The sequence below is a fragment of the Bradyrhizobium sp. 22 genome, assembly GCF_000482425.1.
Taxonomy (GTDB): Bacteria; Pseudomonadota; Alphaproteobacteria; order Rhizobiales; family Xanthobacteraceae; genus Bradyrhizobium; species Bradyrhizobium japonicum_B.
The window spans coordinates 3,905,070-3,962,740 of the sequence record NZ_KI519399.1; the positions used below are offsets into that span (position 1 = coordinate 3,905,070).

Here is a 57,671-nt window from a genome sequence, read left to right on the forward strand (position 1 = left end):
TTTAGCGTCTGCTCGAGCACCCGCACGTTGCTGCGCTGGACTTCGAGCGTCGCGGCATCGCGCAGATAATCCATGTAGGTCGTGGCTGCCTGGAGCAGCACGGTCTGATCGAGACTGCGCAGCGCTTCGCGGGAGCCGGACACCTGGCTCTCCGCGGCGCGCGTCCTGTTGGCGGTCTGGTTGCCGTTGTACAAGGTCTGGGAAGCGGTCAGTCCCACGCTTCGGGGAATGCCGGTCCCGTGAACCGGCGGACTGGTGCTGCTGCTCTTGAAGTCCGAGTACTGATAGCCGCCGCTCGCCGTCAGCGAGACCCTGGGGCGATAGCCGGACAAGGCCTGCGGCACGTTTTCGTCAGTCGAGCGCACCTGGGCACGCTGTGCGTTGAGCTGCGGATTGTTCTGATAGGCGCGCACCAGTGCCGCCTCGATCGTGTCCGCCATGGCAGGCACCGGCCCGGCAAGCGCCAGCAGCAGGACCGAAACCGCAGCTCCGGTGAAGAGCTTCACCCCATGCATCCCTGAAATTCCGTTCATTCTAACGCCCGGCTCGTGCCCGCGAGCTGGGTTACCGTCTACGAGTGGAGTCGTTGCCCCGCCGCAACATAGGATGCGGATTAGCGCGACGGAACTACCTCAGGCGAGTTCTCGGTGGAAACTCTTCACGTGCAGCATCCCGGCCACACTTCTGATTCAGAACGGGATTTTAACGGGCTTTGGGTCGTCAGAAGACGAAAGCGGCCGCCCGTTCGAGCCCGGGAAGGACCGGAGCGGTGGCGTCGAACAGGGTTCGATGGCCGAATTCACCGTGGGTCCGGGTCGCGATCATGGCCCGCGGCGGCCGGGATTCGGCGGACACCCCGACCAGGCGCCCGCCCTCCTTCAGCTGCCCGAGCAGCGCCTCCGGCATCACCTCGGCAGCGCCATTGAGGATGATCACGTCATAGGGAGCGGCGGACGGATCGCCTTCGCTGCAGGACGCGGCCTTGCAGGTGACATTGGCAAGCCCCTGAGACGCAAAGGCATCCCTGGCCTTCGCGGCGAGCGCCGAATCGCATTCCGTCGCGGTGACCTGGCGGGCCAGCTTGGCAGCCAGCGCCGCGAGGTATCCGGTGGCGCAGCCGACCACCAGCACGCTGTCGCCCTCGCCGATCTCGGCGGACTGAAGCAGCTTGCCGGTCAACTGCGGCTTGATGAGGAAACGCTTGGCTGGGCCCTCGCTGACGTCGAGGTCGAGATCGAGATAGGCCAGGGCCTGCCGGGCGGCCGGCACGAAGGCCTCGCGCGGAACCGTTAGCATGGCATCGAGAACACGACGATCGGTGACGTCATTGGTGCGCACCTGGCCATCGACCATTTTGAGGCGCGCGGTCGAGAAACCGGACATTTGCGGACCCTGCAATGCGGACGATGCCGCGGACGAAATTCGCGGCATCTTTGGAGCATGCACGGCCAAAACGCAACACGGCCGTTCGCCTGCGGGACCAAGGCTTCCGCATCTTACCGCATCGGCCGCCGGAGCAGGTTATTCGATCGCCACCGCGAGGCGGCCGATCAGAGCTGCGACTTCATCCAGCCGCGCCGAATCGGGCGTCTCGACCGCACGCGCCAGACAGGCGAGGCATTCGTCGTCGCTGAGCGCCGGGATCTCGGCCGGCAGGATCGAGGGGGCCATTCGGGAACGGTCGACCTGGATGTCTGGCATGGGAATCAGCTCCGTCAAAATCCGCCACTGTCGAAGCTCGATTTCAATTGAGTCGATTTGGCGCCGTCCGCATGGCGCGACGACGCCCGTCCACACATCTGCTTGAACGCGAATTCCAGGCAGGAATCGTGGGGGCACAGAGTTCAGAGATCAATGCAACGAAATCGCGCAATGCGCGAGGACGCGACAACAACTCATTGAACTTGCGGAAAAATTTGGCTCCCCGGGCTGGATTCGAACCAGCGACCATCCGATTAACAGTCGGATGCTCTACCGCTGAGCTACCGAGGAAAAGGCGAACCAGTGGCTCGCGCGGCTGCGTATAACAAAGCCGCTTGCGCTTGCAAAGGACGAATTCGTCGTCCTCCGAAACGTCCTTGAGGAAGAGTCTGGATGGCCCCTCCTCCGGCGGTCAGCGGCAGCCGCTATTCCGCGAGAAACGAGGTGGTCCTGGTGCCGGAATCGTAGCGCAGCCGAAGCGCCGTCATCTTGCAGAGATTGACGTTCTTCCACAGCACCGCCTCGTCGTAGCTCTGCCAGTCGACGCGGATGTTCCAGATGCAGCCCTCGTCGTCCTCGTCGAACTCGACATAGGTGCTGGCCTGGTTCTGCAACACCTTCTCGAGCTCGTTGTCCCACTCGTCCAGGCCATCGTCGGGCGCGTTGAAGCCCAGGAATTTGATGGCATAGCCGGTCTCGTTGACGACGGTGACGTTGCGGGCGTCGGCCGCCAGCGACGGCATGGCCGCGATCGACAGACCGATCGCGATCAGTCCAGACAGAAAATACTTCATGAAAATCCTCCGATCGAAACAGGTCTCGGCACCTGGCGTCGATCGGCGCAGGCGCCGCGGCAACAAAAAGCGTTGCCTGACGGGACGTCCGGAGCGCGATCGAAAGGCTCAACACGCCGTCGATCCGCACTCCGGAACGTTGCGCGACGCGAGACGCGCGGGACTGTTTCTATCGTTTCGAATTCTCAGCAGCAATGAACGGGCATTCATAGATCGGCGGAGTTTGTCTTCGCCGGTGTCGGCGCAGCGACCGGCACGGCTGCGCCGTTGCTCTTCCCGGTCACGGCGCCGACCAGCGCCTGCACGGGATCGTCGCCGGGCGCAAAGCCGCCCTGCCGCAGGATCTCGTCGATCATCGGACGCAGCGCGTGCACCTTGAGCAGCTCGCCGGCGAGACCTTCGCCGAAGCCGACATTGCCTGCGCCGGCGCCGTTGCCGCCGAACGCGCCGCCGGTGTGCAGGATGCGGACGTCCTTGAGGTTGGCGATCGGCTTGACCATCTCGGCCAGCGCCGACGGCATCGTCTCGATCCGCCTCTTGGCGATCTCGAAATCGATGATGTTGCTGCCGAGCTTGTTCTGCGCCTCGTTCTTCATGGTGATGACGGCGGCCTCGGCCTCACCGATGTCGCGGACGCCGACGGCCTTGATCTTGTTGGACTCGGCTTCGGCGGTGGCCAGCGTCTTCACGGCCTCGGCGCGATCGAGCGAGGCCTTCTTCTCCGCCTCGGCCGCGACGATCAGCTCGGTCGACTTGCGTTCGGCCTCGGTCCGCGCAGCCAGCACCTGGGTGAGACGGGCGCGATCAGCCACCTCGACCGCACGCGCCGTCACGACCTTCTCCTCCGCGGAGACGGCGAGCGCTTCGGCGGTCTTGGCTTCGGCGACGGCTTCCGAGGTCTCCTTGCTCTTGGCGGCGATCTGGATCTCGTTCTCCTGCGTGGCGATCTGGATCTCGCGCTGGGCGTCGGTCCTGCGCTTGTTGATCGCCAGATCCGATTCGATCACCGCGGTTTCCTTGACCTGCTTGGCACCGGCCTCCTTCTCGGCGACCGCCCTGTCGGTATCGATACGGGCGTTCTCCTCGGTCAGGCGCGCGGTCTGGGTTGCGGTTGCGACCTCGGCGCGGGTGCTCGCGGTCTTGTTGGCGATGTCGCGCTCCTGCGAAAGCTCGGCCTCCTTCTTGGTCCGCTCGATGCCGAGGGTCTGCTGCCGCGCCTCGAGGTCCTTTTGCGCGATCGCCACCTCGTTGTCCCGCACGATGGCGTTGCGGTCGCGGCGGCGGGTTTCCGTGACGGTCTTGAGCTGGGTGAGGCCTTCGGCGTCGAAGAAGTTCTCGGGATTGAAGAACTTGACGTCGGTCTGGTCCAGCTTGGTCAGCGATACCGATTCAAGCTCGAGGCCGTTCGATTTCACGTCGGATTCGACGGTGGACTGCACGTGCTTGACGAAGTCCGAGCGCTTCTCCTGAAGCTCCAGGATGGTCATGGTCGCGGCCACCGAGCGCAGGCCGTCGACGAATTTCGCCTCGACCTGGTTGCGCAGCGCCTCGGCGTCGTTGGTCAGCGCGCCCAGCGTCTGGCTTGCCAGCGCGATGCTCTCTTCGTCCGGGCGGACGCGGACGTAGAACTCCGCGACGATGTCGACGCGCAGGCGGTCCTTCGTGATCAGCGATTCCCGTTCCTTGCGTTCCACGGTGAGCCGCAGCGTCTTCAGGTTGACGCTGGCATAGGAGTGGAAGATCGGCAGGATCATGGCGCCGCCGTCGAGCACGACTTTCTTGCCGCCAAGGCCGGTGCGCACGAAGGCTTCGTCGCGGGTGGCGCGCTTGTAGAGGATGGTGAAGACGATACCCAGGACGACGATCAGCGCGACGCCGATCATGGCCGGGACTGCGATGTCGAACATAACTTTCTCCGATAATGACCTAGCTGCTGCTTAGACTGGGCTTGGAAGGTTTGAGTTCATCGTCGGCCTTGACCGCCACGAAGCGCGTGCCGGCCCGATCAACGAGCAGGACCACGGTTCCCTGCGGCAAAGGTGCCGATGACGGCGCCGCGACCGCCGAGACGAAATGGCGGTTGCCATGGACATCAGTGACGCTGACGCGGCCGGGCGGTCCCTGGTCCAGCGGGCCGATGACGACCTCACCGATGCGTCCGACGAGGTCGCCGAGGCCGACGGCGTAGCTTTCATCTCTGGGAATGACCCGCGCGATGGCACGGCTGGCGGCACGGACCAGTGGAACCGAGACCACGACCGCCGCGACCGAGGCGACCGTCGCCGGCAAGGGACCGGCCACCATCCGCGCGACGTCCTGGATCAGGAAGCCGGTGATGGAGAAGGCGCCGAGCAGGAGCAACAGGAAGATGAGGAGCGGCACGCCGCCGACGTTGATCCAGGAGATGGCGTTGATCACGCCGTTGTCGCTGGGATGACCGAAATCGAAGTGGGTGCCGAGCATCTCGCTCAGGGAGGCCCCGACCAGCATCGAGACCACCTCGATCGAGCCGACGATGACGATCATGGCCGCCGCAATCGCGAACGGCCTCACCTCCGGCGACATGACGTGTTCGAGCAGAGCGCTCATGACACGGCGCTCAGGTGCGTGACTTGAGACGCGCCAGCCTCGCCGCAATTTCCTTGTCGCGATGGAGCGTGCTGAGTTCGTCGATGTCGCTCGAATACGGAATGGCCTGGGGCACGCCGGTGGCGCGGGCCACCGCCCTGCCCGCACGCAAGGCCTTGGCTGCGGCTGAAGTGCCGCCCTGCTTGCGGGACGACGTCGAGCCCTGCTGACTTGCGGCCGCCTCGCTCTTTTCGAGCTCGGCGCGGCGCTGCTCGGCGTCCTGGAGTGCCGACAGCACCGCACGCAGCGAGGTGACAGATTGCTCGATCTTATCGTTGTTCTCGTCGATGGCTCGGGAGAGCACGTCGAACTGGGCCTCCAGATCCATCTGCCGCGCGATGCCGGCGCGCGCGAGGTCGTCGCGGCCATCGGCGATCGCAGTTTCGATCTTGGGGGCGAGATTGGCCATCTCGCGCTCGATTTCGGCCCGGCGCGCGTTGAGGCGGTATTCCTCGGCGCGCGCGGCAGCGAGCGCGTCGCGCGCTTCGGTCTCGGCGCGCTCGATCTCGCGGATGGCCTGTCCGACCACTCCAAGCTTGTTCTTGCCTTCCGCCTGCTCGATCGCGTCGTAAGCGATCCCGGCGATCAGGCGCCCGACCCGGGACAGGAAATTGTCGGGAGCGGCAGCGATGTTATCCATAGCGTTCTCCTCCTCTGGCAGAATGTTCGGCGTGACGCCGTAGTGGACTTCGAAACCGTCCTCGGTGCGAACCAGGCACGCGGGCACGCTTTGCCCCCAGCCCTCGGCATAGCCGGCATAGTCGAACGGCACGCTGAAGCGGCCTTGCACGGTCGCAATCGAGATGGTGGCCGGGCCTTTGATCTTGGCGAGCTTGTCGTCGAGCGGCAGGCGGCGGCCCTGCGCCGCGCGATAGTCGCTGCGGTCGCGCAGGCCGAGCGTCACGAGACGCGACGGCAATGCGGTTGCCTTGCGGATCGGGTCATAGGCGTGGGCATGCAGCAGCACGACGTTGGAACCGACGTTGTGGCTCCGCGCGACCTCCTCCAGGATTTCCATCATGCGGTCATAGGCCTGGAACGTCGCCTCCAGTGCGGCCTTGGCAGCCGGGTCAGGGGCGAGCCTGTAACGCAGCGCGGACGGCGCGTTTCGAGAGGACTGGCTCATGAAAAGCACTAAAGCACCATTTTAGTACTTTAGGAAGAGGCGGGCTGTTCACATTCCTCTGATCCCTCGGCACTCTGCCGGTTAGTCGCGCCCGTCGCCGCCCACGTTCAAGCCCCCGATACCTCTACTCACAACCGATCAAGATCTTCTACCCGCACAGATTGCAATTTGAGACAAATGAGCACGCTCGCAGCCCACCCTGCCGACCGTCACGGCCGACGGCACACCAGATCGATCTCGATCAACGCGTCATAGGCGAGCCCGGTGACCCCGACACAGGTGCGCGCGGGGAGCCGGTCCGGCGGAAAGAACGTACGGTAGGTCTCGTTCATGGCCGTGTAGTCCTCCCTGAAGCGCGTGAGATAAACTCGCGTCATCACGACATGCTCGAGGCCGAGATCGAGACCGGCCAAGACGATCCTCAAATTCGCCATCACCGCACGCGTCTGCGCGACGATGCCCTCGGGCAGCACGCCCGGCGTCTGCGGCGTGTCCGGCATCTGGCCCGTGACGAAGACGAAGCCATCGGTTTCCACCGCATGGCTGAAAGGCGCGACCGGCTTCGGTCCGCCGCTGATCATGTGGAATTTCAACTCGAGTGTCCTTGCTAGGGTACGTCCTGAAACAGGCGCTTGCTGAGGATGGCGTGCACGCCCCAATTGCCGTCGACGACCTGAGTGACGCCGAAATCGACGGCGGCCGACATCAGCGCGATGGCCTCGTCCTCGCTGAGGCCTTTGACGTTCATCAGGAAGCGCCGCATCTTGCGGAACGCATCCTTCATGGCGAGATCGAGCGAAGACTTGGCGTAGACCTCGCTTTGTCCCTGGGCGCCGAACTCCGCGAGATAATTCGGATGACTGAAGCCGGTCAGCACCCAATCGGTGGCGGTCTCGATCAGGGGATAAGAGAGATCGGCGAAAGGCCGGCCGGCAAGATCCGCCTTCTTGTGCAGGATCACCTCGAAGGTGCCGGTCATCGAGCATTCGATCGCCGTGCCGCTGAGCTCGCCATCGCCCTGGGCGGCGTGGGGATCGCCGACCGACAGAAGCGCGCCGGGCACGGAAACCGGCAGATAGACGGTTGCCCCCTTCCCCAACCGCCAATTGTCCAGGTTGCCGCCGAAATAGGACGGCGGCACGGAATCGACGAAATCGACCTCGCGCGGTGCCACCGCGATCACGCCGAAATGGGGACGCAGGGGAATCTTGATGCCATCGAGCACGGCATGGCGACGCTTGATCGTGGCGGATGCGACGGGAACGCCGGGATAGTCGTAGGTCGTGTGAACGACGCCGAAAGGATCGGTCTGCGGCTCCCATCGGTAGGAATAAAGGGCGCGGGCGTGGGCCTCGTCGGCGTTGTCGAATATCTCGTAGATGGTGACGGCTTCGCGTGGCTTAAGACCGCCGAGAAACTCGTTGTAATGATAACCCCACCACGCCGCGACCGAGGAACCGAACACGCGGCCCGCATGATCGGGATGACGGCTCGCCCGCGGCACGATGTCGAGGATGCGCACCTCGAGCACGTCGCCGGGTTGAGCGTCCTTCACAGCCACCGGACCGGTGCAGATGTGCACGCCAAATCCCTCGCCTGCACCACGGCCGAACACACTGGCGTCCATCGGCCCTGCCCCGCGGCGGTCGACGTTCTTCCGCTGCCGCGTCCAGCCGAACACGCTTTCGGCGGCGGCATCGCCGGCGATCATCATATCAGGGGCGTCGGAGGCATGCTGCGTCAGCGTCTCGATGGTGATGGTGTCGCCCGAGGCGATCTCGATCTGCGGCGGCAGCGAGCGGCTGAAATAGCCCCAATGGACGCGGCTGGCTTCGACGGGAAGATGGTGATGCCTGCGCTCCGATGCAGCCCGTTTCTCGGCACCGGCGCAGGCCACGCTGCCGCGCGCCTCAACGCTCTGATGCGCGCGAAGCTGTGCCAGCGCCTCCTGGGGCCAGCCGCGCTGGCCTGGAACGCCGTGATGCGCCGTCGCGCGCTCCGCCTCCTGCTGGCGAAACTCGCGCGGCGGCAGGCCGAAGCGATGGCGGAAGGCTCGGCTGAAATGCGCGGAATCGCCGAAGCCATAGGCATAGGCGATTTCCGAGATCGAACGGTGCGCCTCGGCCGGATTGGACAGGTCGGCCCAGGCGCGCTGCAGCCTGCGTTCGCGAACGTAATGGGTGAAATTGTCCCCGACCGTCTCGAACAGCTTCTGCAAATAGCGCTCGGATATCCCCTCGGCCTCGGCGACGCGCGCGGGCCCGAGATCGGGATCGTCGAGGCGATGCTCGATCGTCTGGCAGATCCTGTGCAGAAGCGCGGATTGCGTCGCGCTCGATCCCGCATCCGCGGCCGAAGATGCCTGCTGATGCGCGAGCGTCAGCAGCAGGTCCACCAACGAACGCGCGACCAGATTCCATTCGGTGTCGCTCAACGTGTCGAGCGTGCGCGCGGTGGCATCCAGCATGCGCGAGAACAAGTCGGCGAAGCCGCTCGGCGGAACGACCCGGGGCTCGCCGAACCGGGGCCTGCCCGACAGGCGCCCATGCAAAGCCTCCGACGTCACCGAGAGCACGATCGCCCGCATGTCGCGCTGGAACACAATCCGCCAGTCGCCGCTTCGCGGCAGCAGTACAAGGTGCCCGACGGGGACGATGCGGTGGCCGCCGGCGCATTCCAGCACCATGCCGTCCTCCACCGGCATGAGTGCGATGGGAAGGTCCTCGTTCGCGCGCGACAGCGGCCCGACGCTCTGCGTGCCCGCGGCCATGCGTGTCAGCGCGACGCCGGCAGCGTGCCGGTGCGATGCACTTGCGTGTCCGTCGAAGCTGCTGTGGCCAGCCGAAGGCTGCAGGCCGACTGCAGCCAGCACGTCCCGCCAGGCTTCCGGACGGTCGTCTTGCGCGTAGGACTCGCTCGTGAACGGACGGAAGCTCATCGGATCGACCCAGGTTGCCGTCGATCGAAGCAACCTCTGTGCCAGACGCACGCGGTCGTCCGTCGCCGCGACAGGCCGCAAATGGTCTCTGCCTGTCACGTGCTCATCCCAAAAACAGACTTGGTCTCAATGTATTAGTCGCATCGGAAGACGTTCTTGCGGATCGTGCCATGGACGCCCCAATTGGCGTCGACCACCTGGGTCACGCCGAAATCCGCCGCGACCGACAGCAGCGAGATCGCCTCGTCCTCGCTGAGACGGTGCACCGTCATCAGGAAACGGCGGAGTTTTCGGAACGCGTCGCGCATCGCATGGTCGAGGCTGGAGTGATTGGCAATCTCGGTTTGTGCATCCGCGCCGAGCGTGGCGAGATAGTTTGGATAGGTGAAGCCGTAGAAGGACCAGGCCTGGTCGGTCTCGAGCATGGGGTGGTCGAGGCCTTCGAGGCTGGTGCCGGCAAGATCGGCCTTCTTGTGCAGGATGAACTCGAAATCGCCGGTCAGCGAGGTCTCGATCGCGGTGCCGCCGAGCTCGCTGTCACCTTGCGCGGCGTGAGGATCGCCGACCGAGAAATAGGCGCCGGGGACGGCGACCGGATAGAACATCCGCGCGCCCTTGCCGATGCGCCAGTCGTCGATGTTGCCGCCGGTATAGCCGGGCGGAATCGAGCTGACGAAATCGGCTTCCGACGGGGCGAGACCCATCGTGCCGAAATGCAGCCGCGCCGGCACCTTCACGCTGGACAGGACGTTCTCGCGCTTCCTGATGGTGGCGTGATCGACGCGGACGCCGGGATAGTCGATGGTCGAATGCACGATGCCATCAGGATCGGTCTGCGGCGTCCAGACATAGTTGTAGAGCGCCTTCGCGTAGGGCTCGCCGGCCGTGTCGAGTTCGAAGATGGTGATGACCTCGCGCGGCTTCGGCTCCTCGATCAGGTCGTGATAGTGAAAGCCCCAGTTCGCAGCGACGTTGGAGCCGAAGCAGCGGCCGGCATGGCAGGCGCTGCAGCTCGGCCGCGGCCGGACATCGAGGATGCGTACTTCCAGAATGTCGCCGGGCTCGGCACCTTCGATCGCGACCGGACCGGTGAGCAGATGCACACCGATGCCCTCGCCTGCACCGCGGATGAACGGGCCTTCCGTCGGACCTGAGCCGCGGCGCGCGACGGCCTTGTGCTCGCGCGTCCACTGGAACACGCTTTCGGCGCCCGGATCACCCTGGATCATTCGCTCGTAATCGTCATTGGCGTGGTGGGTCAGCGTCTCGATCGTGGCGCGATCTCCGGAGCGCAGCGTCAGGGCCGGCGCCACTGTCTTGGAAAAATAGCCCCAGTGGACGGTCTTCGGCGAAACCGGCAACGTGACATGCTTCATGAGGTGGCCTCTTCAGGGAACGCGGTCTTGGAACGTCGTGACGATGGTCATCGCACCGTCTCCGGGGTCTTGTCGGCTTCCATCACGCTGAGGAATCTTGCCGTCAGCGGATTGCGGGGATTGGAGAGCACATCGTGCGCAGGCCCCTCCTCGATGATCGCGCCGCCGTTCAGGAAGGCGACGCGATCGGCGACCTCGTCAGCGAAGCGGATCTGGTGCGTCGAGATGATCATGGTGAGGCCGTCGTCGATGGCGAGGCGACGGATCACCTCCAGCACCTCGTTGACCAGCTCCGGATCGAGCGCCGAGGTCGGCTCGTCCAGCAGCAGCACGCTCGGGTTCGGCGCCAGCGCGCGGGCGATGGCGACGCGCTGCTGCTGGCCGCCGGACAGATGCCGCGGCAGCGCGTGGGCGCGATGCGAGAGCCCGACGCGGTCGAGCAGTTCGGCGGCGCGGCGGTCGGCGTCGATGCGGGTCATGCCGTGAACCCAGCGCAGGGGACCGGCGATGTTCTCCTTGGCCGAAAGATGCGCGAACAGATTGAACTGCTGGAACACCATGCCGACGCCGACGCTGGCGCGCTCATTGGCGATCGCCCGCGGCGACAACGGCCTGCCGTTCTCGCCGAAGCCGAGGCGCCGGCCGCCGACGCGCACGGTGCCGGCATCCCAGTTTTCGAGGTGGTTGATACAGCGAAGCAGCGTGCTCTTGCCGGAGCCGCTCGGGCCGAGCAGCGCGACCACTTCGCCGATGCGCACCGTGAGGTCGAGACCCCCGAGCACCGTCTGTGGCCCGTAGCTCTTGGTCAGGTCCTTCACTTCGACCGCGATATTATTACGCGCGATCGTCGCGGCGCGGCGGGCCCGCTCCTCGCGGGTCAGGGCCAGCGGCGGCGTGACCGCGAGCTCCGCCGGCGCGGGCTCGGGATCGGCGGCGGTCGCATCGGCCAGTTCGAGCTTGGCAGCCAGATCGACGCGGCGCCAGGGCAGATAATCGGCGAGCCTGCGCTCTCGGCGGGTGGTGCGGTCGAGGTCCAGCAGCCATTCGACGAAGAGCTGGATCGCGCTGATGCTGGCGGTCAGCACGAGATAGAGCAGGCCCGAGGCGAAGAAGATCGAGAAGAAATCGAAGGTCGAGGACGCAAGCTGGGTCGAGCGCAAGGTCAGCTCCTGCACCGCGATCACCGAGGCGAGCGAGGAATTCTTCAGCGCGCTCACCGCTTCGTTGCCGAAGGCCGGGATCATGGTGCGGATCGCCTGCGGCGCGATGATCCTGCGCATCAGCACAGACGGCGTCATGCCCAGCGCCTGGCCGGCCGTCAGTTGTCCGCGGTCGACGCCGAGCACGCCGGCGCGCAGCATCTCGGCGATGAACGGCGCTTCGTTGCAGGCCAGTGCGAGTCCGGCGGCCAGCACCGCCGGCAGCTTGATGCCGATATGCGGCAGCGCGTCGTAGGCGAACACCATCTGCAGGATCAGCGGGGTGCCGCGGAAGATCACGGTGTAGGCCCTGGCGATCGCCGCCAGTAGCCAGAAGCGGGAGAGCTGCATGCCGGCGAGGATCAATCCGAGGATCAATCCACCGCCGAGCCCGAGGGCAGTCACCTCGAGGGTGACCTCGATGCCCGCGAGCAGATATGGCATGCTCAGGTAGTGGAGGAACAGCGACATCAGTCGGCCGTGAGAATTTCCGGCTCCATGAAGTTGTTCACATCGAGCCCGTGCTTCTTCAGAAGCTCCATGTGGGTTCCGGCCTTCTGCACCTCGATCAACGCGGCGAGCACGGCGTCGCGGAATTTCGGCTTGTTCTTGGGCACGGCGATGCCGACCGAATACGGGATCGTCACCGCGATCGCCTTCTCCAGCTTGTCCGGATAGGCCTTGACGGCGCTGTCGACGGTGTTGACGTCGTTGATGTAGGTGTCGGCGCGGCCGGCGAGGATCGCCTGGATGCAGTTGGCGTTGTTGTCGTAGAGCTGGATGGTCGGCTCGGGCTTGCCGGCCTTCTTGCATTCCGGGATCAGCGCCTGGATCAAGGGCACCTCGACATAGCCGGTGTTTTCGGCCGCAGCGGCGCCGCACAGCGACAAGTTGATGCCGTTGATGCCCTTCGGATTGCCCTTGGCGACGAGGACACCGTCGAACACCTTCGAGTAGGTGATGAAGTCAGCGGCCTTGGCGCGCTCCTTGGTGGCGTAGATGTCGGAGATCACGATGTCGGCTTGTCCCGCGGCGAGCGTGGTCAGGAGCGCCGCGAACGTCACCGCCTTGTAGGTCAGCTTGAAACCGAGGCATTGGCCGATGGCTTCGCCGAGATCGATGTCGAAGCCGATATACTTGCTGGGATCCTTGGGATCGATGGTCTCATAGCCCGGCGTATGCGGATTGATGGCATTGACCAGCGTCTTGCCCTTCCAGTCCGGATATTTTTCCTGGAGCGCGGCGCAGGCGGCGGGCGCTGCGGCCTGCGCGCTCAGCGGCGCGGCGACGACGAGGCCGAAAGCGATGGCGGCGCCGAGCATGAGCTTGCGCGGTGGCAATGATGCGCGCGTCAATCCCCGCCGCGCCTGCGGCAAAACCCGTCTCTCCATCTCCAGCTCCTTCGCGTTGTCATGGCGCCTGCCATGTTCCAGTCGACGGCGATGCTAGGTGGGATCCCGCTCGAAAAGCTTGTCCGCGGGCGTACAAAAAATTGGATCGAGGAGGCCCGCGGTTTGGGCAAGGCGCTGCACAAAAACTGGTCGCATGCCAGGGCGCCCCCGGCTCGAGCTTCCAAATTCGCGAGCGGCGATAGGTCTTGCTCGGTGCAGCGGCGATGCCGCAACTCACCGCCCCTTCAACAACCTATCCGCAGCATATCCACAGGGCGGCTGTTGGGAATTGGGGCGTCCGCGTAGCCACTTGCTGCGCAACAATCCACAGGCAGGCTCACCCGCCGGCCTGGTCGAACACGCTGCGGCAAGCCTCGCTCAGGCTGGAGCGGTTACGGCGCAGGCAGGCCGTGATGGCGCGGACATTGGGAATTTCGCCGGCGCAGAGCCGGTAGACATCGGGGGTGCAGGCCCGGCGCTGCTCCGCCGTCCCTTGCGCTTGGGCAGCGGAGGCGAACAGCGTCAGGAACAGCCCGACCGTGGACGCGCCGCACGCCCGGCTCTTCACACCCGCAAACTGCAAGAACCTCGCCTTCATGATCAGTCTCCTGTCGCCCTGCCGCCTCCCGGCCTTTCCTGGCCGGTACCCTGCGAAGGGGTAGGAGAAAAAAATCGCGCAGGATGTGATTTCCTTCACACTGCGCGCACCGGAGCGGAACGTAGATTTCCGCCGGGACTTTTAGAAATCGCTAACCAATCGAACCTCGATCGCCGGATCGTTAAAATGCGAACGATCGGCTCAATCGGGTGACAAACCGGCTTTGCGACATTGCGCCATCCGCGTTCTGCGAGGGTGCGATGAGAAGCGAAGCCGAATTCAACTTGCTGCTGGATGCTGTCCGGGACGCCATGGTCATTGAAGATTTCGCTCTCGCGCCGGAGGAGGAATTCGTGCCGCGCTCGTGGAGCTTCGACGCGACACCCAAAGCCGCCAATGACAATGAGGGCGCCTGGCCGCTCCTGCCGTTCCCCGAGGACTGGTACGCGGCCTGCTGAGAGCCGCGTTCAGCGTGAATTGGACCGCCCGCCTCGCGGACGTTTTGCCATGGTGTTGGCGCCGGAAATCCGAGCCGGCAACGATCAGGTCTTGACGCGATCCTCGCCATCCTGCGGCGCCCGGTCAGGCGTGGCCGACGGAAAGATGCTGTCATAGATCGCGCGGGCCTCGCGGATGAGGCGGGCCCGCTCCAGCTCGGATTTCGGGACAAATCGGACGATGTCGCCCATTGTGGGCTCCAGTGCTCGGGTAGCGAGATGCATCACTTCGCAGATGCGAACTCTATGCCAGGGCCCTGAATCGAGAGTTTCCAGCGGGCCCCGGGCAAACCCGGTGATCACGGCCGCCTCCCGCCGACGGCGCGCGGCGGAACCCGCGCCCAGGTTCTAATTATACCAGATAAATCAGTGAGTTGTGATGGAGGCCACGACCAGAATTGAACTGGTGTACACGGTTTTGCAGACCGTTGCGTAACCACTCCGCCACGTGGCCCCGTAAGGGCGGAGCAATATAGGGGATGAAGGGATTAGGCAACCGCTTCGTCCCAGTTTCCCTCACGTACAGGAGCTTGATGGCGGGTCGCCGGCGCAGATGCCGAGGCCAACCTCGACGCGCACGCTTGGCGCTGCAATCAAACCGTTGAGATGAAGTGGGCCGAAGTCAGCCGCGTTTGCGTCGCCGGAAGTCGCGCCGCCCCTTCGGCGCAGGCTTGGGTGCCAATTCCGGCATCTCGGCCTGAACCTCGCGGTAACGCGTTAGCAGCCGTTCGAAACTGGCGTTCAGCGTCTCGGCGATATCGGGACGTCGCTCGAGACCCGCGAGAATCGTTGCCGCGGCCTCGATGGTCGACAGCCCGTCCTTGCGCGGCTCCTTGCGCAGACGTCCATAGCGCGAGGGATGGGCTGGGTTGAGGATCACGCGCTGGCACTTGAGCATCCAGGGATTGCGCCACCACAGCGCCTTGGCCTGGCTCCAGGTGCCGTCGAGCAACACGATTCCCTCGAGCTTGCCGAGGATCGCGCGCTGGTTCTCCGCGATCCCCCCCTTGCGGTCGAGCGCGACGATCTCGCCTTCCGCCTCGAGATCGGCGGCGCGTGCCGAGCCGAGATAAAGCACGGCCCAACGCGCCGCGTTCTCGACCGGCCGACCCAGCGCCTTGGACAGGCTCGGCCAGGACAGGCCGACCCGCAACGTCGCGTCGGCGAAATGCCGCGCAAGCAGGCGCGCGGTGCCGAGCGCCCTGTCCTGCTCCTGCGGATGTTGCAGGATCAGCAGCGCCAGCCGGTTTTCAATCGGCGTGACGCTGTCGCAGATGCACAGCGGCATCGGCTTCTGGCAATGCGGGCATTCGGGGATCGGCTCGGCGATGGCCGTATCTGGTGGGTTCGACATGGGCGCCGCTATACGCTCCATGCGGGGCTTCAACAACCTATTCCGCGGGCGCAGGCAGCGGGCGCGGTGCGGACCGCCGCCGCAGGCGGTCGATCAGCAGGTAAATCACGGGCGTCGTATAAAGCGTCAGGATCTGCGAGACGAACAGGCCGCCGATAATGGTGATGCCGAGCGGACGGCGCAGCTCCGTGCCGGGGCCGGTCGCCACCACGAGCGGGATGCCGGCAAACAGCGCCGCCATGGTCGTCATCACGATCGGGCGGAAGCGCGCCTGGCAGGCCTCGAAGATCGCCTCCGCCGACGACAGGCCGCGCTGCCGTTCGGCGTCGAGCGCGAAATCCACCATCATGATGCCGTTCTTCTTGACGATGCCGATCAGGAGGATGATGCCGACAAAGGCGATCACCGTGAGCGGCGTGTTGGTGAGCTGCAAGGCGAGCAGCGCGCCGAGCCCGGCCGAGGGCAGCGTCGAGATGATCGTGAGCGGATGGGCGAGGCTCTCGTAGAGCACCCCGAGCACGATGTACATCGCCACCAACGCGCCGAGGATCAGAAGCGGCTGGCGGCCGCTGGTCTTGGCGAAGTCGCCGGCGTTGCCGTCGAAGCTGCCGCGGATGCCTTCGGGCATGTGCAGCTCTTCCACCGCGCGCTGGATGCTCTGTGTCGCCGTCTGGAGCTGCACGTCCGGTAGCAGGTTGAACGACACCGTGGTCGAGGGGAACGACTGCGAGTGATAGACCGCGAGCGCGGCGAGGCTACGCGTGGCGTGCACCACGGCCGACAGCGGCACCTGCGCGTCGCCCGCGCCGGCGACGTAGATGCGATCGAGGTTGGAAGGATCGACCTGGAATTTCGGATCGATCTCCAGCACGGTCATGTACTGGTTGCGCTGGGTGTAGATGATCGAGATCTGCCGCTGCGAGAAGGCGTTGTTCAGCGCGTTGTCGATGTCCTGAACCCGGACTCCGAGCGCCGAGGCCTTCTGGCGATCGATCGCGAGCGTGAGCTGAAGGCCGCCGGGGTCGCGGTCGCTGGAGATGTCGGTGATGCCCTCGACGCTCTCCATACGCTTGGCCACGATCGGCGCCCACTTCTGCAGCAGACCGAGGTCGGTGCTGGTCAGCGTGTACTGGTAGTCGGAATCGCTCCGCCGCCCGCCGGCACGGACATCCTGCGCGGCGAACATGAAGAGGCGGATGCCGGGCACCGGGTACAGCGCGCGTCTCAGGCGGTCGATCACGGCCTCCGTCGAGACATGGCCGCGCTCCTCCGGCGGCTTCAGGCTGATGTACATGATGCCACGGTTCGAGGTCGCTCCCCCGGGCCCGCCTCCGGCACCGACCGTCGAGCCGACGCCGGCCACGGCCGGATCCTTCATCACGATGTCGGCGAGCCGCTGCTGGAGACCGAGCATCGACTGAAACGAGATGTCGGCGGAGGCGCGCGTCGCCCCGATGACGAAGCCGGAATCGTCGGTCGGGAAATAGCCCTTGGGCACCTTGATGTAGAGCGTCACGGTGAGACCGATGGTGGCGAAGAACACCAGCAGCGTTGCCAGCGGGTAGTCCAGCACGGTGCGCAGGGTCCGGGCGTAGAAGGCGACGATGCGCGACAGCGAGCCCTCGATGATGCGGTCGAACAGGGTCGCGGTGCCCGACGGGGTCTGCCGGATGTAATGGGCGCAGATCATCGGCGTCACCGTGAGCGAGACCAGCGTCGAAACCAGGATGGCGAAGGTCAGCGTCAGCGAGAATTCGCGCAAGAGGCGGCCGACGATGCCGTCCATGAAGATCAGCGGCGTGAACGCTGCGATCAGCGACAGGCTGATCGAGACCACCGTGAAGCCGATCTGCCTCGCGCCCTCCTGCGCCGCCCGGAACGGGGTCATGCCGTGCTCGAGATTGCGATACATGTTCTCGATCATGACGATGGCGTCATCGACCACGAAGCCGACGGAGATCGCGAGCGCCATCAGCGACAGATTGTCGATCGAGAAGCCCGCGATCCACATGCCGGCGCAGGTGCCGGCCAGCGCCAGCGGCACCGAGATGCCGGCGGCGATCGTCGGCGTCAGCCGCCGCAGGAACACGAACACCACGACCATCACCAGGATCGCGGTGGCCAGCAATGTCCATTGCATGTCGAGCACGCTGGCGCGGATGGTGCCGGTGCGATCGACCAGGGTCGAAATCTCGACACCGGCCGGAATCCATTGCTTCAGCTGCGGGACCAGCGCCTTTACCCGGTCGACGGTATCGATGACGTTGGCATCGCCCTGCTTGGTGATCTGGATCAGCACCGCCGGCTGCTTGTTGAACCAGGCGATGGAGCGGGCGTTGCGGACGGAATCCTCGATGTCGGCGACGTCGGAGAGCCGCACGAAGTTGCCGTTGGCGCTCTTGATGACGATGTCGCGGAATTCCTTGGCGGTTCGCATCTGCCGGTTGAGCGCCAGCGTCTCGCTCTGGCGTTCGCCGTTGAAGATGCCGACGGGACCGAGTGGGTTGGCGTTGACGATCGCGGTGCGCACGTCGTCGGTGGCGATACCGGCGTTCGACAGCGCGACGGGGTTGAGCTGGACCCGCACGGCTGGCTGGTCGGCGCCGGACACGCTGACATCGCCGACGCCCGGGACCTGCGAGATGCGCTGCGCCAGAACCGTGTCGGCGACGTCGTAAATTGCGCTGGGGGACAGCGTCTTCGAGGTCAGCGCCAGCACGAAGACGGGCGCGCCCGCCGTGTTGGCCTTGCGGAAGCGCGGCAGCGTCGGCAGGTCGGTCGGCAGGTCGACCATCGAGGCGTTGATCGCCGCCTGCACGTCGCGGGCGGCCTTGTCGATGCTGCGGCCGATGTCGAACTGGAGCTGGATGGTGGTCGTGCCGAGCGTCGAGGTCGAGGTGATCTGGTTGATGCCGGCGATCTCACCGAGCCGCCGCTCCAACGGAGAAGCCACCGTCGCCGCCATCACGGACGGGTCGGCTCCCGGCCGGCTGGCCGAGACGAAGATGGCGGGGAAGTCGACGTTCGGAACCGAGGCGACGGGAAGGAAATGGTAGGCGACCACACCCAGCAGGAACAGCCCGATCGACAGCAGCGTGGTCCCGACCGGGCGGCGGATGAAGGGCTCCGAGATCGATGCCATCACTGCATCCCCTCGGTCGCCCCCGCGACCGGCGGGCCGCCGGATTCGGCCGGCGGCAGCGCCTGCTCGAGGCGGCGGTTGATGCGGTCGAGCGCGAGGTAGATCACAGGCGTCGTGTAAAGCGTCAGCAACTGGCTCAGCAGCAGGCCACCGATGATGGAGATGCCGAGCGGGAAACGCAGCTCGGCGCCGGTGCCGCTCTCGATCGCCAGCGGCAGCGCGCCGAACAGCGCCGCCAGCGTCGTCATCATGATCGGGCGGAAGCGCAACAGGCAGGCCTGCACGATCGCCTCGTTCGGCGACATGCCCTGCACGCGCTCGGCATCGAGCGCGAAGTCGATCATCATAATCGCGTTCTTCTTGACGATGCCCATCAGGAGAATGATGCCGATCAGGCCGATCACCGACAGGTCCTGCCCGCACAGCACCAGCGCCAGAATCGCGCCGACGCCGGCCGAGGGCAGCGTCGACAGGATCGTGATCGGGTGGATGTAGCTCTCGTAGAGCACTCCCAGCACGATGTAGATCGTGATCACGGCGGCGAGCAGCAGCCAGGGCTGGCCGGCGAGCGCCTTGGCGAATTCGGCGGCATCGCCGGCATAGACGCCGACGATGCTGTTGGGCATGCCGATTCGCGTCTCGATCGTCTTCACAGCCTCGACCGCGTCGCCGAGAGCTGCGCCCGGCGCGAGGTTGAAGCTGAGCGACACCGACGGGAACTGGGCCTGGTGCGAGATCGCGAGCGGCGCGGTCGTGCGCTTCAGCGTCGCCACGGCCGACAGCGGCACCTGCGCGCTCGGCGCGCCGGCGGTGGCGCTCGCGGCGCCGGGCAGATAGAGCTTCGACAGGATCGAGGGATCGCGCTGGTACATCGGCAGCGCCTCCAGCACCACCCGGTATTGGTTGGCCTGACCGTAAATGGTCGAGATCTGCCGCTGCGCGAAAGCGTCGTTCAGCGTGTCGGTGATGGCCTGGAGGCTGACGCCGAGCTGGCCGGCACGGGTGCGATCGACGTCGAGCTGCGCCCGCAGGCCGCCCTCCTGCGCCTCGGAAGAAACGTCGCGGAACAAGGGATCGCGCCGCATCTCCGTCACCAGCTTGCGCGCCCATTCCGACACCAGCGCCGCATCGGTGCCGGTCAGCGTGTACTGGTATTGCGAGCGGCTCGACTGGGTCGAGATCTGCACGTCCTGCACCGGCTGGAAGTACACGGTCATGCCGGGGATACCTGAAACCCGCTGCTTCAGCCGGGTGATGACGGCCGCGACATCGTCACGCCGCTCGCCGCGCGGCCTCAGGCTCATGACGAGCCGGCCGACATTAGTAGTCGGGTTGACCGAGCCCGCCCCGATCACCGAGACCACGCCGACCACGTCGGGATCCGCCCTGATGGCGTCGGCCGCCTCGGCCTGCCGCTTCTGCATCTCCGCGAACGACACGTCGGGTCCGGCCTCCGTCACCGCCGTGATCGCGGCGGTGTCCTGCAGCGGCAGGAAGCCCTTCGGCGCGACGACATAGAGGACCAGGGTCGCGATCAGCGTGGCGAAGGTCACGATCAGCGTGGCGCGCTGGCGTTCCAGCACCCAAAGCAGCGTCCAATGGTAGAATTCGACGGTGCGGTCGATGAAGCGGCTGATCGCGGCCAATCCCGGCACCGCCAGCTCCTCATGGGTGTGCTTGAGCAGGCGCGAGCACATCATCGGCGTCAGCGTCAGCGAGACCACGGCCGAGGTCACCACCGCGATCGTCAAGGTCAGCGCGAATTCGCGGAACATGCGTCCGACGAGGCCCGACATGAACAGCAGCGGGATGAACACCGCGATCAGCGACACCGTCAGCGAAATCACGGTGAAGCCGATCTCGCTGGCACCCTTCAGCGAAGCCTCCATCGCGCCGTCGCCGTTCTCCATGTGACGCACGATGTTCTCGATCATGACGATGGCGTCGTCGACGACGAAGCCGGTACCGATCGTGAGCGCCATCAGCGACAGATTGTCGAGGCTGAACCCGGCGAAATACATGATGCCGAAGCTCGTGATCAGCGACAGCGGCAGCGCGACGCCTGCGATCAACGTTGCGCGCAGCGAACGCAGGAACAGCAGCACCACCAGGGTCACCAGCACGACGGCAAGGACCAGCGTGAACTGAACGTCGCGCACCGAGGCGCGGATGGTGACGGTGCGATCGGACACGATGGTGAGGTTCACGCCGGCCGGAATCGCACGCTGCACCTTGGGGATTTCGGCGCGGATCTGGCTGACGACGTCGATCACGTTGGCGCCGGGCTGGCGCTGGATGTCGATGATGACGGCGGGCGTGCCCTGGTACCAGCCGCCGGTGCGGTCGTTCTCGAGGCCGTCGACGATCTGCGCGACGTCGGCGATGGTGACCGGCGAGCCGTTGCGATAGGCGATGATCACGGGCTTGTAGGCGTCAGCCGCGGCGATCTGGTCGTTGGCCGCGATGATGTAGGATTGCTGCGCGCCGTCGAGCGAGCCTTTCGGCCCCGAGACATTGGCACTGGCGATCGCGGTGCGCAGATCCTCCATGGCGATGCCGTAGGCGGCGAGCCGCGCCAGATCGGCCTGGATGCGCACGGCCGGTTTCAGCCCGCCGAGCACCGAGACTCGTCCGACGCCGGAAATCTGGCTCAGTCGCTGAGCCAGAATGGTGTCGGCGATGTCGCTCATCGCCCGCAGCGAGATCGTGTCCGAGCGCAGCGCCAGCGTCATGACGGGTGCGTCCGCCGGGTTCACCTTGGCGTAGGTCGGCGGATAAGGCAGGGTCTTCGGCAGCACGCCCGCCGCGGCGTTGATGGCAGCCTGCACGTCCTGGGTCGCGCCATCGATGTCGCGGTTGAGATCGAACTGCAGCGAGATCTGGCTGACGCCGAACGAGCTCGTCGAGTTCATCGCCGACAGCGACGGGATCTGGCCGAGCTGCCGCTCCAGCGGCGCGGTGATCAGCGAGGCGATCACGTCCGGGCTCGCGCCCGGCAGCTGCGTCGTCACCTGCACGGTCGGGAAATCGACCTGCGGCAGCGCCGAGACCGGCAGCGCGAAATAGCCCAGCAGTCCTCCGATCATGAGTGCGATGCCGAGCAGCGACGTCGCGATCGGCCGGCGGATGAAAGGTTCGGAGACACCCATGGGATCTGCCTGCCGCGTCAGGCGGCTGTTGTCGGGATCATGGCTGCTTGGCTCCACTTCCCGCTGCCCCCGGCCCAGGTGCGGGTCCAGGTGCAGGTCCAGGTGCCGGCCCGGTCTGTCCCTTCTGATCGCCTTCGCTGCTCTTGCGCTTGGCCCGGAACTCGCCGTCCTTGCCTTGCAGGTCCTTCTGACCGTCCTTGGCGCCATCCTTCTTCTGGCCGTCAGGCCCGCGCGAGCGCTTGCGTGGGGCGAGATCGGCCGACGGGGTCTGGTCGTCGCGGCCGACGATCACCTTGGAGCCGTCGGACAGATTGGCAAAGCCCGTAGTCACGACCCGGTCGTTCGGCGAGAGGCCGCTGGCGATAACGGCATCGTGCTCGTTCTGCTGCGTCACCGTCACGGGCTTGGCCGAGGCCACATTGTCCTCGCCGATGACATAGCTGAACGTCCCGATCGGGCCGCGCTGCACGGCCGATGTCGGCACCACCAGTGCCTGCGTCAAGGTCTCGACCTTGAGGCGGACATTGACGAACTGGCCCGGCCAAAGCTGGTAATTGGCGTTGGGAAACTCCGCCTTGAGCTTGAGCGTGCCGGTGGTCTGGTCGACCTGATTGTCGATGCCGGTCAGCTTGCCGGTGTCGATCACGGTGATGCCGTCATTGCCGAACACGTCGACCGTGAGCGTGCCTTTCGCGGCGGCCGCATTGACGCGCATGATCTGTTGCTGCGGCAGGCTGAACCACACCGCGATCGGCTGCAATTGCGCGATCACCACGAGACCCGTGGTGTCGGAGGCATGGATGATGTTGCCCTGGTCGACCTGGCGCAGGCCGGCACGGCCCGAGATCGGGGCCACGATCTTGGTGTAGCTGAGCGTTGCCGCCGCATTGTCGATCGCGGCCTGGTCGGCCTTGACCAGCGCCTCGGTCTGCGCGACCAGCGCGCGCTGGGTGTCGGCCTGCTGCTTGGAGCCGGCATTGGAGGCGGCGAGCTGCTCGTATCGGGTCAGGTCGATGCGCTGGTTGGCGAGCTGGGCCTCATCCTGCGCCTTCTTGGCAACGGCCTGGTCGTACTGCGCCTGGTAGATCGCCGGATCGATCTCGCCGAGCACGTCGCCCTTCTTGACGTCCTGGCCTTCGGTGAAGTTCACCGCGATCAGCTTGCCGTCGACCTGCGAGCGCACGGTCACGGTGTTGAGCGCGCGGATCGCGCCGACGCCGTCGAGATAGACCGGAACGTCCTGGATGCGCGGAGTCGCCGCCAGCACGGGCACCGGCAGATCCGGGCGCTGGTTGTTGCGGTTGGTGGCTTGCTGCTGATGCGTGGCGGTCCAGCCGAGATAACCGAGCCCTCCGAGGATCGCCAGCGTGATCAGGGTCACGACGAAGCCGCGGCTGCGCGACTTCCGCGCCGTCCCCTCCTCTACGCCTGGCTTGCCGTCCGGCTTAAAGAGCATTGACCGGTTTCTCCATCCTCGGCTCCCAGCCGCCGCCGAGCGCCTGGTACAGGCTGACGATGGCGAGGAGCCGCGCGAGTTGGGCCTGCCACAGCGCGTCTTCCGCCTGGAACAGGGTCAGTTGGGTGTTGAGCACGGTCACGATGTCGGCGGTACCGGCGCGCAATTGCTGCTCCGACAGATCGAAGGCACGGCGCGAGGCGGCAACGACATCGCGCTGCAATTGCAGCCGGATCGTGGTCTGCTTGATCGAGAACAGCGCGTTGTCCACGTCGGCAAACGCCTGCACGATGGTCTTGCGGTAGGTCTGCAGCAGCTCGTCCTGCCGCGCCTTGGCGAGCTCGAAATTGCCGAGAATCCTGCCGCCGTCGAAGATCGGCTGCGTGGCGCTGCCGACGAGCTGGAAGAACGCCGCATGCGGCTGGAACAGCGAGACCAAAGCCGCGCTCTGATAGCCGCCATTGCCGGTGAGCTGGATGGTCGGAAAGAACTGGGCACGGGCATTGCCGATGTTGGCGGTCGCGGAGGCAAGCTGCGCCTCCTGGCGGCGGATGTCAGGCCGCTGTGTCAGAAGCTCCGACGGCAGTCCGGGCGTCACGCGCGGGATCGCGATCCGGTCCAGCGAGCCGCCATGCACGCGCACGCTCTCGGGCGGGCGCGAGACCAGCACGGCGAGCGCGTTGACGTTCTGGTCCAGCGTCTGGCGCAGCGGCGGCACCAGGGCCTTCTGGTTGGCGAGCACGCTCTCCTGCTGGGCGACATCGAGATCCGTACCGGTGCCGGCCCTGCGCCGCTCTCTGACCGCATCAAGGATGCGCTGCGCGCTCGCGATGTTGCGCTGGGAGGTCCGGATGCGGTCTTGCGAGGCCAGCACCTGGAAATAGGCGTTGGCGACGGCAGCGAGCGTCGTCAGCGCGACGGTGTCGCGATCGAAGCGGTTGGCGTTGGCGGTTTCCTCCGCGGTCTGCAGCGCCGCGCGGTTCTGGCCCCAGAAGTCGAGCTGATAGCTGGCGCTGAGCGAAGCCGAATAGTTCACGACTTCGCGGCCGCCGATGGACAGGCCCGAGGAGCTTGCGCCCGAGGTGCGCGAATAGGTTTCCGATCCGCCGGTCGATAAGCTCGGCAGCAGCGCCGCGCCCGCCTGCCGTGCCTGGGCGTCGGCCTGGACGATGCGGGAAACGGCGGCGGCGATGTCGAGATTGACGGTCTGCGCCTCTTCCATCAGCTGCGTCAGCTCCGCAGAGCGGAAGCCGCGCCACCAAGCCAATGACGGCGGCGCATCGCCCTTGCCGGCATATTTGTACTGCGTGGGAACGTCGAGGGCGGGATCAGGAAGATCCTGGGTCAGCACGCACGCGCCCGAGGTGGCGGCGAGGCACACCACCGCAAGCCAGCGCGCCGCGCGCAGCGTCCGGGCCGCGGAACCTTCGGATCGCCGCACGGCGATCCCCGGAACACCCTGTGTCACATCCACCCCCCGCCGGGCAGATCAAGCCGCCGCGCAACCGGATTAACCGATTCGCGGCGGGACGATCGCGGGGCCTTGGACAACTCGTTCACAGCGGTGATGCTTTCTGCGGAACCTCGAGGCGATACTAGCCGGCCGCTGAACTTGGGGACAGGGCCGCAGTCGCGGGACGGTCCTGCCGACGCGCCCAAAACGACTCGATGAAAATGCCAAAGGAGCCTGTTTGGCAGTGACTTCTCTTGTTCTGAAAACACCGGCAGGCGCGATCAAGCTTACCAAGATTTCATGTGATATTGCTGCCACACCTGCGTTCGCATCGCTCCACCCAGCCGCAAGAGCCTTCTGGGGCCCGCATCAAGCCGTTCTCTCGTCGGCGCCATCTCACAAAGCCGTCAACGGCGCTCAATGCCGGACCGTCCGGCCGTTGGAAAGAAGCGTTCGCGGATCGACGACGGACGATGGTCATCTTCCGTCCTCCGGCGATGTTCGGACATTTCCTCCTCCTGATATCCCGCCTCGCGGCCGCGCGCATTGCCGCGCGAGAATATTGCTGTCGGCACAGGCGTTTCGACGGGTTTCGCCGCAACGCAAAAGCCTTCCCCTTTGGCCCCTCAAGCACTAGGTTCTGGCCAACCAGATCAACCCCTCTTGGTGGCGATTTTCCTGACATGAGCATTCGAAACGACGTTGTCGAAGCCATCGGCAACACCCCGCTGATCAAGCTGAAGCGTGCCTCGGAACTGACCGGCTGCACCATTCTGGGCAAGGCCGAATTCATGAATCCCGGCCAGTCGGTCAAGGACCGCGCCGGCAAATGGATGATCCTGGAGGCCGAGAAGCGCGGCGAGCTCAAGCCCGGTGGTCTCGTGGTGGAAGCGACCGCCGGCAATACCGGCATCGGGCTTGCCGTCGTCGCCAGCGCGCGCGGCTATCGCACCCTGATCGTGATCCCGGAAACGCAGAGCCAGGAAAAGAAGGATTTCCTGAAGCTGTGCGGCGCCGAGCTGATCGAGGTGCCGGCCCTGCCCTATGCCAACCCCAACAATTATCAACACGTCGGCCGGCGGCTCGCGGATGAGTTGCGCAAGACCGAGCCGAACGGCGTGCTGTTCGCAGACCAGTGGAATAACCTCGACAACGCCAAGGCGCATTATGAATCCACCGGCCCCGAGATCTGGGAGCAGACCGGCGGCAAGGTCGACGGCTTCGTCTGCTCGGTCGGCAGCGGCGGCACGCTGGCCGGCGTCAGCCGTTATCTGAAAGAGAAGAGTAAAACCATCCGCGTCGCTTGCGCCGATCCGCACGGCGCCGGCATGTATGAATATTTCAGGACCGGCGAAGCCAAGGCGACGCCGGGCGGCTCAATCACCGAAGGCATCGGCCTCAACCGGGCGACCGCGATCGTCGAGACCGCGAAGGTGGATGATGCCTATCTCGTTCCCGACGCTGAAGCCGTCACGGCGATCTACGAATTGCTTCAGCACGAAGGTCTGTGCCTCGGCGGCTCGACCGGCATCAACGTCGTCGGGGCGATGCGGCTCGCAAAGCAGCTCGGGCCCGGCAAGACGGTCGTGACCGTGCTGTGCGATTCCGGCAGCCGGTATCAGTCGAAACTGTTCAACGCCGATTTCATGCGCGCCAAGAACCTGCCCGTGCCCGAGTGGCTGGAGAAGCGCAGCAACATCAAGCCGCCGTTCGTGTGATCGTTGCGCGCCCCCTTGAGCCGGGGCGTGCGTCACAAGCTCTGCGCAGGGTGACCGGCGGCTACGCGGGCTCGCCGCGTTCCGAGGCCGCGGCGCAATAATCGCGCCAGAACTGGCGGTATCCGTCCTCGACCCTGCGGGTGTAGACCTCGACATTGCCCGCGGCCGAGGCTGCGATCCTCGCCGGCAAGTCCGCCCGCAGCTTCGCCAGATGCTCGGGCTGCGAGGCAAACTTGCAAGCGATCGCGGCATAGCCCTCGTCGTCCTCCGCGACCCAGTCATCGAGGCCGACAGCCGAAACGATGGAACCGCCGGCGCGCGAGGACGCGCCGTGGCCGAGCTTGGCCACGACCGGAACGCCCGCATAGAGGGATTCCCAGGTGCTAACGCCGCCGTTTTGCGGGAATGGATCGAGCGAGATATCGACCTGCGCAAAGGCGCGCAGATGCTCGGCACGATCGGACGAGCCGAGGCAGGTGATGGCTTCCTCCGCAATTCCCTGCGCCACAAATCGCGCAAGGAGGCCGTCGCGCACCAGCCGATCGTCAAGCAGCGTGTGCTTGATGATGATCTTCGACCCAGCCACCTCGCGCATCACTTTCGACCATACGCGGATGGCCTCGTCCGAGATCTTGTTGACGCGGTTGAACACCCCGAAGGTGACGTAGCCGTTGCGGAGCATGGGAAGCTCGGAAGGCGGCACATCCAGGATCGGATCGATCGTGATCAGGCACGGCAGATCAAAGACCTTTTCGGTCAGCAGGTGCCGGGCCGATTGCGGAATAAAGACCGGGTCCGCAAGCACGTAGTCCATGGCCTGAAGGCCCGTACCGGTCGCGTGTCCGAAGCCAGTGACCTGGATGGGAGCCGGCTTGCGGGCGAACACCTGGAGCCTGTTGCCCGACGAATGTCCGGACACGTCGATGAGGATGTCGACCTTGTCGGCCTCAATGCGATCCGCCAGCTGATCGTCGAACATCTGCCAGGCGTCGACCCAGACGTCGGCCGCCGACCTGAATTGGGCCGTCACCGCGTCACGTGTCGGCGAACACGAATAACAGACGATCTCGAAGTTCGCATGGTCGTGATGGCGCAGCACGGGCAATAGCCCGAACGCCGCCGAGTGGTACCAGAATTCGGAAGAGACATAGCCAATCACGATCCGCCTGTCGGGGTCGAGCTGCCGGGGCGCGAGCTTCCTCTGCGGCACTCTGGCCCCGATTGCCTCCCCCCAGGACTTGCGCGCCGCCTGCTGGACCGTGAAATCGGCGTCCGGGAGAAAGTCCAGGAAGTAGATCTTCCGCGCCATCAAATCCGGGTCCGGCGCGATCGCCAGCGCCCTGTCGAGATGTTCGATCGCGGATGCGATTTCTCCCTGGTTTGCAAAACAGGAGCTCAGCAAAGCCAATGCGATCGTGGAGTGCGGATTCTGCTCGAGCAAGGTCGTGCAGGCCACGATCGCCTGTGCGGTGTTTCCGATGCTGAGCGAGGCCTCTGCCTTTCCGCGCAAGGCCACTTCAAACCGCGGCGAAAGTGCAAGTGCCGCATCGAAATCCGCGGCGGCCTGTTCCGGCCGCGACAGTGCCGCGTTAAGTCGCCCGCGTTGCGCCAGAATCTTCGCCGAATCCGGCTTGATCGCGAGCGCTGCTGCGAGCGCCGCTTCCGCCTCGTCGTAGCGCCTGAGCTCGATACTGACCATGCCTTTGCCGATCAGCGCCTCGACGTGGCGCGGCTGAAACAACAGCGCGCGATCAAAGCTCTCGCGGGCGCGGTCAAACCGAAACAGCGCCAGCTCCGCGACGCCACGATTGCAGAGCGCGTCGGCATAGTCGGGCTTCAGCTTGATCGCGCGCTCGTACACTTCGATGGCCCGCTCGGGCAGGCTCATCTGAAGCAGGGTGTTGCCGAGGCCGGCCAGCGCCGGCGGAAAATTCGGCTTCAGCGCGATCGCCTTCTCCAGACATGCGCGCGCGGCCTCAAATTTCTGGAGGGCGAGATACACGGAGCCGAGATTGTTCTGCGCCTCGTGCGAACGCGGCTCGATCGCGACCGCGCGCTCGAGCAATTGTTGCGCCTCATCGAGACGCCCGAGCTGTTGCACACTCAGGCCGAGGACATGCATGGCGTCGAAATGATCCGGAACGGCCTGCACGATCTGGCGGCAGAGCGCCTCGCTCTCGGCATACCGGCCCTGGCCATAGGCGCCCGCCGCGGCAGAGATGATGGCATCGGCCTGCTTCTTCAACTTCTTCTGCAACCGCGCATTCTGGAATGCGCGCGCGCCGGCGCTGCTCTGCAAGGTGTTTCTCCGGAAAAGGGCCCGAGGTGAGTCTAACTGATTCGTACGGCCAGTTCGCACGGCCAGCCGGCGAGACCTGTGCGGCTCAGGAACCGCCCAGCGTGCCCGCCTCGCCCTGCGCGGTGTCACCGCGTTCTGAAGCCGCGGCACAATAGTCGTGCCAGAATTTGCGGTAGCCCGCTTCGAGCTCACGGGTGTAGATCTCGACATTGCCGGCGGGCGAGGCTGCGATCTGAGCCGGTAGCCCTGCGCGCAACTTCGCCAGATGCTCGGGCTGCGCGGCAAACTTGCGGGCGATCTCGACATAGCCATCGTCGTCCTCGGCGACCCAGTCACCGAGCCCGACCGCCGCCACGATGGAGGCGCCGGCACGCGAGGAGGCGCCGATACCGAGCTTGGCGACGACGGGAACGCCCTTGTAGAGCGATTCCCAGGTGCTGATGCCGCCATTTTGCGGGAACGTGTCGAGCGAGATGTCGACCTTGTCGAACGCCATCAGGTGGTCGTCGCGCGAGGTGGTGCCGAGGCACGTGATGTTCTCCTCCGCAATGCCCTGCGCGACGAAGCGCGCGATCAGGCTATCGCGCAGCAGTGCATCGTCGAGCAGACCATGCTTGAGGATGATCTTCGATCCCGGCACCTCCCGCATGATGCGCGACCACACGCGGATCGCATCGTCCGAGATCTTGTAGATGCGGTTGAACACGCCGAAGGTGACGTAGCCGTTGCGGAGCATCGGGAGCTCGGAGGGCTGCAGATTGGTGACCGGCTCCATCGTGATCAGGCACGGCAGATCGTGGATCTTCTCGGGAAACAGGTGCCGGACCGACGGCGGAATGAAGATGGGATCGGCGAGCACATAGTCCATGGTCGGCATGCCCGTGCCCGTCGCGTGTCCGAACCCGGTCGCCTGGATCGGAGCCGGCTTCCGCGCGAAGCATTGCAGCCGGTTGCCGGTGGTGTGGCCCGACACGTCGATCAGGATGTCCACGTCGTCGGCCTGGATGCGATCGGCAAGTTCGTCGTCCGAAAGCCCCCAGGCATCGACCCAGACGTCCGCCAATGATTTGAACTTGGCGGTGTACTCGTCCGCCCCCGGCCAAGAATAGTAGCAGATGATCTTGAACCTGGTGTGATCATGATGGCGCAGCACCGGCAGCAAGGTGAGCCCCGCCGAATGCTGACGGAATTCGGCAGCGACATAGCCGACCACGATCCGCTTGTCCGGATCAAGCGGTCGCTTCGGCAGCGTCCTTTGCGGAATCCTCGAGCCGATCGCATCCCACCAGGATTTTCGCACCGCCTGCTGCACCACGAAATCGGCCTCGGCGCGGTAGTCCTGCAGGAAGATCTTTCCTCTGATCGCATCCCCGTAGTCCGGGCGAAGCGCCAGCGCGCGATCGAGATATTCGATCGCGGTGTCCATGTCGCCCTGGTTCGAATAAGCGAAGCCCATCAGCGCCATTCCCATCTCGGAACGTGGATTTCGCTCGATCAAGGTCGTCGCGGCCGCCATCGCCTGCGCGGTCTTTCCCATGACGAGGCAGGCCTGGGCCTTGCCCCGGAGCGCCAGCTCGAGCTTGGGCGAGATCGCAAGCGCCGCCTCGAAATCCGCAAGCGCGGGCTCCAGGCGCTGCAGTTCGTAGCTGAGCCGCCCGCGCTGGGCCAGGATCCTCGGCGCGCCCGGCTTGATCGCCAGCGCCGCGGCAAACTTGGCGGCCGCCTCGTCGTGGTGCCGGAGCTCCATGCTCACCATGCCGCTGCCGACGATGGCTTCGGCGTGACGCGGCTGAAACAGCAAGGCGCGCTCGAAACTCTCCTTGGCGCGCATCACCTGCCCGAGCACGATCTCGACCATGCCACGGTTGCAGAGCGCATCGGCGTAATCCGGCTTCAGCTTGATGGCGCGCTCGTGCATCTCGAGCGCCTGCTCGTACTGCCCCATATGCATCAGCGTGTTGCCGAGATTGGTGATCGCGACCGCGAAATTCGGCTTCAGCGCGATCGCCCTCTCTTGGCACTTCCGCGCCTCCTCGTAATTGCCGAGGTCGAAATGCACGGTCGCGAGGTTGTTGTGGGCATCGTGCAGGCGCGGATCGAGCGCAATCACGCGCTCGATTAGCTCTTTCGCCTCCTCGAGGCGCCGGCCGTCATGGGCGCACATGCCGAGCAGATGCATGGCGTCGACATGATCCGGAAGGGCTTTCAGAATCTCGCGGCACAGCGCCTCGGTCTCGGCATACCGACCCTGGCCATAGGCGTTCGCCGCAGCGGCAATGACGGCGTCGGCCTGCTTCATCAATTTCTTCTGCAATCGCGCGTTCTGGAATGCGCGCGCGCCGCCGCCGCTGTTCTGCAAGGTGTCTCTCCGGAGAATGCCCGAAGCTGAGTCTAACTGATTCGCGAGCCAGGACCGTCCGGTCAACGGACCAGCAATGCCCCCGGGATTTCCCGGGGATCAGCGCAAGATCTGGCTCAGGAACAGCTTCGTGCGGGCGTGCTGAGGCGCCGCGAAGAACTCGTTCGGGGTGTTGGCCTCGATGATCTGGCCGGCGTCCATGAACACCACGCGGTTGGCGACCTCACGGGCAAAACCCATCTCGTGGGTGACGACCATCATGGTCATGCCCTCCCCGGCGAGGTCCACCATGGTGTCCAGCACCTCCTTGACCATCTCCGGGTCGAGCGCCGAGGTCGGCTCGTCGAACAGCATGACCTTCGGATTCATCGTCAGGGCGCGGGCGATGGCGACGCGCTGCTGCTGGCCGCCGGACATCTGGCCCGGAAACTTGTTGGCCTGATGCGGGATCTTGACCCGCTCCAGGAACTTCATCGCGGTCGCCTCGGCGTCCTTCTTCGGGATGTTGCGGACCCAGATCGGCGCCAGCGTGCAATTGTCGAGCACCGTGAGGTGCGGGAACAGATTGAAGCTCTGGAACACCATGCCGACTTCGCGGCGCACGGCATCGACATGCTTGAGGTTGGGCCCGAGCTCGATGCCGTCGACGACGATCTCGCCCTCCTGGAATTCCTCGAGCGCATTGATGCAGCGGATCAACGTCGACTTGCCGGAGCCCGAGGGCCCGCAGATCACGATGCGCTCGCCCTTGCGGACATCGAGGTCGATGTCGCGCAGCACGTGAAAGTCGCCGTACCATTTGTTGAGGCCGGAAATCTTGACGATGGGGTCTGACATGGGGACCTCGATCAGCTGCGGCGGTGGGCGTTGAGACGATGCTCGACGAACAGCGAATAGCGCGACATTCCAAAGCAGAAGATGAAGTAGATGATGCCGGCGAAGGCGAAGCCGGTGAACGCGGTCGAAGGCGTCGACCACTTCGGATCCGAGAACGATGCCCTGAGCGAGCCCAACAGATCGAACAGCGCGACGATCGACACCAGCGAGGTGTCCTTGAACAGCGAGATGAAGCTGTTGACGAGGTTTGGGATGACGTGGCGCAACCCCTGCGGCAGCACGATCAACGAGGTCGTCTTCCACCAGGAGAGCCCGAGGGCGGCCGCCGCCTCGGTTTGCCCGCGCGGGATCGCGGCGAGCCCGCCGCGGACGTTCTCGGCCTGGTAGGCGCCGGTGAACAGAGCGATGCCGATCAGCGCGCGGACGAGACCGTCGACGGTGAAATTGCCCGGCAGGAACAGCGGCAGCATGTAGGTGGCGAAGAACAGCACGGTGATCAGGGGCACACCGCGCCAGAACTCGATGAAGGCGATCGAGAAGATCCGGATCAGCGGAATGGTGGAGCGGCGGCCCAGCGCGAGCGCGATGCCGATCGGCAGCGAGGTGACAATGCCGGTGACGGAGACCACCAGCGTCACCAGCAGGCCACCCCAAAGATTGGTCGCCACGACCGGCAATCCGCCGTGATCGAGATCCATGAGCCTGATGACGATGGCGATGGCAATGAAGCTGGCGATGCTCGATACCAGAGCCCGCCCGCCGGTGCGTACGCCGCCGCCGAGAACGAAGGCGACCAGACACGCGATCGCGGCCGTCGCCGCGAAATCGGCCCAGACCGGCTGGCCCATCCCCTGGATATAGTCGCGCAACCAGGTGAGCGGAAAGATCAGCCAATGGACCGCTGTACCGAATAGCACGATGAGGCTTCCGACGCCCCACAGCAGCGGGCCAATCGCCGAATTCTTGCTGAGACCGAGCAGCGCCTGTCCGGCACCAATGATGCTCTCGTCGAACAGCTCCAGGAGACCGGCCGTCCAGCTCAGGCCGAAGCCCTTGATGCCGCCTCCGTGCAGCAGGAAGAATGCGACCACCGGAAACGCGACGAAGAACATGCCGGCGTTCAGGCTCTTCGCCGGCAGCCGCGGTACGAGCAGCGGCACCAACAGGACCGCGGCCAGGATGAATGTGAGATCGACCCGCCAGCGTTCGGCCTCGGGATAGAAGCCGTAGATCAGCTGCGGAAGCTTCGCCTGGATGTAGGGCCAGCAGGCACCGACGGCAAAACCGGCGTTCTCGGCGAGGCAGGCGGTGCGGTCCTTGCCGCTCCAGACCGCATCGACGACCAGGAACTTGACGGAGGGAACGATCGTGTACCAGAGCAGCAAGGCGCCCAGGATCGTCAGCAGGATGTTGGTCGGCGAGTTGAACAGGCGCGTGCGCATCAGGCCGATGAAGCCGGTGGTCTTCACCGGCGCGGGTCGCTCGGCGAGCAGGTCACGGCGGACAAATCGGGACGAGACGTGGCTCATGCGCCCAGACTCCGGCTGACCCGCCAGCCATAGAGGCTCATGATGGCGCTGGTGACGAGCGAGATCAGAAGGTAGATGCCCATCGTCATGGCGATGATCTCGATCGCCTGCCCGGTCTGGCTCAGCGATGTGCCGGCAAATACCGAGACGAGGTCCGGATAGCCGATCGCCACCGCCAGCGACGAGTTCTTGGTAAGATTGAGATATTGGTTGGTCAGCGGCGGCACGATGACACGCATGGCCTGCGGCACAACGATCAGGCGGAGCGTGGCACCGCGGCTGAGGCCCAGCGAGGAGCCCGCCTCCATCTGCCCCTTGTGAACGGACAGGATACCGGCGCGCACGATCTCGGCGATGAACGCGGCCGTGTAGGTCGACAGCGCCACCACCAGCGCCACGAATTCCGGGATGATGCGCGAGCCGCCTGCGAAATTGAATCCCCTCAGCTGCGGCAGCTCGAACGTGAAGGGCGAACCGAACGCCAGCGCCGTGGCCAGCGGAAACCCGAACAGCAGGGCCAGCACGTAAGGCCAGATGCGGATCACGTGGCCGCGCTGAAACAGCGCTCGCCTTGCGTAGAAGCGCAGGGCCAGCGAGGCGACGATGCCGAGCGCCAGCACCACCAGGAACGGCGCGAGACCGCTCTGGCCGATCGGACTGGGGATGACGAGGCCGCGATTGCTGATGAAGGCGATGCCGAACAGCGAGATGCTCTGCCGCGGATTGGGCAAGGCCGCCAGCACCGCCAGATACCAGAACAGGATCTGGAACAAGAGCGGCAGGTTGCGGATGACCTCGACATAGATCTCGCCGATGCGCGACAGCAGCCAGTTCGGCGACAGCCGGCACAGCGCGACGACGAAGCCGAATACGGTGGCGAAGACGATGCCCACCACCGAGACCACGAGCGTGTTCAGGAGACCGACCACGAACACGCGCAGGAACGTATCCGAGCCGGTATAGGAGATCAGGGTCTGGTTGACGTCGAAACCGGCGTTGTTGCGCAGGAAGCCGAAGCCGGCGGCAATGTGCTGGTTCTCCAGGTTGGCGCGAGCATTGGAGACGATCTCGTAGCCGATCCAGCCCAGGACCGCCGCGAAGGCAAACTGGACGGCAACGCCGTTCCAGCCTGCCTTGCCGCCCAGAAGGCGCCTGATCTTCAGCGCGATCTGGGGCGGCGGTTTTCGGGCCTCGGTGCTCATGCCGCTGTCAGCGGGTCAGGAGCGGTCAGCGGATCGGCGGCGCGTACTGAAGACCGCCCTTGTTCCAGAGATTGTTGAGGCCGCGGTTGATGGCCAGCGGCGAGCCCGCGCCGACGTTGCGGTCGAACACCTCGCCGTAATTGCCGACCGTCTTCACGATCCGCACCACCCAATCCTTGGTCAGGCCGAGCTGTTCGCCGAAATTGCCGTCGCTGCCGACAACCCGCTTCATCTCCGGATTATCCAGCTTCGCCTTCTCGTCGACGTTCTTCGAGGTCATCCCGAGCTCCTCGGCGGTGATCATCGCGAACAGCGTCCACTTCACGATGTCGAACCACTGGTCGTCGCCGTGGCGCACCATCGGGCCGAGCGGCTCCTTGGAGATGATCTCGGGGAGCACCATGTGGTCGTTGGGACTGGCGAGCTTGAGGCGGTTGGCGTAGAGGCCCGACTGGTCCGTGGTGAAGACGTCGCAGCGTCCGGCTTCATAGGCCTTGACCGTTTCGTCGTTGGTGGCGAACGCGATCACCTCGTACTTCATGTTGTTCGCCTTGAAGTAGTCGGCGAGATTTTGCTCGGTGGTCGTGCCGGTCTGCACGCAGACCGAGGCGCTGTTGAGCTCGAGCGCCGAGTTCACCTTGAGCGACTTCTTCACCATGAAGCCCTGCCCGTCATAATAGGTCACGCCGGTAAAATTGGCGCCGAGCGAGGTGTCGCGCGAGATGGTCCAGGTGGTGTTGCGCGAGAGCACGTCGATCTCGCCGGACTGCAGCGCGGTGAAGCGGTCCTTGGCGGACAGCGGCACGAACTTGACCTTGGTCGGATCGTTGAAGATCGCGCCGGCGATGGCGCGGCAGACGTCGACGTCGATGCCGGTCCAGTTGCCCTTGTCGTCGGGCGAGGAGAAACCGGGCAGGCCCTGGCTGACGCCGCAGGACAGCATGCCCCGGTCCTTGACCGTCTTGAGCGTTTGCGCATCGGCGGCTTGGACGGAGAGACCGGCGGCGAGTGCAAGAGTGAGAGCCAGGGTTACGCGTTTCATGGGCTTTGGGCCTTTCAAAGTCGTCTCAAGGAACGTTGTCTCAGGATCATCCCTGCCGGGCCGGGCATATCAAGACCAGCCTTGCAAGAGTCATGCTGGAAAACCTTGCCGAACACTCGCCGATCCCGGGAGGCCATACCTTAATCCCCGCCGCAGGCGCCCGCCGCTATCGGCTGTGCGCAAGGTTCGGTCAGGCGATGGATCGAAGGTCGCGGCAGGCCCCTCAACATGCGGCGACTGAATAGCACCTGCGCATCACAGAACGACTGGCGTGCCGGGTCAAGGGGTTGACGGGACTCTTCTGTGTTCTGTTATTAACGACAGCGGCCTTTCGGCCGGCCCGTCGGGCGCCCAGCCCCGACCGGAAACGCGGTTTTGAAAGCAGACGCATGGATTCCTCGCACCCCCAAGAGCAGAAGGCCGAGACCCGGCTGGTCACCTCCGGCCGCGACACCAAGGCGCAGAAGGGGTTCGTCAATCCGCCGGTTTTCCACGGCTCGACCGTGCTCTATCCGACCGCCGAGGACCTGCACGCCCATCGCGGCGAGTTCACCTATGGCCGCCACGGTTCCCCCACCACCAAGGCGTTCCAGGAGACGCTGATGGCATTGGAGGGGCCGCAATGCGCCGGCGTCGGCATCGTGCCGTCGGGATTGTCGGCGATCTCCACCACGCTGCTCGCGCTGCTGAAGGCCGGCGACCACATTCTGGTCGTCGACAACGTCTACCGCCCCTCGCGCAACTTCTGCAACGGCATGCTCGCCCGCTACGGCGTCGAGACCACGTACTTTGACCCGCAAATCGGTGCCGGCATCGACAAGCTGTTCAAGCCGAACACCCGCGCGGTGCTGGTGGAGGCGCCGGGCTCGCAATCGTTCGAGATGCCGGACATCCGCGCCATCGCCGAGGTCGCGCATGCGAAGGGCGCGCTCGTCATCGACGACAACACCTGGGCAACGCCGCTCTATCACCGCTCGCTCGAACAGGGCGTCGACGTCAGCATGCAGGCCGCCACCAAATATATCGGCGGCCATTCCGACATCATGTTCGGCACGATCTCGGCCAACGCCAAGGCCTGGCCGATCGTTGCCGAAGGCATCCGCCTGCTCGGCGTCTGCGCCGGTCCCGACGACGTGTTCCTCGCGCTGCGCGGCCTGCGCACGCTGTCGGTCCGGCTGGCGCAGCATCATCGCTCCGGTCTCGACATGGCGCGCTGGCTCGCTGCCAGGCCCGAGGTCGCACGGGTGCTGCATCCGGGCCTGGAGACCGATCCCGGTCACGCCATCTGGAAGCGCGACTTCACCGGCGCATCCGGCCTGTTCAGCATCGTGCTGAAGCCGGCGCCGCAGCAGGCCGTCGACGCCATGCTCAACACGCTCAAGCTGTTCGGCATGGGTTTTTCCTGGGGCGGCTTCGAGAGCCTTGCGATTCCCTTCGATTGCGATGCCTATCGCACCGCGACCAAATGGGCGCCCGGCGGGCCAACTCTGCGCCTGCACATCGGGCTCGAGAGCACCGACGATCTCAAGGCCGATCTCGATCGCGGCTTTGCTGCCCTCAAAGCGGCAATGTGAGCCTGCCCCCAGGGCAGTGCGCCTGCTGACGCGCCAGGCGCGACGCGGCCGACGCGCAACGTGCGCCGCGCGCGGACGCACGACGTGCGGGAACGTGCAGTGTCGTAAACGTTAACGCCGACGCGCCAACAAATGATTTGATCCACTGCCGTTTGGCGCTAGCCTCACCAATCGACTCCAATCCGGACACGGAGAATGGGAACGTTGGTTCTGCTCGACCTCATGGGCGGCGTGGCGCTGTTGCTGTGGGGGCTGCACATGGTCCACAGCGGGATTCTGCGCGCCTTTGGTCCGGACCTCAGGCGCCTGCTGGGCAAGGCGCTGGGCAACCGCGTCAACGCCTTTGCCGCCGGCCTCGGGCTCACCGCCCTGCTCCAGAGCAGCACGGCGACCGCGTTGATCACGAGCTCGTTCGCGGCCGAAGGCCTTGTCAGCCTCGCCGCCGCGCTCGCCATCATGTTGGGCGCCAATGTCGGCACGACGCTGATCGTGCAGGTGCTGTCGTTCAACATCGCAGCAATTGCGCCGGTCCTGTTCGTGCTCGGCCTCGTCGCGTTCCGCTCCGGCCCGCGTTCGCGGATCAAGGACATCGGCCGCGTCTGCATCGGCCTCGGCCTGATGCTGCTCTCGCTGCACATCCTGCTCGACACGCTGGCGCCGGCCGAGAACGCGCCCGGAGTCCGCGTCGTGATGTCGGCCATCACAGGCGATCCCATCCTGTGCATCGTCATCGCCGCCCTCGTCACCTGGGCGGTGCATTCGAGCGTCGCCAGCGTGCTCCTGATCATGTCGCTGGCCTATTCGCAGTTCATCACGCCCTACGCGGCGCTGGCGCTCGTGCTCGGGGCCAATCTCGGCAGCGCCATCAATCCCGTGTTCGAGGGCGCCAGGCGTGACAATCCTGCGAGCTATCGCCTGCCGGTCGGCAATCTCGTCAACCGCGTGATCGGCATTGCGCTGGTCCTGCCCTTCCTGGGCGGGATCGCCGAGCACATGCACGCCTGGCAACCGGATCTCGCCAAGATGACGGCGGCCTTCCACATCGCCTTCAATGTCGGCACGGCAATCGTCTTCATCGGCCTGCTCGACGCCATGTCGCGCCTGCTCACCCGCCTGTTGCCGGATCGCGTGCAGGAGGCCGACCCGGCCCGGCCTCGCTATCTCGACGAGACCGCGCTGGAGACGCCGTCGCTGGCGCTCGCCGATGCCGCGCGCGAGACGTTGCGCATGGGCGATCTCGTCGAGGTCATGCTGCGCAAGGTGATGGCCGCGATGATGACGGGCGACCGTGCGCTGGTCGACCAGGTCTCCAAGATGGACAATCTCGTCGACGGTCTCGACGAGGCCATCAAGCTCTACGTGACCAAGCTCATGCGGGGCAGCCTCGACGAGAGCGAAGGACGGCGCGCGATGGAGATCATCTCCTTCGCCATCAACCTCGAACACATCGGCGACATCATCGACAAGAGCCTGAGCGAGCTCGCCACAAAGAAGATCAAGCGGCGCTTCCAGTTCTCGGCGGAAGGGGCAGACGAGCTCGCCGCCTTCCACAAGCGCACGATGGACTCGCTGCGGATCGCGTTCGGCGTCTTCATGTCGGGCGACGCCAACGAGGCGCGCAAGCTGCTGGTGGAGAAAACCGCGCTGCGCAACACCGAGCTTGCCGCGGTCGAGCGGCATCTCGATCGCCTGCGCGAGGGCCGCCCCGAAACCATCGAAACGACGTCACTGCATCTCGACGTGCTGCGCGACCTCAGGCGCATCCACTCGCATATCTGCGCAGTCGCCTACCCTGTGCTGGACGCGGCCGGCGAGCCCTATCGCAGGACCGAGGCGGAGACGGCCGCCCTGTCCGCCTCAGGCGCGGCGTCGGCGCTGCCGCGCTAGGCGGCCGGGCACCGACTGAAGTCGGCACGACACGATGCCCGACGATCAGGCTGGTTGGGCGCGTTGGCGCACCTGCGTCATGGCGACGCCTGAGATCGCGAGCAGCCCGCCGGCGATGAGCTTTGGGCTTATGCGTTCGTCGAGGAAGATGACGCTGGAAGTCAATGCGAACACCGGCAGCAGCAGACCGAAGGGCGCGACGCGCGCCATCGAGCATCGAGCGATCAGCCAGAACCAAAGGCCAAACCCGACAATTCCGCCGATGAAGATCGTGTAGGCGAGCGCCAGCCAGCCACGTTCGTCTGCCGTAACGAGGCTCGCCATTTGCCCGGATTCGAGCAGGAACGACATCAGCATGACCTGCGGCACCGTGAACAGCGACGACCAGCCCATCAACATCAGGGGATCGAAGGGGCCATACCGCTTCGTCAAGATGTTGGACACCGCAAATGCGAAAGCTGCCCCGACCACAAGCAGCAGCGGAAGCGCGTTTGCCGACACGCCAGGCCCCGCCGCCAGCACGACCACACCGATGAAGGCAAGCACCACGCCTGCGGACGTCGTTAGAGACGGCCTCTCCGCGAGTAGCGGCCAGGCCAACAAGACGGTGAAAGGTGGGGCGAGTTGATATGCAACGGCTGACATGCTTCCCGAGCCGAGCCCGAGACCAACGTAGAACAGGCCGAAGTTCAATCCACCAAGGAAAAGCGAAATGGCTGCGACAGGTCCGAGCTGCCGCCGCGTCGGCCTTTCGACGAACGGAACGAGCAGCAGCGCGATTGCCAGGAAGCGAAGTGCGAGGAAGAAGAGCGGCGGAAACTCCGTCACGCCCACTTTGATGACCACGAATTGATAACCCCAGAGCAAGGGAACCACCACCGCGCAGACAATCTGGAGAGCGGACATGGCATCGCTCTTTTCAAGACCATTCGGTCCAGATATTGGCCTGCGAACAGCGGAAAGGTCCATGGTTTGTCTACCTGATGAAGCGGTCGAGAAGAGCGTCGACGGTGGCTTGCGAAATGATCCGTGTCGGTGCCGTCTTGCCGACCACCCGCAGCCCTTCGACGAAACAGACGATAATTCGGGCGGCGCTCGAAGGCTCGACACCATCGGCGAGTTGGCCCGCTGCCTTCGCACGGGAAAACGCATCGGCCACCCGAGCCTCCATGGCTTTGAAGAAATTCCCGATGCGACGATCGACCTCAGTGTCGCGGCCAGCCAGTTCCATGGCTGTGGCGACCAGCAGGCAACCGCGCCGACCATTGGCACCGCTGTTGCGGTCGACGTAGCCGGCAAGATAGGCCCTCAGGCCGTCGACCGGCTCTCTGGCGTGGTCGAGTTCGGTATCCATCCGCGTCAGGGCAATGGCGATGTAGCGATCGAGCGCTCGCAAGAACAACGAGTGCTTGTCACCAAAAGCGGCGTAAAGGCTGCCACGCGAGAGTTTCGTCGCACGAAGCAGGTCCGGCAGCGCCGTGGCGTGATAGCCGCGCGACCAGAATACATTCATCGCGCGTTCGACGGCGGCTTCCGTGTCGAAACTCCGGGGGCGGCCACGGGATAGTTGTACTGGGGCGGGGCGACGCATAGCTATATATGAACCAATCGGTCTTGAAATAGCAAGAGTCGATTGGGGTACATGTTCCACGGTTTTAGGAGAAGTCCCGGAGGCTGTGGTTTGGGTTCAGCGGTCCAGCGTCTTCGACGCCTTGCCGCGGTTCTTGATGATCAGCATGATGTTGCGGATATAGATCACCGTCGCCAGCGACTGTCCGAGGATGATGATCGGCTCGCGCTTCACTACGCCGTAGACCAGGGTCATCAGGCCGCCGCCCATCGAGCAGAACCAGAACGCCATCGGCACCACGCTGTTGCCGGCGCGCTCGCTCGCGATCCACTGCACCAGGAAGCGCGCGGTGAAGAACAGCTGCGCGACGAGGCCGAATGCCAGCCAGAAATCGAACTTGGCGACGAAGACGTCGTAGAGATAATTGCTCAGCGCCTGACCGTATTGGATGATCATGCGGTCACCTCAGTCACGTCTGGTGTCGGCTTCTTGCGGCGGATCAGCCACCATACGCCGGCGAGATCCATGATGCCGATCCAGAGCCGGTCGAAGAAACCATAATTCGACACGCCGGAATGGCGCGGCCGGTCGATCACGTCGACATAGGCGATGTCGTAGCCTTCGCGGCGGACCAGCGCCGGCAGGAAGCGATGCAGCCCGTCGAAATAGGGCATCATCAGGAAGACCTCGCGCCGGAACGCCTTCAATCCGCACCCGGTATCCCGCGTGCCGTCCTTCAGGATGGCGTTGCGGACGCCGTTGGCCACGCGCGACTGGAATTTCTTGAAGCCGGTATCCTTGCGTCCGACGCGCTGCCCCGCAGCGAGGCCGACGCGCCCTGCTCCCTTCTCGACCGCCGCAATGAGGTCGGGCAGGAAGGCCGGGTTGTTCTGGCCGTCGCCGTCGAGCGTCGCCACGATCACCCCGCGTGCCGCGCGCACCCCGCTGCGCACCGCCGCGGACTGGCCGCCCGATCTGGCATGGCGGAGCTGACGCAGATTGTCCCGCTGCGCCATCAGCGTCGAGATCCGTTCACCGGTCGCATCGGTCGAGCCGTCGTTGACGTAGATGATCTCGTAGTCCCAGCGGCCGTCGAGCGCCGCGCCGATCTCCGCGATCAGCGGCGCGATGTTGTCGGCTTCGTTGCGCACGGGAACGACGATGGAAACCGAAGGCTGGAAAACCGAAGGCTGGGACGTCGACAAGTGAGGCTCGTGGTTGGAATTGGCCGCCGCGGGAACCGGCGGTCCCGGCAGGCAGCCGCTTTTATGGGGCGGATGCCCCGTGGGCAACCCTTTTGAGGCGGCCCGAGACAGCCCCGGCAAGCGGCACGATGGTGCCGTCGGCGCGGATCGCAAAGCCCAGCCTTCGGGCCGCGAACCAGTAGCGGACTGCCATGGCGCCGACCGTGCCGACCAGGGCGCCGGCCACGACGTCGCTCGGGTGATGCGCGACCAGCACCAGCCGCGTCAGCAGGATCACGATTGCGTAAGTGAACATGAACACGCGCAGGCGCGGCCACAATGCCGATACCGCAAACGCCAGGGCGAACGCTGCCACGGCATGGCCCGACGGCAGACTGGCATAAGCCCCGGTTCCCTCGAACGGTACGAAGTTGAACGGATTGGGCTTGCCACCGACGAACGGACGTCCGCGACCGATGACATATTTCAAGATCTCGGCAACGAATGCCGATACGGCAATCGACAGAAACACGAACTGCAGCCGTGTGCCGAGCCCGAGCAGCAGCGCGCGGCGCGTTCCGTGAAGCCCTGCCGCGACGAACGCCAACACCACCAGCGCAGCCCCGAGCACCGAGAGCAGATACTCGTCCTTGCCGAAATCGGTCAGGATGCGGATCGGCCACAGGCTGGGCGTGCCGCGCGCCGGCATCAGCTGGATCTCGGTCTGGTCGAACGCGACCATCAGCACGATGACGAGGGCCGCGCCCGCCGCGCTGAGCCACAGCGAATGCCGCGCAAGTTTTCGCGCGGCCTCGGCGCGGCGTGAATGCGAGGGCGTGCGGACGAGCTGCGACAGCGCGCGTCTCGACACGGCGAGCAATTGCGCGGGGTAGCCCGGACGCGGCGCGGGGCTGGTCGTAACAGGCATCCTATTCGGTGCCTTCCGAGCGGAAGATCGAAATCGAGATCGCGCGGCCCTGCGAGAAATTGTAGCCGTCGATGCGGGTCCCGACCCTGTAGCGCAGCCCGATCGCCTCGGCGCGCTGCACGAAGCTGCGCTCCGAGCGCTGCTCGATCAGCGCAAAACGGCAGCTGCCTTGCCGCAGGAAATCCGCCGCGCCCGATCCGTCGGTGAGCACGGTCTGGGTGCCCGTCAGGAACACGAGGCTGGGCTCGTGATAGCCGGCCGCAGCCGCCTTCGGCCCGACGCAGGTGACGTTGCGGAGCGCGCGCGCGACCTCGATGCTCGGGAACAGCGGCGTCAGCGACGGCAACACGATGCCATACACGATCACCGCCAGCATCAGGGCCGCGACCAGCGCGTTGAGCAGCGAGCGCTCGGCGCGGTTGTTGTCGTAGAGCCACCAGGCGAACAGGCCGAAGATCAGCGACGCCGCGATGAACGGCCAGGCCACGAAGGCGGGCTGCCGCGTCAGGATCACCGCGCCGACCACCGCGATGATCGAGGTGGCCGCAGGGATCGCGAACCACCAGGCCGAACCGCGCATCAGCCAGGAGCGCGACAGCACGCGCCGCTCCACCGCACCGGCGGTGAGAATGGCGATCGCCGGATAGAGCGGCAGCACGTAATGCGGCAGCTTGGTCAGCACCGCCTCGAACACGATCCAGGACGGGATCAGCCAGGCCAGCAGAAACTGCGCGCCGGGCTCACGCCGCGCCCGCCACACCGCGGGCGCCGCCATCGCCGCGAGCGGTGCGCCGGGCCAGAACGTGATCCAGAACAGCGCCAGGTAAAGTCCGGGCGGCGCGCCATGGGATTCCTGGGCGCCCAACTTGCTCAGCATGTCGCCGCCGACGGAGTCCGCAAAGAAGGCCTCGCCCGCGCGCCAGAAGATCGCGACGAACCAGGGCAGCACCAGCACCAGCATCCACATCAGGCCCCAGACCGGGCGCAGCTTCCACAGCCAGGAGGCATCGCGGTCCTGGATCGCCAGCGCAACGATGGTCAGCCCGGCGAACATCAGGATCAGCGGGCCCTTGATCAGGATGCCGACCGCAAGCGCGGTCCAGAAGATCGCGGGCCAGCTCCAGGGCGGATGCGTCTCGTCCTCGGCGCGCTGCCACGACAGATAGGCCCGCGCCATCGCCCCCATTGCGGCGACCACGCAGAGCAGCAGCATCGCATCGGTCTTGGCGAGGCGCGCCTCGACCCCGAGCAGCACCGAGGCGCACATCATCAGCGCCGCCAGCACCGCGGCGCGCCGCGTGACGAAGCCGAGCGCGGCCCAATAGGTCATGAGCACGGCGCCGATGGCCCCGAACAGCGACGGCAGCCGGTAGACCCAGATCCGCAACTCGGCCTTCGGCAGCTTGAGCATCGAGGCGGCTTCCACCGTCGCCGATTGCAACCAGTAGATGCCGATCGGCTTCTTGTAGCGGACGTCCTCCTGGAAGCGGATATCGACATAGTCGCCGCTCTCGACCATCTGCTTGGTGGCCTGGGCGAACCGCGCCTCGTCGCGATCGATCGGTGGGATCGTGAAGAAGCCCGGCAGGAACAACAGCAGCGCGCATAGCAGCAGGAAGGCGACGGCGCGGGCATGGCTGGCCGTGACGACATCGAGCATGCGCACGAGCCCGCTGCCCGGATTTGCAGGCGATTTCGGTTCGCGGGGGGCACCAAAACGGGGGGCTGGGTAGGTCTCGGCCATTGGTTCCGCTTACGCTGAAACCGCCATCGCCACAACCGCTTAAGGCGGGCTCATTGAATTCGAATGACGACTGTGTCCGCGGCGCCCGTGGCATCGATCACGGTGAGCCGTGCAAAGCCCGGACCGGGCGGATCGATCAGGCGCTGGCGACGGCCGTCGATCTCGCCAAGCGCCGTGCCGTTAACCATGACGGTCATCGGCAGAACGCCGCCGGCGACCTTGACCGGCATCGCCGCGCTGTCCTGCCCGCCGGAGCGATCGACATCGATCCGCGAGCCGTTCAGCGGAAACTGGATGTGCAGGGCCTGCTCGCGGCCGGTCCGCACCAGCTCCCCGACGGGACGGAACCGCTTCAACGGCAACGGCAGTTTGGCATTGCTGGCAACCAGGGTTCCCCTGGGCGGCTTCGGCAGAGGGGCCAGCGTCCTGCCGCTGCGCGCGAACGCATCGAACAGGATCGGTGCGGCGGCGACGCGCCCGATCAGGCCCGGAACCGGCGCGCCGTCAGGCCGGCCGACCCAGACGCCGATGGTCATCCGGCCGTCGAACCCGACCGACCACGCATCGCGATAGCCGTAGGAGGTCCCGGTCTTGAAGGCGATGCGATTGTGAGCGGCATTCTCCGGCGGCGGCGTTCCCAGAAGCACGTTGCCGACCTGCCAGGCCGCGACCTGGTCCAGCAGCCGGAGCGGCTCGCGGTCGTCCTTGTCCGCCACAACCTCGCGCAGCGGCTTGGTGGTGCCGAGACGGGCGAAGCCCGCATAGAGCTGGGCCAGATCCTGCAGCGTCACGCCGACGCCGCCGAGACCCATGGCGAGCCCCGGCGCTTCGTCCTTGGGCAGAACCAGATTGCCGCCGGCCTGCCGCAGCCGCGAGGCGAGCCGGCTGGAGCCGACCCGGTCAAGCAGCACGATCGCAGGCACGTTCAAGGACAATTGCAGCGCCTTCCGCACCGGCACCGTGCCCTGGAAGGTCATGTCGAAATTTTCCGGCGCATAGGAGCCGAAGCGAACCGGACGATCGTCGATCAGGCTGTCCGGATGAATGAAGCCGTCCTCGAAGGCGAGCCCGTAGATGAAGGGTTTCAGCGTCGAGCCCGGCGAGCGGATCGCACGGGTCATGTCGACCTGCCCTGCCCGGCTCTCGTCGAAATAATCGGCCGAACCGACGCGGGCGAGCACGTCCCCGCTCTCGTTGTCGACCACGATGATGCCGACCGAGATGTTGGGTCCGAGCGCAATGGCGCGGTCGCGCGCCAGCTGCTCCAGCACCTTCTGCAGATTCGCATCGAGCGTGAGCTTGACGACCGAGGTGTCCTTGACCGTCGACAGCGCGGTGTCGGAAGCATGCGGCGCCAGGATCGGCATCGGCTTGCGCAGTCTTGGCACGGGCACGGCCTTGGCCTGCCGCGCGTCCTCTGCGCTGACCACGTGCTCCTCGACCATGCGGTCGAGCACGCGGTCGCGCGCCTTGCGCGCGGCCTCGGGATGGCGGTCGAGCCGGCGCGTCTCCGGCGATTGCGGCAGCGCCACCAGCAGCGCGGCTTCCGCTAGCGACAGCCGCTTCGGCTCCTTGCCGAGATAACCGATCGAGGCGGCGCGGATGCCTTCGAGATTGCCGCCATACGGCGCCAGCGCCAGATAGAGGTCGAGGATCTGCTCCTTGCTCAGGGTTCGCTCGATCTCGATCGCGCGCACCATCTGCCGCAGCTTGGCATAGAGCGAGCGCTGCCGCCGCGGCTCCATCAGCCGGGCCAGTTGCATGCTGATCGTCGAGCCGCCCGAGACGATCTGGCCGCGCGTTGCGAGCTGGAGCGCAGCGCGCCCGAGCGCCAATGGATCGACGCCGTCATGGGCGTAAAAGCGCTGGTCTTCGTAGGCGAGCAGCAGTTTCAGGTAGGTCGGATCGACATTCGCTTTCGCGTCAACCGGCAGACGCCAGCGCCCGTCAGCCATGGCGTAGGCGCGCAGCAGCTTGCCGTTGCGGTCCACGATCGTGGTGGAGACTTGCCGCGCTTCGTTGAGCGGCAACGGGCCGAGAGAGTAGACCCAACCGACGAAGCCGATGATGGCGAGTATGAGGGTGAAGGCGGCGGCGGAGAGGATACGGAGGCGCCCACCCCTTGCTCCGTCATGGCCGGGCTTGACCCGGCCATCCACGCCGCCACCCACGGCCCGTGCGGCCGTGGATGCCCGGGTCAAGCCCGGGCATGACGACTGTGGATGTGGCTCCGCCTCGTTCATCCCACCACTCACTTCGCCGCCCGCACCTCGACGCTACCCGTGCCCGTCCGACCATAGCGCGAAGGATTGTACATGTCCTCGACATAGGCCTGCGGCAGCACGTATTTGCCCGGCGAGACCGCGCGCACGACATAGGCGACGGTGAAGACCGACTTGGAGTCCGAGGCCCGGTCGACGGCCGCGGTAAAGCGGTCGTCGCGGAACTCGGTGTTTTCGGGCTCCTCGCCGTCCTCGATCCAGTCCAGCGTGCCGCTGTCGCCGGACGAGACCAGCTTCGGATTGTCGATCTCCAGGCCAGCCGGCAGATAATCCGACACCATGATGTGGCCGTACTCCGGCTTGGCCTCGGTGATCTTCAGGACCACGGCGAAGCGCTGGTTCTGCTTGACCTTGCTGATGTCGGCCGGCTTGCCGTCGAGCGTGAAGTAATTGCGCTCGATCTTGAAGCCGTTCGACGCCGCCGGCTCCGGCGTGACCGGCGAGCCCGAGACCGAGACCACGGCCTGCACCGGCGCATCGCCGGTGTTGGTGATCTTCAGCGGCTTGCCGCTCATCGCATCCGCCTTGTAGCTGCGATAGAGCGCGGTCTTGACCGGCTGGCCGTCCACTTCCATGGACAGGTTCTCCTTGGCCAGCGCGCGCGCCGCCAGCACCAGCCACGCATTCTCCTGCGTCGAGGTGTAGGGCGTCAGCCCGCGCGCGGTCTCGACCCGCGACACCGCCTGCGTCAGCGTCGCCTTCGGCGCGTTGCCTTCGCTGGCAAGCGACACCAAAGCTGCGGCATCGCGAAGCTGCGAGCCGTAATCGGTGCGTCCGAACTCCAGGACGGGCTTCGGCGCGAGGCTGTCGAGCGCGGCGCCATAGACCCGCTCCGCGCGGTTGCGGTCGCCGACCAGGGCGAGCGCCGCCGCGAGCTGCGACTTCGCGATCGGCGTTGCGAGGTTGGTCAGCTTGGTGTCGGCGAGATAGCGCAGATCGCCGATCGGCGCGGCCCCATTGCGCGCGAGCACGTAGAGGCCGTAGGCGAGCTCGCGCCCACCGTCCTTCTCCGGCTCGTTCGCGTTGACGACGGAGTTGCGGATGCGGTCGAGCGCGCTCTTGAACGGCACGTCCGGCACCACAAAACCCTTCTCGCGGGCGCGGGTCAGGAAGTCCGTGACATAAGCGTCGAGCCAGGCGTCGTCGCCGCCGGCGAACCAGAGGCCGAACGAGCCGTTCGAGCCCTGACGCGCCAGCAGCCGCTCGATCGCGTCGCGGATGCGCTGGTCGACCTCGGTGTCCATGGCCAGATGCGCGCCGGCCGCAAGGTCATTGACATAGAGCAGCGGCATGGCGCGGCTCGTGATCTGCTCCGAGCAGCCGTGGGGGTAGCGGTCGAGCGCCTTGAGGATCGTCGCGGCGTCGAGCGCGGTCGACAGGCTCGCCGAGACCGAGACGCTGCCGGTGCCCGGCACGAGGTCGGAGAACATGTCCGAGGTCAACGTCAGGCTCTCGCCCTTCGCAAGCGTCCGGATCGAACGCCGCGCCAGCACCTGCGTCGCCGCCTTGACGTCGAACGCGTAGTGCCGCGCGAGCGTCAGGCCGTTCGGCCCCTTGATGTCGACGTCGAGCGTCGCCTGCCCGGCCGCGGTGGCGTCGAGCGCGAGCGAGAACGCATTGCGCTGCTTGGCGGCGAGCTTGACGCTGGTCGCTGGACTGCCCGTCATCTTCACCGGACCGCCGGTCTTGACGTTGATGACGTAGTCGCCGGCCTGGCCCTCGACGTTGTCGATCTCCAGGTTGACCGTACCGTGGTCACCGCTGAGCAGGAAGCGCGGCAGGGTCGTGGTCAGCACGACAGGGTCGCGGATCACGACGTCGGTGTTGGCGCGGCCGAGCTTGGTGGCGGTCCACGCCACCGCCATCACGCGGGCGGTGCCGGCGAACTCCGGAATGTCGAAGCTGACTTCCGCGGTGCCGTCGGCGGCGACGGTCACGATGCCGGAATAGAGCGCGAGCGGCTTTTGCGTGGGCGGCGAGCCCTGCAATTCGCCGGCACCGGCATCGCCGCCGGACTTGATCTGGCCGCGCGTGCCGGACATGCCGTCGATCAGCTGCCCGTAGAGATCGCGGATCTCGGCGCTCAGGCGGCGTTGGCCGAGATAGTAATCGTCCGGAGCCGGCGGCTTGTAATTGGTCAGGTTGAGGATGCCGACGTCGACCGCGGCGATCACGATCTTGGCGTCCTCACCCGGATTGAGCCCGTCGAGCTTGACCGGAATCTTCAACGCCGAATTCGGCCGGACCAGCGCCGGCGGCGACAGCTTCACCTGCACGCTGCGGGCCTGCTTGTCGATGCCGAACCATTTCAGCCCGATCGCACGGCCCGGCATGCGCTGAGCCGCGACATCAAGCGGACGGCGCAGCGTCGCCACCACATAGGCGCCGGTGCCCCAGTCCTTGCCGACCGGGAGCTTCACCTGGGCGGTGCCTTCCTTGACGTCGATGGTCTGCGTCGTCAGCAGGCGGTCGCCGACCACGTTGACGGTCAGCTTGCCGGCGCTGCGGACATTGACCGACACCGTCATGGTGTCGCCGGAGGAATACTGGGGCTTGTCGATCGAGGTCTCCAGCAGGTCCGGGGTGTCGGCGCTGCCGTCGGAATACCAGCCGACGTCGAACTGCACCGAGGTCACCGGGCCGTCGGCGTCGCTCGACTTCACGTCGAGCCGGTAGCGGCCGGGCTGTGGGGTAAGGGAAATCCGCGCGGGCTTATCGGCCGCAATGGTCACGTCACCGTCGGCAATGCGCGAGGTCGACTTGACCGGCTCGTACTCCCAGTAATTGTTCTGGCGATACCATTGGTAGCGCGACTCGATCTTCAGGAGCTCGTAGCGCAGGCCGTCGCGGCGCAGCCTCTCACCCTCGGGTGAGACGAACACCACGTCGAACTCGGCCTTGTCGCCCTCGGTGACGTTCTTGTCGCCGAATAGCGGCTTGACGCCGATCTGCGCCGCCCCGGGCGCGACCGGCAGCACGATCTTGCGCTCGACGGCGCGGCCGCCGGTCTCGACCATGCGGACGAAGATCTGCGCCTCCTGCGGCCGGGTCGAGGCTGGCTGCTTGTCCAGCGTCACCGGGAAGGTCGCAACGCCATTGGCGTCGGCCTCGGGCAGGTTCTCGAGCGGCGTGCGCTCGTTCGAATTGGTCTCCTCATCGGCGACGCCGAACTGGTAGCCGGCAAAGCCCGGGCGCTCGGCCGCGGGCGCGATCAGCATGTCGCCTTCGAGCGCAAGCCCCGAGGCCGGCGCGCCATAGAGGAAATGGCCGTCCGCCTTAAGCTCCACTGGAGTGTTAGCCTTGATCAGCTTGTCCTTGGCGGACAAATCGAATTCGATCCTGTCGGGGACGTAATCCTCGACCATGAAGGTGGTCTCGCCGACCGAGGAGCCCTTCGGATCGGTGAAGGCGCGCACCCGCCAGGTCCCGGTCGGCACGGCCGAATTGAGCGGCACGGCCAGCGTCCGGCCGCCGGCGCCCTGGTCGGCCAACGCGGCCCGACGGTATTCGACACCGTCGGGCCGTTCGATCACCAGCGTCATCGGCCCGCCGGTGACGGCATTGCCCTGCCCGTCGCGCAACAGCGCGGTGAGATAGACGGTCTCGCTGGAGCGGTAGACACCGCGCTCGGCATAGACGAAGGCATCGGCGCCAACGGGCGCCGCGCGGCCGGAGACGCCGCGGTCGGACAGGTCGAAGGCGGAGGACTTCAGGCTGAGAAAGGCATAATCGGTCTTCTCGCCGGTGACCGTCAGCATTGCCGGCGACAGGCCACCCTCGCCGCGCGCAAGGCCGGCCTCGAACAGCACATGGCCGCTGTCGTCGGTCTTCCGGGTCGCCAGGATCTCGTTGTTGCGGGCGACCAGCCGTACCTCGGCCTTGCCGACCGGATCGGTCGAGGCCAGCGAGTTGACGAAGACGTGGATGCCGTCATTGCCGGAATAGGCCGACACGCCGAGGTCGGAGACGATGAACCATTGCGTGGCGAGCTGATAATCCTCCGAGCTGGGGCCTTTGGCCGCGGCCGTCATCACGTAGACGCCCGGCTGAAGCTCGCCGAGCGCCTGATCGACCGGGAATGCCGTGGTGACGTCCTGATTCAGCGTCATCGCGGTCGCGAGCTCGCCGGACCAGACCTTGACGCCGCGCTCGTCGCCGAGACCTGAGAGCTCATACTTGGACAGCATCCTCTGAAAGTCGCTGTCGATCACCGTGTTGATCAGGTTGCGGTCACCGATCCGGAATACGCTGATGCTGACCGCGGGCGTGTTGACGCTGACCACGGGAATGCCGCGCTGCCCGGTTCGCGGCAGCACATAGGCCCGGCTGGTGAAGCGCACGAACGGCTTGCGGTCGCGCACATAGATGTTGAACTCGGCCGATTTCGGCAGGCCTTCCTTCACCGTGGACGGCAGGCCGGCGCGCAGATTGACGTTGTAGCGCTCGCCGTGCTTGAGCCCGTCGACGCAGAGCTGCTTGCCCTCCGCCGACAGCGCCGGCTTATCCTGCCCCACCAGCGCCAGGAACGGTGCGAAATCGGTGCGCTTGGCCAACTCCTCCGAGAACTGGAAGCAGGCGCGCGGGCTCGCCGAATCCGAGTCCACGCTATAGTCGAGCAGCCGGAAGCCGTGCTCGTCGCGCATCTTCTCATATTGGCCACGGACGTCGGCGACCTCGCGCATGTCGAGCGACAGCCGCAGCGCATCCAGCGCCGGCCGCCACAGCTTGCGTTCGGCCAGCGACTTGCCGAGCACTGCGAGCGCGTCGGCCTCCTCGCCCGGATTGCCGGCGCGCATGTAGGCGATGTAGGCCGCGGTCGAGGCGCGCTCCAGCAGGAAGGTCTGCTCGCTCGAGCTTTTCGGCGAGATCTGGAAGATGACCTTGGCGAGCCGCAGCCAGTTGCCGGTGTCCTCCGGCGTGGTGGCCGCGATCTGGCCGAGCACCGACAGCCCGCTGCGATAATCGTTGCGCCGGAAAGCGGCGTCGGCGTCCGTCTTCAGCGTCGCGCTGGTCTTGGCGACCGGCCCGGCCTCGCTCTTGATCTGGGCCTCCAGCTTGATCGCGGAATCGGCGAGGTCGTCGCGCTTGAACGCCTTGTCCGCGGCTTGCGCCGCGCAAAGGCCGAGCGCCAGCGTGGCGCAGAGTGTGACGGCGCGAACAAGACCGATCATGATGAACTCCCGGAAATCGCGGACAGCCGCCCGCAGGCAGCATGAGATGCGCGGAAAGGTGACGGACTCAAGGCGATGGAACCAAAGCTGTAAATCGTCGCATACGCCATGATAGGGCAAGCCCAGAGGAGACCGATCGAGATACCGCCGCGCACGCCGTCCTGATGGCGCCGTAATACCCGACCCGTCGTCCGGCGGCCACGTCCCGGAAGCTTGTCAGCGCTACCGGCGATGTGATCCATCGTCCTTTGCGCTGCCGCTCGACCCGGCACCCTGACATGCCACCGTCTCGCTTTGTCGCGGCATTAGGGAAAACGGTTCGGTTCAGGCTTGGCGAAGGACGATATTTTTCCTATTGGCATGCTAGATGAACAGCCAGCCCCCAAACCGGGGCGGCTGAAGACGGTCCCGTAGCTCAACTGGATAGAGTAGCGGATTTCTACTCCGCGGGTTGCAGGTTCGAGTCCTGCCGGGATCGCCAGCGCGCTGACAGATCAACCTCTGTTCACGAACGCGTGGGTAAACATCCTCCGGCCTTTGCACCGGGCCGATCACTCCTATCTATGCGCCGGGCAAGAATGCGCCCGACAGGTTTTCTTGATGCAGCAATCCGAATTAACGAGAATGGCGATCGCATCTGCGGTGGCGATCGCCGCGATGTCGTATCTGGCAGTCGACGCAGGCTTGGTGAACACCAACGTGGTTACGAAGCCGATCAAGGTGGCCCAGGCGTCCATCTTTGGCGCCGGGATGGGCCATCATCACCTGGCCTTCGCCGTTCAGGAGTGGTCGCGTCGCGGCCATGAGAAGCCGCAACTCGAGCATTGCCTGGCGCTCGACTGATCGAGGCGCCCTCCTGGGCTTGTCGGCTGGACACTCATTCTTGGCCGACGCGCGCCGACTGATGGTCCCGCCACCACCGCGCGATGGCCACGGTGAGATCGCCCCACACCTCCGTCGGCAAATCCGAGACCGCCACCCGGACGCTGTATCGGTCCGTGGTCGCGTCGTGAAACCACTCGGTCGCGGCGAAATCGAAGCCGAAGCTGCCGGCATGGCGGATCGGGAAGCTTTCTGCGCGTAGGTCGTTGCTCATGTCCTCGGCGGCCTGCCTTGCGCTCGCCTCGTCGAGGGGATGCCTGGCCCGGAGCGTGACGTAGAGACCGTGGGCGAAATGAAGCTCGGCCGAGAGCTCCGGCATCTTCGCAGCAAAATGACGCGCCATGCTGCGGCCGTTGCGCAGGATCGCCGCAACACGCCGCTGCGTGAGGTCCCAATAGGCCGCGGTGCCGACAAAGGGCGGGAAGTGCGCCGGCAACGCCGCGCCGCCGAGAAGTCGCACCGCGTTGCGCGTTTCGCAGGCTAGATGCGCCCAGGGATGCTCCGTCCGTGGCTCATTGCCGTCCACGAAAACCGCCGAACCGAGGCGGCCATATTCCGCCCCGAGCGAATCGAGCTTGTTATGGCTGCGCACCAGCACCAGCGGAATATCGTATTGCCGGGCCCACCTCCGAACGCGCCGGATCCGGCCCGACCTGCCCGCAAAGCAGGTTGTGTCGCAGATCAGGAGATCGAGACCGGAACCCTCACAACGTAGCACCGCCTCGAAAGCGCCGGCGACGCAGCAGGAATCCAACAGAAGGATCCGCGGCGAATTCGTCCGAGCCAGCGCATCACCCAATGGCAGTTCTAGCGCCACCAGCCGCAAATGAGGGACAAAGCCCCGGACCAGCTCCAGCGTCTCGCCGTACGAGCCCGGCAGCACCAGAATATCGGCCTTCTCGACGATCTGCGCGGAGGCCAGCAGCACGGCGGAGATCGCGGCCATGCCGGACGCGGTGTAGATAGCCGTGCTCGCGCGGCTGCCATCGAGCTCATAGAAGGAAGGACCGCGCACCGTCAGATCGGCCCGCTGGTAATCGTAGCTGAATTCGAAAGGTCCGCTGACGGGATCGGCCGTGTGCGACCAGGCCGTCTCCGTCGCCTTCCACTCGTGCAGCTCGTGCTCCGCCCTCAGCGCCGCCGTGAGCTGGAATTTGGCGCTGATGACCTCGTCGACCGATCGCGGACGCGGCAAATCAAGCCGATGCCTCAGGCAGTCGTTCAACAGCCCGAGTTCCCTGTGCTTGCGTTCCAGATAGGCCTGAATGGTCTCCATGCGCCTCTTGGCGGATCCAATCGGATCTCAACGTGCGGAAACCGCCTTGGGTCCAACGCGCGCCGGTGCAACGAACGTCGATGTTCGCAGTTGAGACCTCAGCAAGGAGGACCACATGGCTGACATCAGAGAGCACATGAAGATCATCGGCAAGGACGGCGCCCATGTCGGTACGGTCGACCGCGTCGAAGGCAACCGGATCAAGCTGACGCGGAAGGATAGCCCGGAAGGCCACAAGGACCATCACCATTACATCGACACCAAATATGTCGGTGCCGTCGAGGGCGATGTCGTCAAGCTTTCGGTGAATGCCGACGCGGTCCCGAAGTCGGAAGCTGCCTAAACCTCAAGCCCCTTCGGGGGCTTTTTGTTTGTTCACGGTCCGACTCCGCTTCGTTCCCGCAACACGAATCGGAACCGGAGAAATCAGCGCGGCGCATTTCTTAATGCCACGTTTCATGCAACCAGCTCGCTCACGCATTCAACGTCACCGACATCCCGCCGCAAGCGGCATGCGTCGATCCGCGCCGCTCTGCGCGCACAGCAGATAATCTGAAGTGGCGCGCGGAACGAGATCACGACCCGCGCGTTGACGGCAGGAAATCAAGTGGTGCCGATCTGCCAGCCCCGATCGGCTTTGAAGGGCCCCGTGCTTGTCCCCCGAGCACGGGGCTTTCTCATGCAGATCGAGCGCCGACCGACCTCGTCCAGTCCTGCCAATTTCGCCGGAAATATCTTCAATCCACCCGCTCGTCGCGCCGCTCGCGCGCGAGTTCATGCCAAGCCAAAGCGAGTTGGATCAGGCGTTGCCGGTCGGCGCCTTCCGATGCCGCGGCCCGCTTCATTGCGGCCTCGGCCTCACGCTGTGGATCGTACCTGGTACACATGCGGCCGACCCTAGCTCGCCATCTGGACCAGCGCATGGCAATTTCGTCCGTATGATTGCGGGGTGACGCCGTCCCCGCGATCCCATTGCATGCGCTGTTTGCGCAGCCATTGAGGCTGGGATTCATTCAGACGATCTGTGAACGGCATCACAGTCTGGGCCCGGCGTCTCGGCTAACTATGTCTCGACGCTTCCAGCAGCGAAGGCATCGATGGTGTTTTCCGTCATGACACAAGACGCAGCAGCCTCAGCCAACGTCCGGACGCGGCGACAAAGGGGCGACCTGCTCGGCATCGCCTATCTCGGGACCATCGGCATCGTGATGCTGGCCTGGATCGCCGGCCTGGTCTGGGGCGCAATGGCGTTCTTCAACTGGCTCGTCGCTTGACGCAACGCGAGCGGGCCCTTGCTAGAACAGGCAGTCCAGCGCCTGCCCAAGCTTGATCCCGCCGCAAACGATCATGGCCCAAAGCGCCAAGCTGATCTGGATTGCATCCAGCATGTCCCATGTCCCCGCGAATCATCCCGACAATTTTCTTTGAGACTTGCGTGAGGCGGCAACGAGCGCCAGCGCCTATTGGATGCAATTGCCGGGCGCGCACGAAAAAGGCGGGCCCCCGGGGCCCGCCTTTATGCCTCGATCCGGTCAGGACAGCTCAATAGCAGGCGCGGGGATCGGCCTGAACATATTGGCCGCTCGGATAGCGGTAGTAGCAATTGCCCTGTGCCCAGTAATAGCCAGGCTGGGAAGCGGCGGCGGCGCCGGTAATGGCGCCGGTTGCGCCGCCGAGGACCGCGCCGGCAGCAGCGCCCGTTGCGTTGCCTGAGATCAGCCCGCCCAGCAGGCCGCCGACGATGGCGCCGCCAAGCGCGCTCGCGCCGGGATCAGCCGGTGCCGGAGGCGGCGGTGGCGGGGCATAGGCGACCGGAGGCGGCGCCGGAGCATAGGCTACCGGCACGTCGTCGTAGTACTCCTCGGAAATGTAGGCGGGCGGGCCGGCCATGCGCTGCGGATAATAATACCGGACGCCGCCAACGTCCCACCACCAGCCGGAGCGGCCGTTGTGAACCTCGTGGCGCCAGCGTCCGCCCTCCCAGGCGCGGTGGCCGCGATAAGCATGTCCGCCCCAGTCACGCGCCGGAGCCGGCCCGCGGTCGACATGGCGTCCCGGCGGCGGGCCGCCGGCCGCGCGCGGTCCCGGGATCGCATGGGGCTGACCGCCGGACTGCGGCGCGGGCCGCGCCTGCTGCGGCGGGCCCTTGCGCGCGTCCGACTTGTTCGGAGGCGGCGCCCCGGCGGCGGGGCCGGCCGGAGGCTGGCCGGCGTCCCTCGATGGCCTGGCGTCCTGGGCCTGCGCAGGCAGCGCCAGCAACGACATGGCCGAAACCAAGGGAATGATGATCTTCATGCGGCTGGACGCACTCATGCGTGCTTGACCCCCTGCTCTTTCGCTTGCTCTCGCAAATGCCGTGGTGCCTGGCGCGATCGACGATTCGGTCCGCGCCGGGCTTGATGCCGGCTGATATAGCTGACCTGCTTTGGTCGGCGAAGTCCCGTTACAAATCATTAAGATGACGGCAATTTTTCGGCCCCAGCGGGCTTGCGAAGGTCCCGCTGGCAGGCTTCTAGCGGGCCGGCTCGATCACGTTGCAATTGCTCCGCCCGGACATCAGGCAGTCCTGCATCTTGCTGGCCGCGGTGAGGTCCCGGGCGAGCCACCAGCCGATCGCGAGGATAGCGATCGCAATGATCAGGCCGGCGATCGCGCCGCGGCGGTTGTCGCCGGATGGAGGTTTCGGTCTGGATTTCGGCTTCTCACCCGGATCGGGCTTGGAGGTGGACATGGAGGTGGACATGGCTACCTGGTCGCGTGGGCAGGCCGGCTTATCACCTCTGCGACGTCCCGTCACATCGTGGTGGGCCGCTTGCGCGGCTCCAGGGGCTCAGCCCCGGGTCGCGCTGGCCGCCTCCTTGCGCAAGGTTTCGACCGCCGGGATCACCCGCGGTGCACAAGTCGTGAGCACGAAGGCGGTCTGCGTGCATTCCCAGTCGGTGCCCAGAACGGCGCTCTCGATGGGCTGCGGCCGCGCGAGCAGCAGCACGGCACCGGCCAAGGCTGCCATGGCGAACGCAATTGAGAGCGTCTTCAGGGTTAATCTCGAGATCGGCATACCCGTGCTCCGTATCGTGGCGGACGCTAGGCGTCGCCCTCGTGATCCCTTATGAGGGACATCACAATTCGGCAGTTTTTCGGGGCTACGAGGGATCGTCGGTGGATGGCGATTTTCGTCGACCTGATCGGCTGCGATTATGGGTGGCTTCGCGACGCGCAGCGATGTACACGCTTCTGTGTCGCGCGGCGCCTGCTATGCCCAGCCGACGTACCAACAGGCAGTGATGTAGGATCGAAAGCGAGGAAGACAAGGCTCGTCGATGAGTGGATTCAGGGAACCCGGCTTCACAGACCGGCAAAAGGCGGCGCAGGAAGCCCGCAAAAA

The 57,671-nt window shown here is 65.5% G+C and carries 45 protein-coding genes and 3 tRNA genes (2 of these 48 cut by a window edge); 9 read left to right on the forward strand and 39 right to left on the reverse strand.

The window, feature by feature from the left end; translation table 11 throughout:
- From K410_RS0119905 to K410_RS0119970, 14 genes are all read right to left on the reverse strand, one after another.
- A protein-coding gene (locus K410_RS0119905; RefSeq protein WP_028136509.1) for a TolC family outer membrane protein crosses the window boundary here: on the reverse strand, window positions 1–515 show its start. The gene continues 871 nt to the left of window position 1, outside the view; 515 of the gene's 1,386 nt are visible here — the first part of the coding sequence; the start codon lies at window positions 513–515; the stop codon falls past the left edge of the window.
- Between the two features lie 205 nt (window positions 516–720).
- Window positions 721–1,383: a protein-L-isoaspartate O-methyltransferase family protein gene (locus K410_RS0119910; protein WP_028136510.1), complete on the reverse strand. Its 663-nt coding sequence runs from the start codon at window positions 1,381–1,383 to the stop codon at window positions 721–723.
- 138 nt (window positions 1,384–1,521) lie between these two features.
- Window positions 1,522–1,701: a hypothetical protein gene (locus tag K410_RS0119915; protein ID WP_028136511.1), complete on the reverse strand. Its 180-nt coding sequence runs from the start codon at window positions 1,699–1,701 to the stop codon at window positions 1,522–1,524.
- Between the two features lie 216 nt (window positions 1,702–1,917).
- Window positions 1,918–1,992 (reverse strand) — tRNA-Asn (locus K410_RS0119920).
- A gap of 134 nt (window positions 1,993–2,126) precedes the next feature.
- Window positions 2,127–2,495 (reverse strand): hypothetical protein, encoded by a 369-nt coding sequence (locus tag K410_RS0119925; RefSeq protein ID WP_028136512.1) that lies wholly within the window; start codon window positions 2,493–2,495, stop codon window positions 2,127–2,129.
- Window positions 2,496–2,701: 206 nt separating this feature from the next.
- Entirely contained in the window at window positions 2,702–4,402 is a 1,701-nt protein-coding gene (locus tag K410_RS0119930; RefSeq protein ID WP_028136513.1) for a flotillin family protein, read from the reverse strand.
- Between the two features lie 19 nt (window positions 4,403–4,421).
- Window positions 4,422–5,084, reverse strand: coding sequence for an OB-fold-containig protein (locus K410_RS0119935; RefSeq protein WP_028136514.1), 663 nt, complete (start codon window positions 5,082–5,084; stop codon window positions 4,422–4,424).
- A gap of 10 nt (window positions 5,085–5,094) precedes the next feature.
- Window positions 5,095–6,258, reverse strand: coding sequence for a PspA/IM30 family protein (locus K410_RS0119940; protein ID WP_028136515.1), 1,164 nt, complete (start codon window positions 6,256–6,258; stop codon window positions 5,095–5,097).
- A 200-nt stretch (window positions 6,259–6,458) separates the two neighbouring features.
- Window positions 6,459–6,842, reverse strand: a complete 384-nt coding sequence (locus K410_RS0119945; protein ID WP_028136516.1) for a RidA family protein — start codon at window positions 6,840–6,842, stop codon at window positions 6,459–6,461.
- 14 nt (window positions 6,843–6,856) lie between these two features.
- The gene (locus tag K410_RS0119950) at window positions 6,857–9,187 is read right to left on the reverse strand and encodes an acetamidase/formamidase family protein (protein WP_028136517.1); all 2,331 of its coding nucleotides are present in this window, start codon (window positions 9,185–9,187) and stop codon (window positions 6,857–6,859) included.
- 134 nt (window positions 9,188–9,321) lie between these two features.
- On the reverse strand, window positions 9,322–10,563 hold the full coding sequence (locus K410_RS0119955; RefSeq protein WP_028136518.1) for an acetamidase/formamidase family protein: 1,242 nt from the start codon (window positions 10,561–10,563) through the stop codon (window positions 9,322–9,324).
- Between the two features lie 47 nt (window positions 10,564–10,610).
- Window positions 10,611–12,233, reverse strand: a complete 1,623-nt coding sequence (locus K410_RS0119960; protein ID WP_028136519.1) for an amino acid ABC transporter permease/ATP-binding protein — start codon at window positions 12,231–12,233, stop codon at window positions 10,611–10,613.
- Window positions 12,233–13,153, reverse strand: coding sequence for an ABC transporter substrate-binding protein (locus K410_RS0119965; protein ID WP_028136520.1), 921 nt, complete (start codon window positions 13,151–13,153; stop codon window positions 12,233–12,235). The genes K410_RS0119960 and K410_RS0119965 overlap by 1 nt, the downstream gene beginning before the upstream one ends.
- A gap of 337 nt (window positions 13,154–13,490) precedes the next feature.
- Window positions 13,491–13,751, reverse strand: coding sequence for a hypothetical protein (locus tag K410_RS0119970; RefSeq protein ID WP_028136521.1), 261 nt, complete (start codon window positions 13,749–13,751; stop codon window positions 13,491–13,493).
- Window positions 13,752–14,011: 260 nt separating this feature from the next.
- Between K410_RS0119970 and K410_RS0119975 the strand changes: the two genes are divergently transcribed.
- Window positions 14,012–14,209: a hypothetical protein gene (locus K410_RS0119975; RefSeq protein WP_028136522.1), complete on the forward strand. Its 198-nt coding sequence runs from the start codon at window positions 14,012–14,014 to the stop codon at window positions 14,207–14,209.
- Window positions 14,210–14,293: 84 nt separating this feature from the next.
- Here K410_RS0119975 and K410_RS40430 read toward each other — a convergent pair whose 3' ends face one another.
- From K410_RS40430 to K410_RS0120010, 7 genes are all read right to left on the reverse strand, one after another.
- A complete protein-coding gene (locus K410_RS40430; protein ID WP_196236025.1) occupies window positions 14,294–14,440 on the reverse strand; it encodes a hypothetical protein in 147 nt (48 codons plus the stop codon).
- Window positions 14,441–14,628: 188 nt separating this feature from the next.
- Window positions 14,629–14,702: transfer RNA gene (locus K410_RS0119985), tRNA-Cys, on the reverse strand.
- 168 nt (window positions 14,703–14,870) lie between these two features.
- Entirely contained in the window at window positions 14,871–15,602 is a 732-nt protein-coding gene (locus K410_RS0119990; protein WP_028136523.1) for a tRNA-uridine aminocarboxypropyltransferase, read from the reverse strand.
- A 37-nt stretch (window positions 15,603–15,639) separates the two neighbouring features.
- The gene (locus tag K410_RS0119995; protein WP_028136524.1) at window positions 15,640–18,744 is read right to left on the reverse strand and encodes an efflux RND transporter permease subunit; all 3,105 of its coding nucleotides are present in this window, start codon (window positions 18,742–18,744) and stop codon (window positions 15,640–15,642) included.
- Window positions 18,744–21,893: an efflux RND transporter permease subunit gene (locus tag K410_RS0120000; RefSeq protein ID WP_028136525.1), complete on the reverse strand. Its 3,150-nt coding sequence runs from the start codon at window positions 21,891–21,893 to the stop codon at window positions 18,744–18,746. The genes K410_RS0119995 and K410_RS0120000 overlap by 1 nt, the downstream gene beginning before the upstream one ends.
- 37 nt (window positions 21,894–21,930) lie before the next feature.
- A complete protein-coding gene (locus tag K410_RS0120005) occupies window positions 21,931–23,349 on the reverse strand; it encodes an efflux RND transporter periplasmic adaptor subunit (RefSeq protein ID WP_028136526.1) in 1,419 nt (472 codons plus the stop codon).
- A complete protein-coding gene (locus tag K410_RS0120010) occupies window positions 23,339–24,790 on the reverse strand; it encodes an efflux transporter outer membrane subunit (RefSeq protein ID WP_245269412.1) in 1,452 nt (483 codons plus the stop codon). The genes K410_RS0120005 and K410_RS0120010 overlap by 11 nt, the downstream gene beginning before the upstream one ends.
- 695 nt (window positions 24,791–25,485) lie before the next feature.
- Here K410_RS0120010 and K410_RS0120015 point away from each other — a divergent pair.
- A complete protein-coding gene (locus K410_RS0120015; RefSeq protein WP_028136528.1) occupies window positions 25,486–26,520 on the forward strand; it encodes a cysteine synthase A in 1,035 nt (344 codons plus the stop codon).
- A gap of 61 nt (window positions 26,521–26,581) precedes the next feature.
- Here the strand turns inward: K410_RS0120015 and K410_RS0120020 are convergent, their stop codons facing one another.
- From K410_RS0120020 to K410_RS0120045, 6 genes are all read right to left on the reverse strand, one after another.
- Window positions 26,582–28,819 (reverse strand): O-linked N-acetylglucosamine transferase family protein, encoded by a 2,238-nt coding sequence (locus K410_RS0120020; protein ID WP_028136529.1) that lies wholly within the window; start codon window positions 28,817–28,819, stop codon window positions 26,582–26,584.
- A gap of 85 nt (window positions 28,820–28,904) precedes the next feature.
- Complete coding sequence (locus K410_RS0120025; RefSeq protein WP_028136530.1) at window positions 28,905–31,178, reverse strand: O-linked N-acetylglucosamine transferase, SPINDLY family protein; 2,274 nt, start codon at window positions 31,176–31,178, stop codon at window positions 28,905–28,907.
- A gap of 99 nt (window positions 31,179–31,277) precedes the next feature.
- Window positions 31,278–32,015 carry an amino acid ABC transporter ATP-binding protein gene (locus K410_RS0120030; RefSeq protein ID WP_028136531.1) on the reverse strand — a complete coding sequence of 246 codons (738 nt, stop codon included), beginning with the start codon at window positions 32,013–32,015 and terminating at the stop codon, window positions 31,278–31,280.
- Between the two features lie 11 nt (window positions 32,016–32,026).
- Window positions 32,027–33,544: an amino acid ABC transporter permease gene (locus tag K410_RS0120035; protein WP_028136532.1), complete on the reverse strand. Its 1,518-nt coding sequence runs from the start codon at window positions 33,542–33,544 to the stop codon at window positions 32,027–32,029.
- Window positions 33,541–34,746: an amino acid ABC transporter permease gene (locus tag K410_RS0120040; protein ID WP_028136533.1), complete on the reverse strand. Its 1,206-nt coding sequence runs from the start codon at window positions 34,744–34,746 to the stop codon at window positions 33,541–33,543. Before K410_RS0120040 ends, K410_RS0120035 begins: the two co-directional genes overlap by 4 nt.
- 25 nt (window positions 34,747–34,771) lie before the next feature.
- Window positions 34,772–35,788 carry an amino acid ABC transporter substrate-binding protein gene (locus K410_RS0120045; protein ID WP_028136534.1) on the reverse strand — a complete coding sequence of 339 codons (1,017 nt, stop codon included), beginning with the start codon at window positions 35,786–35,788 and terminating at the stop codon, window positions 34,772–34,774.
- A 389-nt stretch (window positions 35,789–36,177) separates the two neighbouring features.
- Here K410_RS0120045 and metC point away from each other — a divergent pair, with 389 nt between their 5' ends.
- Both metC and K410_RS0120055 read left to right on the forward strand, forming a co-directional pair.
- Entirely contained in the window at window positions 36,178–37,362 is a 1,185-nt protein-coding gene (metC, locus tag K410_RS0120050; protein WP_028136535.1) for a cystathionine beta-lyase, read from the forward strand.
- A 195-nt stretch (window positions 37,363–37,557) separates the two neighbouring features.
- The gene (locus tag K410_RS0120055; RefSeq protein WP_028136536.1) at window positions 37,558–39,249 is read left to right on the forward strand and encodes a Na/Pi cotransporter family protein; all 1,692 of its coding nucleotides are present in this window, start codon (window positions 37,558–37,560) and stop codon (window positions 39,247–39,249) included.
- A gap of 45 nt (window positions 39,250–39,294) precedes the next feature.
- Here K410_RS0120055 and K410_RS0120060 read toward each other — a convergent pair whose 3' ends face one another.
- From K410_RS0120060 to K410_RS0120095, 8 genes are all read right to left on the reverse strand, one after another.
- Window positions 39,295–40,155 (reverse strand): DMT family transporter, encoded by an 861-nt coding sequence (locus K410_RS0120060; RefSeq protein ID WP_028136537.1) that lies wholly within the window; start codon window positions 40,153–40,155, stop codon window positions 39,295–39,297.
- A 70-nt stretch (window positions 40,156–40,225) separates the two neighbouring features.
- Window positions 40,226–40,762 carry a TetR/AcrR family transcriptional regulator gene (locus K410_RS0120065; RefSeq protein WP_245269414.1) on the reverse strand — a complete coding sequence of 179 codons (537 nt, stop codon included), beginning with the start codon at window positions 40,760–40,762 and terminating at the stop codon, window positions 40,226–40,228.
- Window positions 40,763–40,936: 174 nt separating this feature from the next.
- Entirely contained in the window at window positions 40,937–41,275 is a 339-nt protein-coding gene (locus K410_RS0120070) for a lipid-A-disaccharide synthase N-terminal domain-containing protein (RefSeq protein ID WP_028136539.1), read from the reverse strand.
- A complete protein-coding gene (locus K410_RS0120075) occupies window positions 41,272–42,024 on the reverse strand; it encodes a glycosyltransferase family 2 protein (RefSeq protein ID WP_028136540.1) in 753 nt (250 codons plus the stop codon). Before K410_RS0120075 ends, K410_RS0120070 begins: the two co-directional genes overlap by 4 nt.
- 61 nt (window positions 42,025–42,085) lie before the next feature.
- On the reverse strand, window positions 42,086–42,931 hold the full coding sequence (locus K410_RS0120080; RefSeq protein WP_028136541.1) for a phosphatase PAP2 family protein: 846 nt from the start codon (window positions 42,929–42,931) through the stop codon (window positions 42,086–42,088).
- A gap of 1 nt (window position 42,932) precedes the next feature.
- Window positions 42,933–44,675: an ArnT family glycosyltransferase gene (locus tag K410_RS0120085; RefSeq protein ID WP_028136542.1), complete on the reverse strand. Its 1,743-nt coding sequence runs from the start codon at window positions 44,673–44,675 to the stop codon at window positions 42,933–42,935.
- Window positions 44,676–44,725: 50 nt separating this feature from the next.
- The gene (gene pbpC, locus K410_RS0120090; protein WP_049820281.1) at window positions 44,726–46,834 is read right to left on the reverse strand and encodes a penicillin-binding protein 1C; all 2,109 of its coding nucleotides are present in this window, start codon (window positions 46,832–46,834) and stop codon (window positions 44,726–44,728) included.
- Window positions 46,835–46,926: 92 nt separating this feature from the next.
- Entirely contained in the window at window positions 46,927–52,128 is a 5,202-nt protein-coding gene (locus K410_RS0120095; RefSeq protein WP_028136544.1) for an alpha-2-macroglobulin family protein, read from the reverse strand.
- A gap of 404 nt (window positions 52,129–52,532) precedes the next feature.
- Between K410_RS0120095 and K410_RS0120100 the strand changes: the two genes are divergently transcribed.
- A tRNA-Arg gene (locus K410_RS0120100) sits at window positions 52,533–52,609 on the forward strand.
- Window positions 52,610–52,752: 143 nt separating this feature from the next.
- On the forward strand, window positions 52,753–52,971 hold the full coding sequence (locus K410_RS0120105) for a hypothetical protein (protein ID WP_245269415.1): 219 nt from the start codon (window positions 52,753–52,755) through the stop codon (window positions 52,969–52,971).
- Window positions 52,972–53,005: 34 nt separating this feature from the next.
- Here the strand turns inward: K410_RS0120105 and K410_RS0120110 are convergent, their stop codons facing one another.
- Window positions 53,006–54,286 carry a hypothetical protein gene (locus K410_RS0120110; protein ID WP_028136546.1) on the reverse strand — a complete coding sequence of 427 codons (1,281 nt, stop codon included), beginning with the start codon at window positions 54,284–54,286 and terminating at the stop codon, window positions 53,006–53,008.
- A 115-nt stretch (window positions 54,287–54,401) separates the two neighbouring features.
- Here K410_RS0120110 and K410_RS0120115 point away from each other — a divergent pair, with 115 nt between their 5' ends.
- Entirely contained in the window at window positions 54,402–54,629 is a 228-nt protein-coding gene (locus K410_RS0120115) for a DUF2171 domain-containing protein (protein WP_028136547.1), read from the forward strand.
- A 769-nt stretch (window positions 54,630–55,398) separates the two neighbouring features.
- Window positions 55,399–55,560: a hypothetical protein gene (locus tag K410_RS40435; protein ID WP_028136548.1), complete on the forward strand. Its 162-nt coding sequence runs from the start codon at window positions 55,399–55,401 to the stop codon at window positions 55,558–55,560.
- 268 nt (window positions 55,561–55,828) lie between these two features.
- Here K410_RS40435 and K410_RS0120135 read toward each other — a convergent pair whose 3' ends face one another.
- The 3 genes from K410_RS0120135 to K410_RS0120145 form a co-directional block, all read right to left on the reverse strand.
- The gene (locus K410_RS0120135; protein WP_028136549.1) at window positions 55,829–56,599 is read right to left on the reverse strand and encodes a hypothetical protein; all 771 of its coding nucleotides are present in this window, start codon (window positions 56,597–56,599) and stop codon (window positions 55,829–55,831) included.
- 199 nt (window positions 56,600–56,798) lie between these two features.
- Window positions 56,799–57,029, reverse strand: a complete 231-nt coding sequence (locus K410_RS0120140; protein ID WP_028136550.1) for a hypothetical protein — start codon at window positions 57,027–57,029, stop codon at window positions 56,799–56,801.
- A gap of 87 nt (window positions 57,030–57,116) precedes the next feature.
- The gene (locus tag K410_RS0120145) at window positions 57,117–57,344 is read right to left on the reverse strand and encodes a hypothetical protein (protein WP_028136551.1); all 228 of its coding nucleotides are present in this window, start codon (window positions 57,342–57,344) and stop codon (window positions 57,117–57,119) included.
- A 262-nt stretch (window positions 57,345–57,606) separates the two neighbouring features.
- Between K410_RS0120145 and K410_RS0120150 the strand changes: the two genes are divergently transcribed.
- Window positions 57,607–57,671, forward strand: the 5' portion of a protein-coding gene (locus K410_RS0120150) for a DUF6481 family protein (protein ID WP_028136552.1). 283 nt of this gene lie beyond the right edge of the window; the window shows 65 of its 348 coding nt (coding positions 1–65); its start codon is at window positions 57,607–57,609; its stop codon lies off the right edge, out of view.

What these genes read in the sequence shown, in the direction of transcription:
- K410_RS0120140 (WP_028136550.1), bottom strand. Translation starts at nt 57,029, where the DNA reads ATGTCCACCTCCATGTCCACCTCCAAGCCCGATCCGGGTGAGAAGCCG.
- K410_RS0120060 (WP_028136537.1), bottom strand. Translation starts at nt 40,155, where the DNA reads ATGTCCGCTCTCCAGATTGTCTGCGCGGTGGTGGTTCCCTTGCTCTGG.
- K410_RS0120115 (WP_028136547.1), top strand. Translation starts at nt 54,402, where the DNA reads ATGGCTGACATCAGAGAGCACATGAAGATCATCGGCAAGGACGGCGCC.
- metC (WP_028136535.1), top strand. Translation starts at nt 36,178, where the DNA reads ATGGATTCCTCGCACCCCCAAGAGCAGAAGGCCGAGACCCGGCTGGTC.
- K410_RS0119915 (WP_028136511.1), bottom strand. Translation starts at nt 1,701, where the DNA reads ATGCCAGACATCCAGGTCGACCGTTCCCGAATGGCCCCCTCGATCCTG.
- K410_RS40430 (WP_196236025.1), bottom strand. Translation starts at nt 14,440, where the DNA reads ATGGGCGACATCGTCCGATTTGTCCCGAAATCCGAGCTGGAGCGGGCC.
- K410_RS0120070 (WP_028136539.1), bottom strand. Translation starts at nt 41,275, where the DNA reads ATGATCATCCAATACGGTCAGGCGCTGAGCAATTATCTCTACGACGTC.
- K410_RS0120005 (WP_028136526.1), bottom strand. Translation starts at nt 23,349, where the DNA reads ATGCTCTTTAAGCCGGACGGCAAGCCAGGCGTAGAGGAGGGGACGGCG.
- K410_RS0120135 (WP_028136549.1), bottom strand. Translation starts at nt 56,599, where the DNA reads ATGAGTGCGTCCAGCCGCATGAAGATCATCATTCCCTTGGTTTCGGCC.
- K410_RS0119990 (WP_028136523.1), bottom strand. Translation starts at nt 15,602, where the DNA reads ATGTCGAACCCACCAGATACGGCCATCGCCGAGCCGATCCCCGAATGC.
- K410_RS0119950 (WP_028136517.1), bottom strand. Translation starts at nt 9,187, where the DNA reads ATGAGCTTCCGTCCGTTCACGAGCGAGTCCTACGCGCAAGACGACCGT.
- K410_RS0119995 (WP_028136524.1), bottom strand. Translation starts at nt 18,744, where the DNA reads ATGGCATCGATCTCGGAGCCCTTCATCCGCCGCCCGGTCGGGACCACG.
- K410_RS0120105 (WP_245269415.1), top strand. Translation starts at nt 52,753, where the DNA reads ATGGCGATCGCATCTGCGGTGGCGATCGCCGCGATGTCGTATCTGGCA.
- K410_RS0120065 (WP_245269414.1), bottom strand. Translation starts at nt 40,762, where the DNA reads ATGAATGTATTCTGGTCGCGCGGCTATCACGCCACGGCGCTGCCGGAC.
- K410_RS0120110 (WP_028136546.1), bottom strand. Translation starts at nt 54,286, where the DNA reads ATGGAGACCATTCAGGCCTATCTGGAACGCAAGCACAGGGAACTCGGG.
- K410_RS0119930 (WP_028136513.1), bottom strand. Translation starts at nt 4,402, where the DNA reads ATGTTCGACATCGCAGTCCCGGCCATGATCGGCGTCGCGCTGATCGTC.
- K410_RS0120040 (WP_028136533.1), bottom strand. Translation starts at nt 34,746, where the DNA reads ATGAGCACCGAGGCCCGAAAACCGCCGCCCCAGATCGCGCTGAAGATC.
- K410_RS0119960 (WP_028136519.1), bottom strand. Translation starts at nt 12,233, where the DNA reads ATGTCGCTGTTCCTCCACTACCTGAGCATGCCATATCTGCTCGCGGGC.
- K410_RS0120000 (WP_028136525.1), bottom strand. Translation starts at nt 21,893, where the DNA reads ATGGGTGTCTCCGAACCTTTCATCCGCCGGCCGATCGCGACGTCGCTG.
- K410_RS0120085 (WP_028136542.1), bottom strand. Translation starts at nt 44,675, where the DNA reads ATGGCCGAGACCTACCCAGCCCCCCGTTTTGGTGCCCCCCGCGAACCG.
- K410_RS0119975 (WP_028136522.1), top strand. Translation starts at nt 14,012, where the DNA reads ATGAGAAGCGAAGCCGAATTCAACTTGCTGCTGGATGCTGTCCGGGAC.
- K410_RS0120035 (WP_028136532.1), bottom strand. Translation starts at nt 33,544, where the DNA reads ATGAGCCACGTCTCGTCCCGATTTGTCCGCCGTGACCTGCTCGCCGAG.
- K410_RS0119910 (WP_028136510.1), bottom strand. Translation starts at nt 1,383, where the DNA reads ATGTCCGGTTTCTCGACCGCGCGCCTCAAAATGGTCGATGGCCAGGTG.
- K410_RS0120055 (WP_028136536.1), top strand. Translation starts at nt 37,558, where the DNA reads ATGGGAACGTTGGTTCTGCTCGACCTCATGGGCGGCGTGGCGCTGTTG.
- K410_RS0119935 (WP_028136514.1), bottom strand. Translation starts at nt 5,084, where the DNA reads ATGAGCGCTCTGCTCGAACACGTCATGTCGCCGGAGGTGAGGCCGTTC.
- K410_RS0119925 (WP_028136512.1), bottom strand. Translation starts at nt 2,495, where the DNA reads ATGAAGTATTTTCTGTCTGGACTGATCGCGATCGGTCTGTCGATCGCG.
- K410_RS0120095 (WP_028136544.1), bottom strand. Translation starts at nt 52,128, where the DNA reads ATGATCGGTCTTGTTCGCGCCGTCACACTCTGCGCCACGCTGGCGCTC.
- K410_RS0119970 (WP_028136521.1), bottom strand. Translation starts at nt 13,751, where the DNA reads ATGAAGGCGAGGTTCTTGCAGTTTGCGGGTGTGAAGAGCCGGGCGTGC.
- K410_RS0120080 (WP_028136541.1), bottom strand. Translation starts at nt 42,931, where the DNA reads ATGCCTGTTACGACCAGCCCCGCGCCGCGTCCGGGCTACCCCGCGCAA.
- K410_RS0120030 (WP_028136531.1), bottom strand. Translation starts at nt 32,015, where the DNA reads ATGTCAGACCCCATCGTCAAGATTTCCGGCCTCAACAAATGGTACGGC.
- K410_RS0120045 (WP_028136534.1), bottom strand. Translation starts at nt 35,788, where the DNA reads ATGAAACGCGTAACCCTGGCTCTCACTCTTGCACTCGCCGCCGGTCTC.
- K410_RS0119965 (WP_028136520.1), bottom strand. Translation starts at nt 13,153, where the DNA reads ATGGAGAGACGGGTTTTGCCGCAGGCGCGGCGGGGATTGACGCGCGCA.
- K410_RS0119955 (WP_028136518.1), bottom strand. Translation starts at nt 10,563, where the DNA reads ATGAAGCATGTCACGTTGCCGGTTTCGCCGAAGACCGTCCACTGGGGC.
- K410_RS0120015 (WP_028136528.1), top strand. Translation starts at nt 25,486, where the DNA reads ATGAGCATTCGAAACGACGTTGTCGAAGCCATCGGCAACACCCCGCTG.
- K410_RS40435 (WP_028136548.1), top strand. Translation starts at nt 55,399, where the DNA reads ATGACACAAGACGCAGCAGCCTCAGCCAACGTCCGGACGCGGCGACAA.
- K410_RS0120145 (WP_028136551.1), bottom strand. Translation starts at nt 57,344, where the DNA reads ATGCCGATCTCGAGATTAACCCTGAAGACGCTCTCAATTGCGTTCGCC.